This is a genomic window from Terrabacter sp. MAHUQ-38 (genome assembly GCF_014518425.1).
Classification (GTDB): domain Bacteria; phylum Actinomycetota; class Actinomycetes; order Actinomycetales; family Dermatophilaceae; genus Terrabacter.
The window spans coordinates 678-58,348 of sequence record NZ_JACVCU010000005.1; the positions used below are offsets into that span (position 1 = coordinate 678).

Consider the following 57,671-nt stretch of genomic DNA (forward strand, 5'->3'; position numbering starts at 1 on the left):
GCTCCGCGGGTGGCCGCGACGACCGCGGTGGGTACCGGTCCGACGACCGTCGCTCCGCGGGTGGCCGCGACGACCGCGGTGGGTACCGGTCCGACGACCGTCGCTCCGCGGGTGGCCGCGACGACCGCGGTGGGTACCGGTCCGACGACCGTCGCTCCGCGGGTGGCCGCGACGACCGCCGCTCCGGTGGCCGTGACGACCGTGGCGGCTACCGGTCCGATGACCGGCGCTCCGGCGGCGGGCACCGGTCTGACGACCGTGGACCTCGACGCTTCGACGACCGTCAGCGTGGGGGCGCCGGGCGACCGCAGGACGAGGACCGACGAGGTGGGCCCCGACTGACGCCGAAGTCCCCTCGCAAGCCGGAGCCCGCGATCCGCGAGGGAGTCACGGGCCACGAGGTGGACCGCGGCGTGAAGAACCAGCTGCGCACGCTCTCCAAGGAGAATGCGGAGGGGGTCGCCCAGCACCTCGTCATGGTTGCCGAGCTGCTCGACGTCGACCCGGAGTCGGCCCTCGCGCACGCGGAGACCGCGGTGCGCCGCGCCGGCCGAGTCCCTGCCGCCCGGGAGTCTCTCGGCCTGGTGGCTTACCGCCTCGGCGACTGGGCGCGCGCCTTGGGTGAGTTCCGCACGGTGCGACGGCTCTCCGGCTCGCACCACCTGCTCCCGCTCATGGTCGACTGTGAACGCGCCCTCGGACGCCACGACAAGGCGCTCGAGCTCGCCCAGTCCGACGAGACGAACAACCTCGCGATCGACGACCGGGTCGAGCTGGCGATCGTCGTCTCGGGCATCCGTCGCGATCTCGGTCAGCTCGATGCGGCCGCAGCCGGCCTCAGCGACCTCGTCAAGCGGATCAACCCGAACCGTCCCTCCGCGGCGCGCCTCTTCTACGCGTACGCCGACGCGAAGCTCGCCGCGGGAGACGCACAGGCCGCCCGCGACTGGTTCGCCAGGGCAGCGGATGCCGACCACGAGCTCACGACCGACGCGGCCGAGCGCCTCGAGGAGCTCGATGGCGTCGACGTCACCGACCTGCTCGGAGACGAGGACGACGAAGACCCGGACTACCGGGTCGATGTCGAGGACGACGAGGACGACGAGGACGACGAGGATGAGGACGACGCCCGCTGAGACGTGAACCGTCGACAGGTGGCGCCCGCCTAGGGTCGTCGCAGGAGGACACATGGGCGCACCGAGCGGGTCCGTGATCGAGCGGTACGACGGGGTCATCTGTGACCTCGACGGGGTCGTCTACCGCGGTGGCGACGCCGTGCCCGGTGCGCCGGCTGCCTTGCAGGACATGGTCATTCGCGGCGTCCGTGTCGTCTACGCGACGAACAACGCGTCGAGGGTGCCCGCCGAGGTGGCCCGACAGGTCGCCGCCCTCGGCGCGCCGGCGGCCGCCATGGACGTCGTCTCCAGCGCGCAGGCCGGCGCGGCGCGCCTCCAGGCGCAGCTGCCCGCCGGGGCCAAGGTGTTGGCCCTCGGCGGCGACGGCGTCGTCGAGGCCCTCGACCAGGTGGGTCTGGCTCCGGTCCGTCCCGCAGACCTGGACGGGACCGGAGCTGCGGACGTGGCCGCGGTCCTGCAGGGTTACGGCAGGCAGCTGCGTGTGTCCGACTTCGAGACCGCCGCGCGCCTGCTCACCCGTGACCTGGCCTGGGTGGCCACGAACGACGACGCCACCCTGCCGCTCCCATGGGGCGAGTCGCCGGGCAACGGCGCCTACGTCGACCTGCTCGTCACCGCGACCAGGCGCCGGCCCGTCGTCGTCGGCAAGCCGCACCCGCCTCTCTACCGCCTGGCGCTCGACCATCTCGGCACGTCGCCGTCACGGACGCTGGCGGTCGGCGACCGTCTCGCCACGGACATCGTCGGTGCGGCGACCGCAGGCATCCACTCGGCATGGGTGCTGACGGGTGTCGACCGGCCCTCCGACCTCGTCGGGTCGGGTGCCTCGCCGACCTATGTCGTCGCCTCCCTCGCCGAGCTCCTGCAGCCGTATGCCGTTGCGGAGCGGGATGCGGATGGGTGGCGCTGCGGCGGTGCTTTCGTCCGCGCAGGGGAGGACGGCCTGCAGATCGCGCAGGGGCGTGGCACTCCTGCGGAGGCCGTGCGCGCGGGGCTCGCCGCGATCGAGGAGGGGGCCCAGGACGGCCGTCCCACGGACCGACTCCGGGAGGAGGCACTCGCGCTCGACCGCCTCCTCGACCTCGCGCAGGCGTCGAGCCGGTAGCGTGACCTGAGGGCACCAACCACCCGCACGGAGGCAGCACATGCATGGAGAGAGCGACGAGCGGCACGACGACCTCGGAGCCGACGAGGGTCTCGGTCTCACGGACGAGCTCGACCCCATGGACGCAGACACCTACGGCGACACGGACGACGACCGGGACGACGACGCGTACGGCGGCGACGACTCGGATGCCGACACCGCGGCGCCGGACCCCGTCGGCGACGACTGGGACGCGGCGGACCCCGTCCTCCCCGACGAGTCGGGAGGTGGAGTCGACGGCGGCGACGACGAGATCGGGAGCGACGAGGACCGCGACGGCTCCGACACCGGCCTCGAGGCGGACACCACTGCCGCCGAGGTGCCCTACGCGCCACTCGACGCGACACCCGAGACCCCGACGCCTCCGGTCACGGGCGACGAGACCGTCGACGAGGCCATGCTGCGCCTTGCCGAGTCCCAGGCCGCGTCCTTCGCTGAACGCATCGATGCGGGGGAGCACGCACACCGCAGCCTGCAGAGCCGCCTCGGCGGCCTCGGTGGGGCGTGACGACACGCCGACTCGACGTCGAGCTCGTCACGCGCGGCCTGGCCCGCTCACGCGCCCAGGCCCGTGAGCTCATCACGGCCGGCGTCGTCCTCGTCGACGGTCGCCCGGCCGTCAAGCCGGCCCTCCCGGTCGACGACTCGACCGCGTTGGAGCTGACCCGGGACCCGGACCGGTGGGTAGGGCGAGCGGCGCTGAAGCTGCTGCACGCGCTCGACGTGTGGCCGATCACGGTCGCGGGCCGGCGCTGCCTCGACGTCGGGGCGAGCACGGGTGGCTTCACGCAGGTGCTCCTCGAGAGGGGCGCCGCCCACGTCACCGCCCTCGACGTCGGTCACGGCCAGCTCGTCGCGCCGATCGCGACCGACCCACGCGTTCGCGACCTGCCGGGCACGAACATCCGCGACGTCGACGCCCAGGCACTCGGTGGCCGGTTCGACGTGGTCGTCTCCGACCTCAGCTTCATCTCGCTCACGATCGCCCTGCCGGCCATGCGGCCGCTCGTGACCGACGAAGGCGACCTCGTCGTGCTCGTCAAGCCGCAGTTCGAGGTGGGGCGCGAGCGCCTGGGCCGTCGCGGCATCGTCACGTCGCGTCGCGAGCATCGTCGGGTGCTGCGCGACGTCGCCCAGGTGGCGATCGACGAGCACCTCCACCTGCACGGTGCGGCCGCCAGCCCGATCACCGGTGGCGACGGCAACCGCGAGTTCCTCCTCTGGCTCGCACCACGGCCCGTCCCCGACGCGTCGCGGACGTGGGTGGATGACATGCTGGAGGCCATCGACCTGGAGGGAGACCCGTGACGCGCCGGATCCTGCTCGTCGCCCATCCGAGGCGCCCGGAGGCGCTGGCGGTCGCCAAGGGCGTCGTGGAGCGCCTCACTCATGTCGGCATCGACGTGTCGCTCCAGGCCGACGAGGCCGATGCCCTCGACCTCAAGGACAGTGCCCGCGTCCATGTGGCCTCGAAGGAGGAACAGGTCGCCGAGGGCTGCGACCTCGTCGTCGTCCTCGGCGGGGACGGCACGATCCTGCGCGGCGCGGAGTTCGCACGCAGGGTGGACGTGCCCCTGCTCGGCGTGAACCTCGGTCATGTCGGCTTCCTCGCCGAGGCCGAACGCGACGACCTCGACGCCACCGTCGAGCACATCGCCAACAAGGACTACGACGTCGAGGAGCGCATGACGCTCCATGTCGACGCCAAGCTGCGTGGCGAGCTGATCGCCAGCAGCTGGGCGCTCAACGAGGTCACGGTCGAGAAGGCGGCGCGCGAGCGCATGCTGGAGTGCACCATCGAGGTCGACGGGCGGCCGCTGTCGAGCTGGGGGTGCGACGGTGTCATCGTCTCCACTCCCACGGGCTCGACGGCATACGCGTTCTCGGCCGGCGGCCCCGTCGTGTGGCCTCGGGTCGAAGCCATGCTCCTGGTCCCGAGCGCCGCCCACGCCCTGTTCGCGCGGCCGCTCGTGCTCGGCCCCGACACGCACCTCGCCGTCGAGATCAAGGCGGCGGCCGAGGGGGCAGGGGTCATGTGGTGCGACGGCCGGCGGCACGTCGACCTCCCGCCCGGTGCACGCATCGAGGTCCGGCGTGGTCTGCGCCCCGTGCGCCTGGCCCGCCTCACGAGCGCACCGTTCACCGACCGGCTCGTCGCGAAGTTCGACCTGTCGGTCGCGGGGTGGCGCGGCAACGGCGACACCACGCCCCCGGTGGACGACGTCGACGGCGGTGAGGGTGCCCGGCCCTAAGGTGGTCCCGTGTTCAGCCAGATGAGGATCCGCGGCGTCGGTGTCATCGACGACGCAGTCCTCGAGCTGAGTCCCGGTCTCAACGTCCTCACCGGCGAGACCGGTGCGGGCAAGACGATGGTGGTGTCCGGGCTCGGTCTGCTGCTCGGTGAGCGCGCCGACTCCGGCCTCGTCCGCACCGGGTCCGAGTCCGCGCTCGTCGAGGGCGTCGTCCAGCTGCCCCTGGGCCACCCCGCCCTCGTGCGCGCCGAGGAGGCCGGTGCCGACCACGAGGACGGCGAGCTCGTGATCGCCCGCACCATCGCGGCGGCCGGTCGCTCACGCGCGCACGTCGGCGGACGCACGGCGCCCGTCTCGGTGCTCGCCGAGCTCGGTCAGCACCTCGTGGCCGTCCACGGGCAGGCCGACCAGTGGCGCCTCAAGCAGGGCGAGGCCCACCGCGCCGTGCTCGACGACTTCGGCGGCCCCGACGTCGTGGCGCTGCGCGACCGGGTGGCCGAGCTCCACGACCGCTGGCGCGAGTCGGCGCGCGAGCACGACCGCCTCGTCTCCGAGGCGCGCGAGCGCGCCCGTGAGATCGACTCACTCACGGCCTCGCTCGAGGAGATCGAGGCCGTCGACCCGCAGCCGCAGGAGGACGTCGCGTTGCGCGCCGAGGACGAGCGCCTCGCCCACTCCGACACGCTCCGGCTCGCCGCCGCCCAGGCCCTGGCCGACCTCAGCGGCGACGAGTATGCCGCCGAGCCGGCTCCCAACGTGCGTGACCTCATCGGGTCGGCTCGCGCCGCCCTGGCGCCGGCCACGGGGCACGACGAGGCGCTGGCCGGACTCGACGAGCGCCTGCACGAGGTGGGCACCCTTGTCACCGATCTCTCCGCCGACCTCACGGCATACCTCGACGACGTCGAGCTCGACCCCGACCGCCTCGCGTTCGTCCAGGAGCGCCGGGCTGCGCTCGGCGTGCTCACGCGCAAGTACGGCGAGTCGGTCGACGAGGTCCTCGAGTGGTCCGGTCGCAGCGCCGCCCGGCTCGACGAGCTCGTGACGGCTGACGACCGCGTCGAGCGGCTCGGGGTCGAGGTGGCGCGGCTCGAGGCCGCGGTCGGGGCGGCCGCCGTGGCACTCTCCGATGCGAGGCGCGCCGCGGGCGACGAGTTCGCCACGCGTGTCTCGGAGGAGCTCGCGCACCTCGCCATGGGCAAGGCTGTCGTTCACGTCGAGGTGCGTCGCCGCCCCGACCCCGACGGTGTCACCCTCGCCGACGGGGAGCGGGTTCGCCTCTCGCGGCACGGGATCGACGACGTGGAGATCCTCCTGGCCGCCAACCCCGGCGCCTCTCCCCGGTCCGTCGCCAAGGCGGCGTCCGGTGGCGAGCTGTCCCGCGTCATGCTCGCCCTCGAGGTGGTCGGCGCGCGCACGCCGTCGGGCGAGGGAGTGGCCGGGCCGCCGACGTTCGTCTTCGACGAGGTGGACGCCGGCGTGGGTGGACGCGCCGCCCTCGACGTCGGCGCACGGCTCGCAGCCCTCGCCGAGCACTCACAGGTCATCGTCGTGACGCACCTCGCTCAGGTCGCCGCGTTCGCCGACCGGCACCTCGTCGTGCACAAGGCCGACGACGGGCGCATCACGTCCAGCAGCGTGTCCGTCGTCGACGGGGACGCGAGGCTGCGTGAGCTCTCCCGGATGATGGGCGGCGACCCCGACTCCGAGGCCGGGCTCGCCCATGCCGGCGACCTGCTGGAGCAGACGAGCTCGGTGCGCGGCAGGGCCGCCGCACCGGCACGCGGCGGCGCCCGAGGCTGAGGGGCTGCCCCCACGGCTCACCCATGGCGTCGCCGACACACCGACGTGGCACGATTGAGGCCATCATGGCCCTCCCCATACGCCGCCGCCGTCCCCACATCCGCGACACCGGTCCCGGCGTCGTCGGCACGGCGCGCGTCGACCGGCGCACCAAGAGCCTGACGAAGCGGCTCCAGCCCGGCGACATCGCGGTGATCGACCATCCCGACCTCGACAAGGTGAGTGCGGACGCCCTGCTGTCCGCCCGCCCGGCCGGCGTCGTCAACGCGAGTGCGTCGATCACCGGCCGCTACCCGAACCTCGGGCCCCAGATCCTGGTCGAGGCGGGCATCCCGGTGCTCGACGCCGCCGGGCCCGACGTCATGGCGGTCACCGAGGGCCAGGTCCTGCGGCTCGACGGCGCCGACGTGTGGTCGGGCGAGAGCAAGGTGGCGACCGGAACGCTGCTCGACGCCGAGGCCGTGCAGAGCCAGATGCACGAGGCGCGTGCCGGGCTCGCGGTCCAGATCGAGGCGTTCGCGACAAACACCATGGAGTTCATCCGCAAGGAGCGCGACCTGCTCCTGGACGGCGTCGGCATCCCGCCGATCACGACCGAGCTCGACGGTCGGCACTGCCTCATCGTGGTCCGCGGCTACCACTACCGCGAGGACCTCGAGACGCTCCGGCCGTACATCCGCGAGTACCGGCCGGTGCTCATCGGCGTCGACGGGGGAGCCGACGCGATCCTCGAGTCGGGGCACCAGCCAGATCTCATCGTGGGCGACATGGACTCGGTCTCCGACGCAGCCCTGCGGTGCGGCGCCGAGGTCGTGGTGCACGCCTACCGCGACGGGCGGGCGCCCGGGCTGGCGCGGGTCGAGATGCTCGGGATCGAGCCGGTCGTCTTCCCTGCGGCGGGCACGAGCGAGGACGTCGCGATGCTGCTCGCCGACGACGCCGGCGCCGAGCTCATCGTCGCCGTCGGCACCCACGTGACCCTCGTCGAGTTCCTCGACAAGGGCCGCGACGGGCAGGCCTCGACCTTCCTGACCCGGCTCCGCGTCGGTGGGAAGCTCGTCGACGCCAAGGGCGTCAGCCGTCTCTACCGTGCCCGCATCCCGGGCGGGCTGCTCGTCACGATGCTGCTCGTCGGCATGCTCGCCTTCTTCGCCGCGCTCGCCTCGACGCCGGCGGGCCAGGCGTGGCTCCAGGTGCTCGCAGCCCGGTGGGACGACCTCTGGACCGCCATCGTTGGGATCGTCACGTGATCGACTTCCGCTACCACCTCGTCTCGATCATCTCGGTGTTCCTCGCGCTCGCGGTGGGCATCGTGCTCGGAGCGGGCCCGCTGCAGGCGAACCTCGGTGACCAGCTGACCGACCAGGTGGCAGCGCTGCGGACCGAGAAGCAGGCCCTCAACGACAAGCTCAGCACGAGCGAGAAGCTCGTCGACGCGTCCGACGAGTACGCCGCCGCCGTGCAGGGCCGGGTCGTTCGCGGACGTCTCACCGGTCACCGGGCGGTCGTCGTCGCGATGCCGTCGGCGGACGGCACGATGCTGACCAACCTCGAGGCCGTCGTCACGCAGAGCGGTGCGTCCCTGACCGGCACCCTGACGATCAGCCCCGACTGGTTCGACCCCAGCCAGGCGGCGGACCGGGGAGAGGCGGCCCGTCAGGCCGCCTCCGCGCTCGGCCTCGAGTCGAACGCGACCGGCGACGCCTTGCTCACCGACGTCGTGACCGACCTGGCACTCTCGACGACGACCACCGGGGTCTCGAGCCAGCGTTCGGCAGCGCTCAAGCTGCTCGTCGACGCGGACCTTCTCGACAGCTCGGTCGCCGACCTTCCTCCGGCCGACGTGGCGGTCGTCGTGTCGGGCGACTACGCGGGCGCCGAGTCGGCCGTCACCGAGCGGTCCGACGCGATCCGGGCCCTCGTCACGGCGTTCGCCGGGTCGTCTCGGGCAACCGTGGTCGCGGGTGGCGAGACCGCCGCAGCGGCAGGCCAGCCCATGACCTCCAACGCCGTCCAGGCGGTCCGCGAGAAGTCGGACACGGCGGGGATCGTCTCGACCGTCGACCACGCCCGCTCCGGTGACGGCCCGGCCACGGTCGTGCTCGCCGTCGAGGATGCCCTCGACGAGCGGGTGGGGCACTACGGCGTCGCAACCGGGGCCACGGCGACCGTGCCGAGGGTGCTGCCGTGACGTCCGCTCGGGCGCGCGACCACCTGCTCACCCTCGCCGCGTCCGCGGCCGCCTCCTGGGCGACGCACCGGCTCGCCCGACGGCTGCCGCAGCGGATCAGGTCCCCGTGGGAGCGCACCAACCACGCCGGCCGCACCGTGACGCTCCTCGAGGGTCCTGCGTTCGTGGCCGGGGCGCTCACGGCTGCGACACTCCCCGTCGGCGCACGGCGGGGCCAGCGTGTCGCCGCGGCCGTCACAGCAGGGGTCGCGGGCGCGCTCGGCGCGCTCGACGACCTCGCCGGGGGCGCCGCGGACAAGGGGCTGCGCGGACATCTCGCGGCGCTGCGCCGAGGCCAGGTGACGACCGGGGCGGTCAAGGTCGTCGGCCTCGCGGCCACGGGCCTGGCAGCCGCGGCGCTGACGGACCGAGACCGCCGCGGTCCGCTGTCCACGCTCCTGGGTGGCGCCGTCGTCGCCGGCGCCGCCAACGCCGTCAACCTCTTCGACCTGCGCCCGGGGCGCGCCCTGAAGGTGACCGTGGCGGCCGGCCTGCCCCTCGTCACCGGCACACCGGGAGCAGCAGCGGTCGGCTCGTCGCTCGGCGTCATCGGCGACGACCTGGCTGCCCGGTCGATGCTCGGCGACACCGGAGCCAACGCCGCGGGTGCGCTCGTCGGGCTCGCCGTCGTCGAGCGCACCGGGCTCTTGGGCCGGGCCGTCGCCCTCGCCGGACTCGCCGCGCTGACGCTCGCGTCGGAGCGGGTCAGCTTCACCCGCGTCATCGAGGGCAACGGCGTGCTGCGGCACCTCGACGAGTGGGGCCGGGAGACCCGATGAGCCAACGCGCTGCGGGCGGGCGCCCTTCGCGCCGTGGGCTGCTCGCCGCCGCCGGGACGATCGCGGTCATCACCCTCGTCGCCCGGATCGTCGGCTTCGGCCGCTGGTTCGCCTTCTCGCACTCGGTCGGTGCGACCTGCGTGGGCAGTGTCTACCAGTCCGTGAACGCCGTGCCGAACGTCCTCTTCGAGATCGCCGCCGGCGGGGTGCTCGCCGCTGTAGCGGTGCCGCTCGTCGCAACATCCCTCGCCCGCGGTGACCGGTCGCAGGCCGACGCGACAGCCTCCGCGCTGCTCACCTGGGCGGTGGTCGTGCTCGTGCCCCTGGCCATCGTCGTGACACTGGCGGCGCGACCGATCGCGGGCGCCCTCCTCGGCACTGGATGTGCGGGCGAGGTCGCCCTCGGCGCGGAGCTGCTCGTCGTCTTCGCCGTCCAGATCCCGCTGTACGGTGTGGCGATAGTGCTGGCTGGAGTCCTCCAGTCTCATCAGCGGTTCGTCGGGGCGGCCGTCGCCCCATTGCTCTCGAGCCTCGTCGTCATCGCGACGTACCTGCTCTACCGGTCCCTGGTCCCCCTCCCGGCGGCCGCCATCGCCGACGTCCCGACGGGCGCGGTCGCCGTCCTGGGGGTGGGCACGACGCTCGGCGTCGTGGCACTCGGTCTGCCGCTGCTCGTCCCGGTGCGCCGGGCAGGCATCCGGCTGCGCGCGAGGCTGCGCTTCCCCCAGGGAGCGGGTCGTCGCGTCAGGGCGCTCGCCCTCGCGGGCCTGCTGGCCGTGGCTGGGCAGCAGCTGGCGACCCTCGTCGTCATCCGGATCGCCAACGACCGCGGGGGTCCGGGCACGCTCAACGTCTACACCTACGCCCAGGCCGTGACCCTGCTGCCGTATGCCGTGCTGGCCGTGCCGCTCGCGACGGCGGCCTTCCCGTCCCTCGCGGGCGCGCACGCCGCGAGCAGTGTGCCCGGCGGGGCGCCGGCGGCCGAGGCAACCCTGCGCAGGGCCTGGCTCGCGACCGTGGTCGTGTCGCTCTTCGGGGCTGCCGCCCTCGTCGCCGTGGCGGTTCCGGTGGGGTCCTTCTTCCAGTCGCTCGACGCCGGCTCGGGGTCCCAGACCTCGCTCCGGACGTTGGCCGCGATGGGCGACGCGGTGACCCTCTTCGCACCTTCGGTCGTCGCGCTGGCAGTCATCGGGCTGTTGGCCAGGGCGTCCTACGTGCGCGGGGCCGCCCTCGCCGCAGGCGCACTCGCGGCTGCGGGCTGGCTGGCAACAGCCGTCATGCCGTTGCTGCTGCTCGACCCGGCGGGTGCAAGCGGTCCGGCCACGGTGCGAGCCCTCGGCGCGGGGTCGAGCCTCGGGCTCGCCCTCGGGGCGGTGCTCCTCGTCGTCCTCGTCGGGCGCACCTGGGGGTGGGCCGCGCTGTCCCTCCCGCCGCGACCCCTGGTGGCGGCACTGACCGGTTCGGTGGTGGCTGCCGGGACCGGACGTGCCGTCGCCTCCTGGTTGTCGGTGAGCGGTGTGGGGCACTCGCTCGGGTCGAGCCTGCTCGTCGGAGTGGGGGTAGGCGTCCTCGCGCTCGCCGTCATGATCGGCCTCGCGCTCGCGGTCGACCCATCGCTCGTCGCCCGCGTACGCCGCGCCCGCGGCGTCCAGGCCGCGGCGCAGGAGACGGTGCCGTGAGAGTCCTCATGCTCCTCGGGCGCTCCACAGGCGGGATCGGCGCCCACGTCGGCGCGCTCGTGGCAGGTCTGCGCGACGAGGGGCACGAGGTCCTCGTCGTCACGGCCGACTCGACGGCTGACTCATTCGGCTGGACCGGTGCGGCGCGCCTCTGGCCGGTGCACCGCGGGGCCCGTGCGCCACGAGGCCTCGTGGACTGGCACCGGATCATGCGGCTGGCCGGCACCGTCGACGTCGTCCACGCCCACGGCCACCAGGCCGCCGTCGTCGCGGCGGCGGCCGTCGCTCGTGCCCTGCCGAGGCCGCGCTTCGTCGTCTCGCTGCACAACGACCTCCCGCCGTCCGGCCCGTCCACTGCCTCGCGAGCAGCGCAGGGCGTCCTGCGGTGGACGGTGTCCCGGGCACTGCGCCGCGCCGACCTCGTGACCGGCGCCAGCGAGGACCTCGTCACCCTCGCGAGCACGCTCGGCGCGCGCCGCACCGAGCTCGCCGAGGTGCCGTCCGCCGGCGTCGCGGGGCTGCTCGACGCGTCCCCACTGGCGCCCGCGGAGCGTGAGGCCCTGCTCGAGGGGGCGAGTGTGCCCGCAGGCCTACCTGTGGTGCTCACCGTGTCGCGCATCGCGCCGCAGAAGGACCTGCCCACGCTCCTCGAGGCGGCCCGCCTCTCGCGTCAGCCGGCGACGTGGGTCGTGGTGGGCAGCGGCGACGAACGACTCCGGGCGCGCCTCGAGGAGGCGGCGGGCGGCATACGGCCGGGGGACGCTGATGCGACACGCGCGGGCGTGCGGTTCGTCGGGGCCCGTGACGACGTGTCCGAGTGGCTTCGGGCGGCCGATGTGTTCGTCCTGACGAGTCGCTGGGAGGCCCGCGCGCTCGTCGTCCAGGAGGCCATGGCAGCGGGCCTGCCGGTCGTCGCGACCCGGGCCGGAGGCCTGCCGGCACTCGTGGATGGCGCGGGGTCGCTTGTGCCCGTGGGCGATCCGGCCGCAACGGCCGCCGAGGTCGACCGCCTGCTGGGTGACCGTGCCGAGCGGGCCCGCCTCGGTGCCGCGGCGAGGGTCGTGGCGGCCTCCTGGGCCTCGCCGGCCGCCGAGGCGCGCCGGTGGGTGGAACGCTACTCCGCGACCCTCCCGGGATGACGTAGACTTAAAGCCCGTGGTGGAAACGACGAAGCACATCTTTGTGACCGGGGGCGTGGCCTCTTCGCTCGGCAAGGGCCTGACGGCCTCAAGCCTCGGACGACTTCTCAGATCGCGTGGCCTCAAGGTCACCATGCAGAAGCTCGACCCCTACATCAACGTGGACCCCGGGACGATGAACCCGTTCCAGCACGGCGAGGTCTTCGTGACCGACGACGGGGCCGAGACGGACCTCGACATCGGTCACTACGAGCGCTTCCTCGACGTCAACCTCGTCGGCAGCGCCAACGTGACGACCGGCCAGGTCTACAACAACGTCATCGCCAAGGAGCGCCGCGGCGAGTACCTCGGCGACACGGTCCAGGTGATCCCGCACATCACCAACGAGATCGTGGCCCGCATGCGTGCCCTCGCGACCGGGGGCGCCGATGCGCCGGACGTCATCATCACGGAGATCGGCGGCACCGTCGGCGACATCGAGTCGCTGCCGTTCCTCGAGGCCGCACGGCAGGTGCGACACCTCATCGGGCGCGACAACAGCTTCTTCCTCCACGTGTCGCTCGTGCCCTACCTCGCCCCGAGCGGCGAGCTCAAGACCAAGCCGACACAGCACTCGGTCGCCGCGCTGCGCCAGGTCGGCATCCAGCCCGACGGTCTCGTGCTGCGCGCAGACCGCGAGATCCCCGAGCCGATCAAGCGCAAGATCTCGCTCATGTGCGACGTCGACGTGACCGCCGTCGCTGCTGCCGTCGACGCGCCGAGCATCTACGACATCCCCAAGGTGCTGCACCGCGAGGGGCTCGACGCGTACGTCATCCGGCGCCTCGGTCTCAACTTCCGCGACGTCGACTGGACCGAGTGGGACCAGCTGCTGCAACGCGTGCACGACCCCGAGCACGACATCGAGATCGCGCTCGTGGGCAAGTACATCGACCTGCCCGACGCCTACCTCTCGGTGACCGAGGCGCTGCGCGCGGGCGGCTTCCACCACGACGCCAAGGTCAACATCCGCTGGGTCGCCAGTGACGAGTGCCAGACCCAGGCGGGAGCGCAGCGCGCCCTCGGCGGCGTCGACGCGGTCCTGGTCCCGGGTGGGTTCGGCGTGCGCGGCATCGAGGGCAAGCTCGGCGCGCTGCGCTGGGCCCGTGAGAAGCAGGTGCCGACCCTCGGCATCTGCCTGGGCCTGCAGTGCATGGTCATCGAGTACGCCCGCACCGTCCTCGGCAACGACGGCGCGAGCTCGACCGAGTTCGACCCCGAGACCTCGCACCCCGTCATCGCCACGATGGAGGAGCAGAAGGCCTTCGTCGAGGGCGCCGGCGACCTCGGCGGCACCATGCGCCTCGGCCTCTACCCGGCGGCCCTCAAGGAGGGCAGCGTGATCCGCGACGCGTACGGCGCGGCCGAGGTCGAGGAGCGCCACCGCCACCGCTACGAGGTCAACAACGCCTATCGCGACGACCTCGAGCAGGCGGGTCTCGTCTTCTCCGGCACGTCGCCGGACGGCACCCTCGTCGAGTTCGTCGAGCTGCCGCGTGACGTGCACCCGTACTACGTGTCGACGCAGGCGCACCCGGAGTTCCTGTCACGCCCGAACCGCGCGCACCCGCTCTTCGCGGGTCTCGTCGGTGCCGCCCTCGAGCGCCAGCGCAGCGAGCGGCTCGTCGAGGTCGAGCGCCACCGCAGCGCCGTCGACGCGGGCCAGGCCGAGCGCGCCGAGGACGGCGCCGACGGGCGTGCGAGCGACGAGTACGCGTTGTCCGCCTCGGCGGGCACCACGGACGCCGACTGAGCCGGGTGCACGCAGCTTGAGCATCGACGCGCCGATCGGCACCGGGGCGGACGTCGTCGAGGAGTGGACCGGGGAGCCGGTGCTCGAGTCGACGACGCCGTTCGCGGGGATCATCTTCGACGTCGTTCGCGAGCGCGTCGACCTCGGCGCCGGGGGAGTCGTCACGCGTGACTACGTGACGCACCCCGGGGCCGTCGCCGTGCTCGCCCTGCGCGAGGTCGACGGCGTCGACCACGTGCTGCTGATCCGGCAGTACCGGCACGCGAGCGGCGGGCACGTGTGGGAGCTGCCCGCCGGCCTGCTCGACGTCGACGGCGAACCGCCCCGGGACGCAGCCGCGCGTGAGCTGGCCGAGGAGGTCGACCTCGTCGCCGACGAGTGGCACGTGCTCGCCGACGACGTGACGTCGCCGGGAGCCTTCCCCGAGACCGTCCGCGTGTTCCTCGCCCGCGGCCTGCGCGACGTCACGGCGGCGCAGGCCCACCAGCGCACGGCCGAGGAGCTGACCCTGCGGCCGCTGTGGCTGCCCCTCGACGATGCCGTCGACGCCGCCCTCGCCGGTCGGATCAGCAACTCCGCCACGCTCGTCGGACTCCTGAGCGCCGGCCTGTCCCGCGACCGCGGCTGGTCGACGCTGCGCCCGCCGGACGCCCCGTGGCCCGCCCATGAGGCGCAGCGCGCCCGCCACGGGTGACGCGACACGCCTTCGGGGCACGCGCGCACCGGCGGTGTCCCTGCGGCAGCGGCGAGTCGTATGCGGCGTGCTGCGGGCCGCTCCTCGACGGAGATCGGACGGCCGGCACCGCCGAGGAGCTCATGCGCTCGCGCTACACCGCCTTCGCGACGGGTGACGCCGACCACCTCGTGCGCACGTGGCACCCGCGCACCCGTCCGGACGACGTCGGGCTCGACCCGGCGACCCGCTGGACCGGGCTCACGGTGCTGCGCACGGTGGGTGGCGACGTGGGCGACGACGACGGTGTCGTCGAGTTCGTGGCCACGTGGGTCGAGTCGTCAGCGGGGCGCCGAGGACCCGGTGCCGGGGGCGAGCTGCACGAGGTCAGCCGCTTCGTCCGGCGGGCCGGCCGCTGGCTCTACCTCGACGGGGAGCACGGCTGAGCCGTCCCCGGGCAACCCCGCGGTGGCGCCGCCCCGGCGCAGTACGGCGACGGCGACCCCGGCGAGCAGCACGGCGCCACCGGCTAGCTCGAGGGCGCTCGGCCGCTCACCGAAGGCGACGGCCGCCGCCGCCATGCCGAAGACGGGCACGAGCATCGCGAAGGGCGTCACTCGAGCGACCGGGTGCCGGCTGAGCAGGGTGTTCCAGATGCCGTAGCCCACGAGCGACGACAGGTAGGCCGTGTACGCCGTCGACACGACGGCCGGCCACTGCACGTGGCCCAGTGCGGCGCCGATCGCCGCGGGACCCTCGAAGGCGAACGACAGGACGAGGGCCGGGACCGGTACCACCAGACCCGACCAGACCGTGACGGCCAGGCCGGCGCCCGGGGTCACCGCGCGGGCACGTCGGGTCAGCACGTTGCCGACAGCCCACGACACGGCCGCTAGGACGAGGACGACGAGGGGCAGCAGGGGAGCCGACAGGCCGCGTCCGGCGGCGATCGTCAGCAGGCCGGCGCCGCCGAGCGCCACACCGAGCCGCTGGGCGGTCGAGGGGCGCTCTCGGAGCCACACGGCGGCGATGACCACGGTGAACAGCACCTGGGCCTGGAGCACGAGTGAAGACAGGCCTGGCGGCATGCCGAGGTGCAGCGCGAGGTACATGAGCGCGAACTGGCCCAGGCTCGTGAACAGGCCGATCAGCGCGAGGTCGTGCCACGGGACGTTCGGGCGCCGCACGAAGAAGACGGCGGGGACGCAGACGACGACGAAGCGGACCGCGAGGAACAACAGCGGCGGGACCGAGTCGAGGCCGGTCCGGATCGCGACGAAGTTCGTGCCCCAGATGAGGGCGACGAGGACGGCGAGGGCGGTGTCACGACGGCGCATGTCGCCCATCGTGCGGCGTCCCGACCATTCACGTCCATCAAACTGATGTGCGCTCGACTGTGTAGCATCGCTGCATGATCGATCCTGTCGCTCTGCGCTCGCTGGTCGCCGTCGAGTCGTACGGGTCCGTCGGAGCCGCTGCGGCGGCGCTCGACTACACGCCGAGTGCCGTCTCGCAGCAGATCAAGCGTCTGGAGACCCAGACCGGGGTCCAGCTGCTCGAGCGCCAGGGCCGCGGCGTCCTGCTCACCGAGGCCGGTCGCACGCTGTCCGAGTCGGCACGCGACCTGCTCTCACACATGGAACGGCTCGAGTCGCGGGTGCACGGCGTGAGCGGCGAGACGGTCGGCACGGTGCGCCTGGCGACGTTCGCGACGGCATACCGGGGAATCGTCGTCGGGGCGATCGGCCGGCTGCGGGCCACAGCCCCGGACGTCGTCCTGCGGCCCGACGAGATCGACCCGTGGGACGCGGTCGACGCCGTCGCCTCCGGCTCCCACGACCTCGCGCTCGTGCACAACTGGGAGCCGCTGCCGCTCGCCATTCCCGACCACCTCGACGTGCGCCACCTCGGCCGCGACCGGGCCGACGTCCTCGTGCACGTCGACCATCCGCTCGCCGCGCGCCGGACCATCGGCGTGGCCGACGTTCTCGACGAGGACTGGGCGAGCGTCGCGCCGGGCTCGATCTGCCACCAGTGGCTGCAGAAGATGTTCTTCGACGTCGGCCGGGCCCCACGCATCACCCATGTCGCCCTCGAGTTCGCCACCCACATCGCGCTCGCCGCGCGTGGCGAGTGCATCGCCCTCGTGCCACGCCTGGGGCGCGGCCCGCTGCCCACCGATGTCGTCGCGGTTCCCATCGTCGAGCCCGTCTCCGAGAGGACGGTGAGCCTCGTGTGGCGTCGAACCATGACCGACCGCCCAGCGCTCGCGGCCACGGTCGAAGCCCTTGCCGCAGAAGGCTCTCGGGACCTCACCTGACGCACAGCTCCCTCGCCGCCCTGACCCTCAGGGGCTCGTGAGGACCACGAGCTGCTGGGTCGCGCGCGTCATCGCGACGTAGCGGTCGACCGCCCCCTCGATGCCGGTGCCGAAGGCCTCGGGGTCGACGAGGACGACGAGGTCGAACTCGAGCCCCTTGGACAGCTCCGGAGCCAGTGACCGGACGCGCGACGTCTCGCGGAAGGTCGGGTCGCCGATGACGCAGGCGGTCCCGTCGGCGTGCGCGGCGAGCCACGTGGCCAGGACCGAACCCAGGTCCGTCGTCGACCCGTGCCTGACGGGGACGCCGCTCTCGCGGATCGAGGTCGGGACGTTGGCATCCGGCAGGACCGACCGGATGACGGGCTCGGCCTCCTGCATGACCTCCGCCGGGGTCCGGTAGTTGATGCTCAGGGAGGCCGACGCGATCCGGTCGAGCCCGACCCGTTCGAGCCGCTCCTCCCACGGCTCGGTGAACCCGTGCCGGGCCTGCGCACGGTCGCCGACGATGGTGAAGCTGCGGGACGGGCACCGGGCCAGCAGCATCTGCCACTCGGCGTCGGTCAGCTCCTGGGCCTCGTCCACGACCACGTGTGCGAACGGCCCGGCGAGCAGGTGGGGGTCGGTGTCGGGCTCTCCCGCCACGTCGACCAGGGCGCCGCGCAGGTCCTGGCCGCGCAGCATCGACATGACGTGCATGTCCGAGTCGTCGGTCGCGATGAGGTGGTCGACGACGTTGGCCATCTCCGCCTGTTCGGCAGCGAGGACCGCATCGCGCTGGCGCTTGCGCCGTGACGCCTCAGGGTCGCCGAGCCGCAGCCGGGCCGCGTCGAGGAGCGGCAGGTCCGACACCGTCCAGGCGTGGGGCTTCGCGCGCTGGAGCGCTCGGACCTGCTCGATGCTCAGGCCGGGAGCGCAGCGACGCAGGTAGGCGGGGACCGACCACAGGTCACCGACGAGGTCGGTCGCCTCCAGCATCGGCCAGGCGCGGTTCAGGGTCGTGCGCAGCTCGCGGTCCTGCTCCAGGGACCTGCGGACCACCTCCGGTGGGGCCTCCTCGTCGTCGTGCTTGTCCACGAGGATGCTCAGCAGCTCCTCCCAGATGACGTCACGCGCCTCGTTGTGCGGGGTGCCGGGCGGCGGCGCGTCGAACGCCGCTGCCCAGTCGTCGGCGCTGAGCCAGACGTCGGACCAGGGTGTCGTGACCTCCATCCCCTCGGTCGGGGGCTCCTCGTACAGCCGCACGGCCGGCTCGATCGCACCCACCATGTGAACCGACGCCTTGAGGCGCGCGACGTCGGGATCGCTCTCGTCCGGAGCCCCGGCCCCCTCGGCGACGAGGTCGCGCACGGTGCAGGTCTGCACACCCTCCTCGCCGAGGCTCGGCAGGACGTCGGCGACGTAGGCCAGGTAGGGCTGGTGCGGGCCGACGAACAGCAGGCCGCCACGCCGGTGACCGAGACGCGGGTCGGAGTAGAGGAGGTAGGCGGAACGGTGCAGGGCGACAACGGTCTTGCCCGTGCCCGGCCCGCCGTCGACGACGAGGGCGCCGCGGGACCCTGCACGGATGATGGCGTCCTGGTCGGCCTGGATGGTGCCGAGCACGTCCCGCATCCGGGGGGACCGGCTGCTGCCGAGGCTGGCGATGAACGCGGACTGGTCGTCCAGCGCGGCGTTGCTCTCCAGTCCCTCCGGGGTGAAGACCTCGTCCCAGTAGTCGCTGACCCGACCTCGGGTCCATCGATACCGGCGCCGGTTCGCCAGACCCATCGGGTTGGCGTGTGTCGCTCCGAAGAACGGCTCCGCTGCCGGGGATCGCCAGTCGACGAGCAGCCGGCGACCCTCCTCGTCGGTGAGGCCGAGGCGTCCGACGTACACCGGGTCGCGGTCGTCCCCGCCCACCATCCGACCGAGGCAGAGGTCCAGGCCGAATCGGCTGAGGGTGCGCAGGCGTGCCGTCAGCCGGTGGACCTCCTGGTCGCGGTCCAGCGCCGCCTGGCCCCTGCCACCGGGTGCCCGGCGTGCCGCGTCGAGGCGGTCCGACAGGTCGGCGATCGACCGGTCGAGAGTGTGCGCGATGGCGGCGAAGTGCTCGTCGTCGCGGGCGATGAGTGTGGGGTCGGCCTTGGGGGAGAGGTGGTCGGGAAGGTCGAACGCACTGGTCGTCAGGGGGTTCACGTCGTCAGCTCCGATCAGGTTCGTGACCTCGGTCTTGGGCCTCGACCGGCGATTCTGGGTCATGACCGGGGCCTTGCCGCAAGCCCCCGGGTGCGCTATACGTTGGGAGTGGAGAGGGACAACCCCTCTCCTTCTTGCTGTCTGGTTCTCGACACCCTGCGCCTGCGACTCCGCACCGAGACGCGCCGAAGTCCGGCAAAGGGCGAAAACCCTTGCGCAGCAGACATGTCGGGCATCGCCAGTGAGCGATCCAACGCACGCCTACCGTGGAAGTGGCGGCCGCGTGACACGTCCCTTGCGGCGCCAAGGGGTGCGACATGCGACGACTTCGGGCCTCGGGGGAAACAAGCAGCGCGCGCGGTCGCAGCATGCTCGTGGGGCTCGTGGGGCTCGTGGCGCCGGTGCTGGTGGCCAGCACCGCGCTGGTCATCGGGTCCGGTCGGGATGCGGAAGCGGCCACGACCCTGCCGGCGGGGTTCATCCTGCAGGACCTCGCCACCGGGATGGTTCCGCAGTCGGCCACCGGACCGGGCGACCTGCTGACCGACTTCGCGTACCTGCCGGACGAGAGCCTGATCGCGGTCGGAAAGTACGGGCGCGTGCAATGGGTCCCGCGCACCGGGACGCCGCGCCGGATCGCCACGCTGCCGGTGAACTCGACGTCGGACCTCGGGCTCATCAGCGTCGCCGTCGCCGCCGACTACGAGACCACGCGTCACGTCTACACGGCGCGAGCCGTGGCCAGCACGGCCGCCGGGTCCGGCGCCAACGGCATCCTCCGGCTCAGCAGATGGACCGTCACGATCGGTGGTGACGGTGGGCCCACCGCGCTGGGCAGCGAGGTGCCGGTGCTCGAGACGTCGGCCGACGCGCCGATCCACTCGTTCGGATCCGTCATCGCCGACCGTGACGGGTCGGTGTGGCTGACCATCGGCGACGGGACGGCGAACCGCATCGAGACCCAGGGCCTGCGTGCCCTGGACATCAACGACGTGCACGGCAAGGTCCTGCGCATCCGACCCGACGGCTCGGGCGTCTCCGACAACCCGTTCTACGACCCGGGCAGGCCACGAGCAGCCCGCAGCCTCGTCTTCGCCAGCGGCCTGCGCAGTCCGTTCCGGTTCAGCCTCGACCCGGGCACCGGACTGCCGATCCTCGGCGACGTCGGGAAGAACACGACCGAGGAGATCGACCTCATCCGTCCCGGGTACTCGTTCGGCTGGCCGTGCTGGGAGGGATCGAGGCCGACCGTCGGCTACACGGACCTGACGCAGTGCTCCGGTGTCACGACGACGCCGCCGCTGTGGGAGTACCAGCACGACGGCAGCGGCGCCTCCGTGACCGGCGGCGTGGTCTACGCCGGTACCTCCTACCCGGCCGCCTACCGCGGCCGCTACTTCTTCGGTGACTACATCGACCAGAAGCTCTGGACGCTTGCCTTTTCGGCCACGGGAGCGCTGACGACCGCACCGGAGCCGGCCGGCTTCGGCAGCGGCATCGGCCGGCCGGTCCGCTTCGCGACGACCCCCGGCGGGGACGTGGTCTTCGCCGACATCGCCACCGCCCGGCTGCGCCGCCTCGTGTACGCGCCGGGGAACCGTCCTCCCACCGCGGCATTCACAGCCGGCGCGGTGCCCACGACCCGGGTCGTGACCCTCGACGCCGCGGCCTCGACCGACCCCGACGGGGACCTCCTCTCCTTCAGCTGGGACCTCGGCGACGGCACGACGGCCACGGGCCAGTCGCTCACCCACACCTACTCGACCGACACGGACCAGTTCGACGTCACGCTCACGGTCCGGGACCCTCTCGGCGCGACTGCCTCGACCATGGAGACGGTGTATCCCGGCAACCATCCCCCCGTGCTCTCCGTGGACTGGCCGGACCCGGCACGGACCTACGCCGTCGGGGAGCTGGTCCACGCGGCTGCGGGCGCCACCGACCAGGAGGACGGCACCGTGCAGGTGACGTGGACGTCCCGACTCGTCCACTGCTATGCGGTCACGGACTGCCACGACCACTTCGGCGCCACGACGACCGGCCCGACGCTCGACCTCCTCATGGACGGCCACGAAGGAGACACCGAGCTGCGCATCAGTGCGTCTGCCACGGACAGCCGCGGAGCAGCGGTGAGCGACGAGCTCGTCGTCCTGCCCCGACAGCACCACGTCGGCATCAGCAGCAACTGGCCGGCGGCGTTCACCATCGGCGACGAGCAGGTCTCCTCGGGCCTGTTCACCGAGGGGCTCGTGCTCACCCTGGTGGCGCCCGAGCACGGTCATGACGGTCTCTCGGCGTTCCACGCATGGGGCGACGGGGTGACGACGCGGTCCCGACAGCTGACCGTCGGCAGCGGGGACGTGACGCTCGACGTCGAGTACCGGACTCCCATCGGTGCCCGCTACGCGACCGACACGGCCTTCCGTTCCCGCCTCGGGTCTCCTGTCGGCGTCGAACAGGGCGATCTGGGCCTGCGGTCACGGGTCTACGCCGGAGGCGTCGCGCACTGGTCACCGGAGACGGGGGTCCACTTCGTGGCCGGAGCCATCGGACGCCGTTACGCCGTGCTGGGCGGGCCGGCCTGGTGTGGACCGCCAACCAGCGACGAACAGCGCACGGCCGGGCTGGACGGCTATTTCAACCACTTCTCCAGGGGATGCTCGATCTTCTGGAGCTCGGTGGGAGGGACGCGCTGGGTCAACGGCCACATCCGCACGCTGTGGGCGAGCCTCGGCTGGGAACGATCCTTCCTCGGCTATCCGCTGACCGACGTCGTGAAGACCGCATCGGGTACGGGCTGGATGACGCGTTTCGAGGGCGGGACCGTCTTCTGGTCGTCGGCGACGGGGGCTCGTTACGTCCGGGGCGCCACCCTGACGAAGTACACGGCGATGCAGGCCGAAGCGTCGCTGCTGAGGTACCCCACGACGCACACGACGGCCACGGTGGCGAAGGACGGGACGTGGCAGCACTTCCAGAACGGCTCCATCTTCTGGAGCGGTACCACGGGCGCCCACTGGGTCAACGGTCACATCCGCACGTTGTGGGCCGACCTCGGCTGGGAGCGGTCCCTGCTGCGCTACCCGGTGGCCGACCTGTCGAGGACACCGTCCGGCAACGGCTACCTGACGCGCTTCCAGGGCGGCACGATCTACTGGTCCAGTGCCACCGGCGCTCACTACCTCACCGGTGCCACGCTGACGAAGTACACGGCGATGGGGGCCGAGGCCACCGTCCTGCGCTACCCCACGACCAACACGACCCGGACGATCAACGGTGACGGCACCTACCAACACTTCCAGGGCGGGTCGATCTTCTGGAGCGGGCCCTCTGGCGCGCACCCCGTGACGGGGGCGATCCGGTCGAAGTGGGCCTCCCTCGGTTGGGAGCGCTCGTGGCTGGGCTATCCGACGAGCGACCCGTTCACCGTCACGGTCGGCAGGCGGCAGAACTTCCAGCACGGCAACCTCGTGTGGAACCGGAGCACCGGGACGGTGACCGCCTACCGGACGTGAGCCGGCCGCTCCTGCACGAAGCGCTCCTGGCGGCGCGAGGGCTGGTCGAGGCGGAGCCGACCGCGGAGTCGGCCGAGCGGGCGTTCGACGAGCACCCACGACAGCCACGACACGAGCACCGCGGCGGTGATGAGGGCCAGATTGCGCGGCGTCGTGTGCTCGCCGAGCAGGAGGCTGTTGATGAAGGTCTGGTGCCAGAGGTACAGCGCGTAGCTGATCGTGCCGAAGAAGACCAAGACGCGTGAGCCCACGACGCGCGAATGACCCGATACGGCGGCATACACCAGCCAGACCCCGATCATCGCGTAGACGGCACCCAGGGGCCGGAAGAGCGGGTGGTCGACCTCGAGGCCGTGCCCCGGAAAGGCCGACACGGCCACGAGGACGACGAACGGCACGAGCGGGCTCGTGGCGGGCACGTCCCAGCCGCGCACGCTGACGGCTGCGAGGGCGAACGCGAGGGCGACCCCGAGGAGGAGGGCGAACGCGTTCGTCTCGGTCGAGATGTCGAGGCGGATCGCGCTGCCCTGCGTCCAGACCGAGTAGAACGTGGCGAGCGCCGCGAGGCCGAGGACGACCGCGAGGGCGCGGCTGCGCAGCCACGTCATGAGGCCGATGAACACCGCGGGCCAGACGACGTAGAACTGCTCCTCGACGGACAGCGACCACAGGTGGTTGAGCACGCCGAGGTCGGTGCCGGTGATGCGCACCCAGTTGCCGACGTAGAAGAGCGAGGCGATGGCAGCCGTCGGGTAGGTCGAGAGCCGGTCGTCTCCCGTGGCCCACAGCAGCAGCGGGACCAGGGCGAGGAGCACCGCGAGCGCCGGCAGGAGGCGCAGGGCGCGGCGGCCCCAGAAGCGCCACAGGCTGATGGAGCCCCAGCGGTCCCACTCGCGGATGAGCAGGCTGGTGATGAGGTAGCCGGACAGCACGAAGAAGAGGGTGACGCCCGACAGCCCGCCCCAGCGCACCGGCAGCCCGGAGTGCGCTGCGACGACGAGGAGGATGGCTAGTCCCCGGACGCCGTCGAGGTCGCGGTTGCGGGAGTGCTGCACGGCGAAGAGCCTAGGTGCAGGCGGTCTAGGATTGGTCCTCGGTGCCCGTGGCCGACCAGCGGCCGGGCACCTGCCCAGCCCCGGCGGCCGCTGCGCCGCCCGAACCACGTCCCGGAAGGACCCTCCGTGCTCCGCACTCACGAGGCCGGCACCCTGCGTGCCGACCACGCAGGCCAGACCGTCACGCTCACCGGCTGGGTGGCGAGGCGTCGAGACCACGGCGGGGTCGCCTTCCTCGATCTGCGCGACGCCTCGGGCGTGGCCCAGGTCGTCGCGCGAGACGAGGTGCTCGCCGAGGGCGGAGCGCACGACGTGCGCAACGAGTTCTGCGTGAAGGTGACCGGGGCGGTGCGCACGCGCCCGGAGGGCAACGCCAACCCCGACCTGCCCACCGGCGAGATCGAGGTGATCGTCAGCGAGCTCGAGGTGCTCAACCCGGCTGCGCCGCTGCCGTTCCAGATCGACGAGCGAGTCTCCGTCGGCGAGGAGGCGCGCCTCAAGCACCGCTACCTCGACCTTCGCCGCCCGGGCACCAGCTCCGCCGGAGCCGCGATCCGCTTGCGTTCCAAGGTGAACGCCGCGGCGCGTGAGGTCCTCGGCGCCCGCGACTTCGTCGAGATCGAGACGCCGACGCTGACCCGCTCGACGCCAGAGGGTGCCCGCGACTTCCTCGTGCCGGCTCGCCTCGCGCCGGGCTCGTGGTACGCCCTGCCCCAGAGCCCCCAGCTGTTCAAGCAGCTGCTCATGGTCGCCGGCATGGAGCGCTACTACCAGATCGCCCGGTGCTACCGCGACGAGGACTTCCGCGCCGACCGCCAGCCCGAGTTCACCCAGCTCGACATCGAGATGAGCTTCGTCGAGCAGGACGACGTCATCGAGCTGGGCGAGTCGATCATCCAGGCCCTGTGGCGCCTCATCGGGGTCGAGCTGGACGCGCCGTTCCAGCGCATGACGTACGCCGACGCCATGGCGCGTTACGGCTCCGACAAGCCCGACCTGCGCTTCGGCAACGAGCTCGTCGAGTGCACCGAGTACTTCGCGCAGACCCCCTTCCGCGTCTTCCAGTCCGACTACGTCGGCGCCGTCGTCATGCCAGGCGGCGCCGGCCAGCCGCGCAAGCAGCTCGACGCCTGGCAGGAGTGGGCCAAGCAGCGCGGCGCGCGCGGTCTCGCGTACGTCCTCGTCCAGCAGGACGGCGAGCTCGGCGGCCCGGTGGCCAAGAACCTCACCGATGCCGAGCGCGGCGGGCTCCCCGCCCACGTCGGCGCCGAGCCCGGCGACTGCATCTTCTTCGCCGCAGGTGCCGCCAAGCCGTCGCGCGCTCTCCTCGGTGCCGCCCGCCTCGAGATCGGCCGCCGCTGCGAGCTCATCGACGAGAACGCGTGGAACTTCCTCTGGGTCGTCGACGCCCCGCTCTTCGAGCCGGCCGCCGACGCGGTCGCCTCGGGCGACGTCGCCGTCGGCGCCGGTGCCTGGACCGCCGTCCACCACGCGTTCACCTCGCCCAAGGCCGAGTTCCTGGACACGTTCGACACCGACCCCGGGCCGGCGCTCGCCTACGCGTACGACATCGTCTGCAACGGCAACGAGATCGGCGGCGGCTCGATCCGTATCCACCAGCGCGACGTGCAGGAGCGGGTCTTCAAGGTCATGGGCCTGTCGGAGGAGGACGCGCAGGAGAAGTTCGGCTTCCTGCTCGACGCCTTCCAGTACGGCGCGCCGCCGCACGGCGGTATCGCCTTCGGCTGGGACCGCATCGTCTCGCTGCTCGCCCGCACGGACTCGATCCGCGACGTCATCGCGTTCCCGAAGTCCGGCGGTGGCTACGACCCGTTGACGGCGGCCCCGGCTCCGATCACTCCGGAGCAGCGCAAGGAGGCCGGCGTCGACGCGAAGCCTCCGGCGGACGCCCCCGCACCCCTGGGCGCACCCGAGGTCAGCCCGGTGCGCAGCTGACCTCCGGGTCGCCCGTCCGTCGTGGAGGGTTGTCGTCGCCCAGGTGACTCCAACCCTCCGCGGGTATGCCGCGTGGCGGCGTCAGCGCGCGACGACCACGGGGCGACTGGCCCAGGCGGCCACGACGGCGTAGCCGAGGGACCGGTACAGCCGGCGGCCGACGTCGTTGTGCGAGTACATCCCGAGAGTGCAGACACCCGTCTCGGCAACAGCCATCCGGGTCAGTGCTCCGGCGACGGTGCGTCCGAGGCCACGGCCGCGCAGGGTCGAGTCGACGGCCACGGAGGACAGGTGCGGCGCGCCGGCGCCGGTCGTGCCCCAGGCGGCGACGGCCGCGAGCGACCCGTCGGGGGCCTCGACGGCGAACCACCGCTCGCCGGTGCCCGGTTCGGTGTCGGCCGTGGGGGAGTGGGCCGCGAGGAACGCGGACACCTCCTCGGCGTGGGCGACGTCGTCGAGTGGTCGCACGAGGTCGTGGGAGGGGTCGGCCGCGGGCGCCACAGTCGTGTGGAGCCACTCCCAGTCACCGCCCTCCATGATCCGGTAGCGCTCCCGAAGCCGCGGCTCCAGATGCTGGGGCACGCTGACGGAGAAGGCCTTTCGCTCCGGATCGACGGTGGCCGCGATGAGAGGCAGCGCGTCGATCAGCTTCGTGGCCCCGTCGTCGTCGCCGAGGATGTTGACCGTCCGACGAACGGCCTTCCGGGTGCGTTGGAAGGCCACGGCGTCACCCGCCCGCCACCAGGTGTCGGCGAGGTCGGGCGTCACCTCCCAGCGCACGAAGGGGTGGTCTCCGGTCGCGTCCAGCAGGCCGGGGAGCCCGTGACCGGTCGTCACGTCCGCAGTCGCGGACCCGTGCGGGCTCACTCGACGATCCCGAAACGGTCGTGCACGCGCCGCAGCGGCGCGGGCGCCCACCAGTTCCAGCGGCCGAGCAGGGTCATCGTCGCCGGGACGAGCAGCATGCGCACGAGCGTGGCGTCGATGGCGACGGCTGCGACGAGAGCGACACCCATCTGCTTGATGATGAGGATGTCACCTGCGACGAAGCCGGCGAAGACGATGACGATGAGCAGTGCCGCCGACGTGATGATCCGGCCCGTGCGCTGCAGCCCGAGCGAGACCGACCGGTCGTTGCCCGCGCCGTGGCGGTGGAACTCCACGATCCGTGACAGCAGGAACACCTCGTAGTCCATCGACAGGCCGAAGCCGAACGCAAGGACGAGGAAGGGGACCATCGACTCGACCGCCCCGACCGAGCCGAAGCGGAGCAGCCCCTCGAGGTGGCCCTCCTGGAAGATCCACACGACGACGCCGAGTGCAGCACCGAGCGAGATCACGTTGAGGACCAGGGCCTTGACCGGAACCACGACCGAGCCGGTCATGAGGAAGAGCAGCACGAACGTGCCGAGCACGACGAGCCCCACGGCATACGGCGCCCTCGCCCCCATGGAGTGGAGGAAGTCGATCTGACCTGCGGCCTGCCCGGTCGTCAACGTCCCGAAGCCGGCGGGCGCGTCGCGTACTCGGGCGACGAGCTCCTGGGCCGCGTCGGAGGTCGGCGGGCCCTCGACCCGGAGGTCGACGCGCTGGTGGCTCGCGCCGAGCGGCTGCACGGTGACCGACTCGACGCCTGCAGCCGTGCGGAACTGGTCGGCCCAGCGGGTCACACCGGCAGTGTCGGCGGAGTCCGCGACGACGGTCACCTCCGGCGCCGAGAGCGTCGGGTAGTCGCGGGCCAGCTGGTCGAAGAAGACACGCTGCTGGGCCTGCTTCGGGAGAAGCTCGGTGCCCGAGGAGGTGAGCCGCGTCGAGAGCGTCGGCAGCGCCAGGGCCACCAGCACCACGACGACACCGAGGATGACGAGGACCGGCCGACGCTGGACCACAGCCGCAAGGCGCGAGAAGACACCAACGTCGGGGGCCTGCTCGACCGCCTTGCGCGACAGGCGTTTTGCCCCGACGACGCAGAGGGCCGGCACGAGCGTGATCGCGACGACCATCGCGACGAGCACGACGCTGACACCGGCGACGCCGATGGCCCGCATGATCGGCGCCTCGAAGAGGAGTAGCCCGGACAGGGCGATCGCGACGGTGAGCCCTGAGAAGAGGACGGTGCGTCCCGCGGTCGCGACCGTCCGCTCCGTGGCCACGGCCACCTCCTCGCGGGTCGGCACGTCGTGCCGCCGATGCGCGAGCTCCTCGCGGAACCGGCTCACGGTGAGCAGCCCGTAGTCGATCGAGAGGCCGAGACCGAGCAGCGTCACGATGTTGACCACGGTCGCGTCGAGCTCGACGGCGTGCGAGAAGCCGAAGAGCGAGAGCAGCGCCCCGCCGATGGAGACGACCGCCCCGACGATCGGCAGGCCGGCGGCGACGAACCCGCCGAACACGAACACCATGACGAGGAACGTCAGCGGCAGCGCGATGCCCTCGCCACGCAGCAGGTCGCGCTCGACGGTGGTCGTGATGGCCGTGATGACCTTGCTCGTGCTGCCGACCGACCCCTGTCCGTCCACCGCCTCCGCGACCTCGAGCAGTGCGGCCTCGGCCGCGGCCTCGGCCGCGTCGAAGGCGCTCTCGCCGAGCCCGGGCTCGAAGTCGACGACCGTGACGAAGCCTCCGGCGGCTGCTGTCCCTCCCTCGAGGAGCGCGGCCACCGCCGGGTCGGACGGACCCCGGGGCGTCAGGAGCGGTGAGCGAACGTCCCTGACCCCGGGCAGCTGCGCGACCGCCCGGGTCGCGGCGGCGCCGTCCCGGACCGTGGCCGGGCCGGAGAGGTCGGCGCCGGTCACCTGCAGCGTCAGCGTCTGGAGGGCAGGGCGGCTCTCGGCGATGACCCCCTGTGCGCGGGAGGACTCGGAGTCGACCGTCGGGGCGCCGGAGTGGAGGCGCTCGAACAGGGACTCGCCCGTCACGCCGCCGACGGCAACGGCGAAGCACACGACGGCCGCGACGGCCCAGGCCGCGGCCCAGGAGCGCGGGTGCCGGGCGAGGACTCCTCCGAGGCGGGCCAGCCGGGTGCGCGGGACCGGCCCTGCCGGTGAGGGGTTCTGCACGCGGATAGCCTTCCACAGTGATGTCGAACAGCCCGGAGGACCTCTTCGGCGCGGCCTCGGCCGCCGACCGCGGCGAGCAGCCCGCCTCGGCAGGTGTCGCGCCCCTCGCCGTGCGGATGCGCCCCCGTTCGCTCGAGGAGGTCCGCGGACAGGCCAAGGTGCTGCGACCGGGTAGCCCGCTGCGTCGCCTCATCGAGGGTTCGGGAGGTGCGGCCGGTCCGCTGTCCGCGATCCTCTGGGGCCCGCCGGGCACCGGGAAGACGACGCTCGCGCACCTCGTCGCGACCGCGGCCGACCGCCGCTTCGTCGAGCTGTCGGCCGTGACGGCCGGCGTCAAGGACGTGCGCGCCGTCATGGACTCGGCCGTGCGCGAGCGGGACCTCTACGCGCGGCAGACCGTGCTCTTCCTCGACGAGATCCACCGCTTCACCAAGGCGCAGCAGGACGCGCTGCTGCCCGGCGTCGAGAACCGCACGGTCATCCTCGTCGCGGCGACGACGGAGAACCCGTCCTTCAGCATCATCTCGCCACTGCTGTCGCGCTCGGTCCTCGTGACCCTCGAGCCGCTCACGGACTCCGAGATCGCCGACCTCCTTGCAGCGGCCCTCACCGACGAACGCGGCTTCGACGGCGAGCACACCCTCGCAGTGGACGCTTGCGACCATCTCGTGCGGATGGCCGGCGGCGACGCCCGGCGGGCCCTCACCTCGCTCGAGGCGGCCGCGGGGGTCGCCCTCGACGCGCAGCCGGCCGGGCGCACCTCGGACGACCCCGTCGAGATCACCCTGGCCCACGTCGAACAGGCCGTGGCGCAGGCCGCCGTCCGATACGACCGCGCGGGGGACCAGCACTACGACGTCGCGAGTGCACTCATCAAGTCGATGCGGGGCAGCGACGTCGACGCGGCCCTGCACTACCTCGCCCGGATGCTCGAGGCGGGGGAGGACCCGCGCTTCATCGCCCGCCGCATCGTCATCTCCGCGAGCGAGGACGTCGGGATGGGCGACCCGACCGCCCTGCAGACCGCAGTCGCAGCGATGCACGCGGTGTCCCAGATCGGGATGCCCGAGGCGCGCATCATCCTCGCCCAGGCGGTCGTGCACAACGCCATGGCGCCCAAGTCCAACGCGGCATACGTCGGCATCAACGAGGCGATCGCCGACGTACGGGCCGGCCGGGGTGGCGTCGTGCCCGCCCACCTGCGGGGGAGCGGGTACGCCGGCGCCGAGCGGCTCGGGCACGGCAAGGGGTATGTCTACGCCCATGACGAGCCCGACGGTGTGGCGGCCCAGCAGTACCTCCCCGACGACCTCCACGACACCGTCAGCTACTACCGCCCGACGGACCGGGGTTTCGAGGAGCGCCTCCGGGCGCGGTGGGAGTGGCTGTCGGGGCGTCTGGGGCGCACGCGCGGACAGTGACGCGGGGTCCCCTCGGCGAGCGCCTCGTCGTGATTGTTACGGCCACGGAGAGCCTCAGCGGACATTGTCTCGTGCAGGCCTTTACTCGGTAACGATTTGTCATCCATGCACGTCTCGATGCTTGGACAGGGCGAGACTGTGTGGCAGGCTCGCGTCGTCCCGGCGGGGGTGGCATCCGGATCATCTGGTGCGCCCGACGAGGGGCGGCTCGAGTGACGTACCGCCGAGTCGGATGTGATCCCACAAGGATGGAGACAACGCGTTGAACGCAATGCCGGAGCCCTCAGCAACGCTGACCGAGGTATCCGAGGAGAAGGCTTCGACGACGGCCCCCGCTCACAAGGAGGTCCGCACCGGTCGGTCTCCCGGACAGGTCGCCTGGGCCCGGCTGAAGCAGGACAAGGTCGCCATCGTCTGCTCCGTCATCATCCTGTTCTTCATTCTCGTCGCGCTCTTCGCGCCACTGCTCACCTCGCTCCAGTCCGTCGACCCGATCACCGGCACCAAGGCCAGCGTCTCCGACGTCCACACCGAGCTCGTCGACTTCAACGGACTCCCCAAGGTCGGCACGAGCTCGGCCCACTGGCTCGGTGTCGAGCCGCGACTCGGCCGTGACCTGTTCGCCCGCTGGGCCTACGGCGCGCGCCCGTCCCTCATCATCGGCTTCGTCGCAGCGGCGGCCTCGACCCTCATCGGTGTGACCCTCGGCCTCGTGGCCGGCTACCTCGGCGGCATCGCCGACAAGATCATCTCCTGGGTCATCGACTTCTTCCTGTCGCTGCCGATCCTGTTGCTCGTGCTCGCGATCGTCCCGATCATGCAGAAGAGCCTCGCGGCCGGCGGCGACCTCACGGCGGCGCAGGTGTCGCAGATCCGCTTCTGGGTGCTCATCGTCATCCTCTTCGTCTTCGGGTGGATGGGTCTGGCCCGTCTGGTCCGCGGCGAGGTCAAGAGCCTGCGTGAGCGCGAGTTCGTGCAGGCGGCCCGCGCGATCGGTGTGCCGACCCGCGCGATCCTCTTCCGCGAGATCCTGCCCAACCTCGTCGGCCCGATCATCGTCTCCGCGTCGATCGCGGTCCCGGCCTACATCACCTACGAGGCCACGCTGAGCTACCTCGGCGCCGGCCTCGTGGAGCCCACCGCGTCGTGGGGTCGCACGATCGCCGACGCGCAGAACCTCTTCGCCACGTACCCGTTGTGGTTGTGGCCCTCGGTCATCGGCCTGTCGCTCCTCGTGCTCGCCCTGAGCCTGCTCGGCGACTCGATCCGCGACGCCTTCGACCCCACCAGTCGCCGATAGCCCCACCCGGTTCGTCGGTCAACAGATGTTCCCGGCAAAACGCCGGGACAAGCAACAAAGGGAGCAACAACAATGCGCTGGACCAAAGTCCTGACCGTGGGAGCCGCGGCTTCCCTCGGCTTCGTCGCGGCCTGCGGCGCTCCGGCTGCCAACCAGGGGGGAGCCGGCAACGGCACCAACGGTGGCAACAAGCCGGTCGAAGGGGCGGCCGCGGCCCTCGACCCGAACGCCAAGGGCCCGGCCCCGGAGATCCCCGGTGCCAAGCGCGGCGGCATCCTCACGGTTGCCTACTCGGCCGTGCCGTCCAACTTCGACCCGAGCGACCAGTTCTACCAGGACACGGCGGTCATCTTCTCGCTGACGCACCGCGCCCTCACGACGTTCACCTGGAAAGACAACAAGATGGTCCTCGTCCCGGACCTCGCCACGGACCTCGGCAAGCAGTCCGAGGACGGCCTGACCTGGACGTTCACCCTCAAGGACGGCGTCAAGTTCGAGGACGGCACGCCGGTCAAGGCGCAGGACATCGTCTTCGCCGCCAAGCGTTCGTTCGACCCGGACCTCGCGGCCAACGGCCCGACGTACCAGCGCGAGTTCTTCAAGGGTGGCGCCGACTACCAGGGCCCCTACAAGGGCGACAAGAACTGGAAGGGCGTCGAGGCCACCGACGACAAGACGATCGTCTTCCACCTCGAGAAGCGCTTCGAGACGCTGCCCTACTTCGTCTCCTTCAACCAGTTCACGCCGATCCCCGAGGCGAAGGACAAGAAGGCCGACTACCAGCTGCACCCGCTCGCCACCGGCCCGTACATGTTCGACAAGTACACGCCGGGCACCGAGCTGACGCTGAAGCGCAACCCCAACTGGGACAAGAACACCGACCCCGCGCGCAACGACTACCCGGACGGCTACCACTTCAAGTGGGGCGTCGACGACCTCAAGACGCAGACGGCCATCCTCGCCTCCAACGGCGACGACGCCACGACGCTCAACTGGAGCCCGATCGACTCCTCGCTGATCCCGCAGATCGAGGGCGACAAGAAGGCGCAGTACGCCGAGGGTCCGTCCTCGTGCGTGATCATGGTCAACATGGACGCGCGCAAGATCCCGCTCGAGGTGCGCAAGGCCATCGCCGTCGCCTACCCGTTCGACTCGATGCACAAGGCGCTGGGCGAGACGACGCACTCGTTCTCGCCCGCCAGCACCATCATCCCGCCGCAGATCCCCGGCCACCTCGACTACGAGGCCGAGGCCGCCCCGGGCTTCAAGATGAACGGCCAGGGCGACGGCAACCCCACCATGGCCAAGGAGATGCTCGCCAAGGCCGGCTACGGGCCAGACAAGCCCTTCGAGCTCGTCTACTACTACACGAACGACGACGACTCTGCGCAGAAGGCCAACCAGGTCCGCAAGCAGAAGCTCGAGGCCGCCGGCTTCAAGGTCCAGGACATCGGTGTTCCCGGCGCCGAGCGTCGCAAGCTCGTCGGCGACCCCAAGGGCAAGTACAACATGCTCCAGTCGCCGCGCGGCTGGTGCTTCGACTGGCCGTCGGCCGACTCGATCATCCCGCCGACCTTCGGCTCGATCTCGCTCTCGCAGGGCGGCACGTCGTTCGGCAACTTCTCCGACGCGAAGATCGACGCCGAGATCAAGCGCATCCAGAACCTCTCCATCACGGAGCAGGGACCGGAGTGGGGCAAGATGGACAAGTGGCTGACGGAGAACTACCTGCTGGCCATCCCGGACTACAACGACAAGGGAAACTTCGTCTTCGGCACGAAGGTCAAGAACGTCATCCCCAACCCGAACAAGGGCATGCCCGAGATCACGAAGATCTGGCTGGACCAGTAAGTCGGCAGTGACAGCGCTCCCTCGGGAGAGCAAGATCTGAACCGATAGCCGTGGTGGGGGCCCGGGTATTCCGGGCCCCCACCACCGGCGCCCACCTCGTTTGGAAGGCAAACCGTGCTCACGTACATCCTCAGGCGGGTGGCTCTCGCCCTGAGCGTCATCCTGGCCACGCTGGTCTCGGCGTTCCTGCTGTTCTTCGCGGGCCCCTCCGACCCGGCGCAGGCCATGTGCCCCGAGACCCGGTGCAACGCGCAGCGGCTCGAGGCCATCACGAAGAGCCTGGGTCTCGACAAGCCCCTGACCGCGCAGTTCCTCGACTACTTCAAGGGACTCTTCGCCGGTCGCGACTTCCTCTACGCCGGCGACACGGTGCACTGCAGCGCCCCTTGCCTGGGCTTCTCCTTCGTGACGCGTCGGTCCGTCAACGAGGAGCTCTTCACGCGTTTCCCCAACACGGTCGTGTTGGCCCTCATGGCCGCCGTCGTGTTCGTCACGCTCGGCGTCACGCTCGGCATCTTCGCCGCGACCCGGCGCGGGACCCCGACCGACCGCGCCGTCGTCGGCGCCTCGCAGGTGCTCGGCTCCATCCCGTACTACGTCCTCGCGCTCCTCGTCGCCCTCTACCCGGTGATCCTCTGGGGCGTTCTCCCGCAGTACTCCTCGCTGTCTTCCGGCGTCGGCCCGTACTTCATCGGCATGCTCGCCCCCGCGTTGATCCTCGGCCTCGTGACGTCCGCGTCGTACGTGCGTTACACCCGAAACTCGATGATCGAGACGCTCTCGATGGACTACATCCGCACCGCGCGCTCCAAGGGGATCAGCGAGCGCACCGTCCTGTTCAAGCACGGCTTCCGCGCCGCGATGAGCCCGATCGCCACGATCCTGGGCCTCGACATCGCCGCGCTCCTCGTCGGAACCCTCATCACCGAGCAGATCTTCGGAGTCGACGGCATCGGCCGTCGCGGGCTCGCGGCCCTGAGGTCGCAGGACCTGCCCGTGATCATGGGCACCGTACTCATCGGAGCGGTCGTCGTCGTGATCATGAACCTCCTCGTCGACATCGCGTACTCCTTCATCGACCCGCGAGTGAGGCTCTCGTGACCGCGACCGCCTCCACCATCTCGACCCAGGGCCGGGAGGCTCGCGACGCCGGCGACGTGGTGCTCGACGTCAACGACCTCTCCGTCGCCTTCCCGACGGAGGAAGGAGTCGTCAAGGCCGTTTCCAACCTCTCCTACCAGGCCCGCCTCGGGCGCACGCTCGCCATCGTCGGTGAGTCCGGCTCGGGCAAGTCGGTGAGCAGCATGGCCGTCCTCGGCCTGCACAACATGAAGCGCACCCAGATCACGGGCAGCATCAAGCTCGACGGCCTCGAGCTGGTCGGCGCCCCGGCCTCGACGTTCCAGAAGGTCCGCAGCACGAAGGCCGCCATGGTCTTCCAGGACCCGCAGAGCTCGCTGCACCCGTTCCACAAGGTCGGCAAGCAGATCGCCGAGGCGTACCAGGCGCACAACAAGGTGAGCAAGCAGATCGCCTACAAGCGCGCCGTCGAGATGCTCGACCTCGTCGGCATCCCGAACCCGCAGCGGCGGGCGAACCAGTACCCGCACGAGTTCTCCGGCGGTATGCGGCAGCGCGCGATGATCGCGCTCGGCCTCGTCAACAACCCGAAGCTGCTCATCGCCGACGAGCCGACGACGGCGCTCGACGTCACGGTGCAAGCCCAGATCCTCGACCTCGTCAACGACCTCCAGAAGGAGTTCGGCTCGGCGGTCATCCTCATCACGCACGACCTCGCGGTCGTCGCCGAGACGGCCGACGACATCCTCGTGATGTACGCCGGCCGAGGTGTCGAGAAGGGCGACGCGAAGGAGGTGCTGGCCCAGCCGTCCATGCCCTACACGTACGGGCTGCTCCAGTCGCTGCCCTCGCACTCGGAGGATCTCGCCGAGCTCAAGGCGATCAAGGGCACGCCGCCCAGCCTGCTCAACCTGCCCAGCGGCTGCTCGTTCCACCCCCGCTGCGAGTTCAAGGACCAGGTGCCGGGTGACGCCTGCTGGACCACGCTGCCGGAGCTGCGCCCCACCCCGGGCCTGCCCAACCGACAGCTCCGCTGCCACCTGCCCGACCCGGTGGCCACGCTCCAGAACGCCGAGGGAGTCCGATGACCGACCACACGCTGCTCAAGGTCACCGACCTCCAGCGCCACTTCCCGTTCCGTGAGGTCCAGGGCCTGAAGATGGTGCGGGCCACCGTCCGCGCCGTCGACGGCATCAGCTTCACCGTCAAGGAGGGCCAGACCCTCGGCCTCGTCGGCGAGTCGGGTTGCGGCAAGTCGACGACCTCGCGGCTCGTGACGCGCCTCGACGAGCCGACCGGCGGCACGATCGAGTTCGAGGGGCGTGACATCACGCACCTCAAGGAACACGAGCTGCGCGGCATCCGTCGCGACGTGCAGATGATCTTCCAGGACCCGTACTCCTCGCTGAACCCGAGGCACACGGTCGGCTCGATCCTCACCACGCCGCTGCGCGTGCACGGCCTGCACAAGGGCAAGGAGAAGGCCCGGGTCCAGGAGCTGCTCGAGCTCGTCGGCCTCAACCCGGAGCACATCAACCGCTACCCGTCGGAGTTCTCGGGTGGCCAGCGCCAGCGCATCGGCATCGCCCGCGCGCTCGCGGTCGAGCCGAAGCTGATCATCGCCGACGAGCCGGTCTCGGCCCTCGACGTGTCGATCCAGGCACAGGTGATGAACCTGCTGGCCAAGCTGCGCAACGAGCTCGACCTCGCGTTCATCTTCGTCGCCCACGACCTCGGCGTCGTGCGTCACTTCTGTGACCAGGTCGCGGTGATGTACCTCGGCAAGATCGTCGAGTACGGCGACAAGAAGAAGATCTACGAGGAGCCGGAGCACCCGTACACCCAGGCCCTGCTGTCGGCGGCGCCCGACATCAACGTCGCGCGTGGCATCGCACCGAAGGAGCGGATCCGGCTCGTCGGCGACGTGCCGAGCCCGATCGACCCGCCGAGCGGGTGCCGCTTCCGCACCCGCTGCTGGAAGGCCCAGGACGTCTGCGCGCAGGTGGAGCCGCCGCTGGTCCCCTCCGAGGCGGCCCTGGCGCCGGTTCGCTCGAAGCGCGAGAGCGGCAAGCACATCCAGGCCTGCCACTTCCCCGAGATCAAGACGGACCTCGTGGCGGAGGTCGAGCACACGGCCTGACCCGCGCGAGCGGTCACGACGCGCAGCGTATGCCGCTGGGCCGGCTCCCGCACGGGAGCCGGCCCAGCGGCATACGTGCACAACGGCGTGGGACTGGCGTGTCGAGGTCCGTTAGGGTTGAACCACCTCGGTGCACACGCGAGTGAGTGCGCGCCGACGAACGAAGGACGATGAACGTGGCCCAGATGGGACCCAGGGTGACCCTGCGCCCGACCCTGCAGCCGGCGAGCCGAGCTCCCCGGGGGTCAGCCGCGCCCGTGTGAGCGCAGGGCTGACCCCGCCCCGCCGGCCCGGTCGCGCGTGCGACGGGCTACCCGCAGACCACCCGTCGACCCAAGGACTACTCATGGAAACCGCTGAGATCAGGCGTCGCTGGCTCACCTACTTCGGCAGCCGCGGCCACACCGTCGTACCGAGCGCCCCGCTCGTCCACGACGACCCCAACCTGCTGTTCGTCAATGCCGGCATGGTCCCGTTCAAGCCGTACTTCCTCGGCCAGGAGACCCCGCAGTTCACGCGCGCGACGAGCGTGCAGAAGTGCGTGCGCACCCTCGACATCGAGGAGGTCGGCAAGACCACGCGCCACGGCACCTTCTTCCAGATGAACGGCAACTTCAGCTTCGGTGACTACTTCAAGGAGGGTGCGATCGAGCTCGCCTGGGAGCTCGTCACGCGCCCGCAGGACCAGGGCGGCTACGGCTTCGAGGAGAAGGACCTCTACGCCTCGGTGTACCACGAGGACGACGAGGCGATCGCGATCTGGAAGCGCGTCGCCGGCCTGCCCGACGAGCGCATCGTCCGTCTCGGCAAGAAGGACAACTACTGGAACATGGGCGTGCCGGGCCCGGGCGGCCCGTGCTCCGAGATCCTCATCGACCGCGGCCCGGCGTTCGGCGCGGACCGGGACTGGGAGGCGGGCGACCGCTACCTCGAGTTCTGGAACCTCGTCTTCATGCAGGACGACCTTTCGGCGGTTCGCTCCAAGGAGGACTTCGACATCGACGGCCCGCTGCCCAAGCGCAACATCGACACCGGCATGGGGCTCGAACGCGTCGCCTTCCTGCTCCAGGGCGTCGACAACCTCTACGAGATCGACGAGGTCTTCCCCGTCATCGCCGCCGCCGAGGACCTCTCGGGCCGCCGCTACGGCGCGGACCACGAGGACGACGTGCGCTTCCGCGTCATTGCCGACCACGTGCGCTCCTCGCTCATGCTCATCGGCGACGGCGTCACGCCGGGCAACGAGGGCGGCGGCTACGTGCTGCGCCGGCTGCTGCGACGCGCGGTGCGCTCCATGCGCCTGCTGGGTGTCGACGCGCCGACGCTGGAGCACCTGCTGCCCGTCAGCATGGAGCGGATGAAGGCGTCCTACCCCGAGCTCGAGCACGACTTCCACCGGATCGGTCAGGTCGCCTACGCCGAGGAGGACGCGTTCCGTCGCACGCTGAGCTCCGGCACGACGATCCTCGACACGGCGGTCGCCCGCGCGAAGTCGTCGGGGGCGAGCACGCTCGGCGGCGCGGAGGCGTTCGCCCTCCACGACACGTACGGCTTCCCGATCGACCTCACGCTCGAGATGGCGGCGGAGCAGGGGCTGCAGGTCGACGAGGCGGGTTTCCGCCGGCTCATGGCGCAGCAGCGCGACCGGGCGAAGGCCGACGCGAAGGCGAAGAAGTCCGCGCACGGCGACACGAGCGTCTACCGCCAGCTGTCCGACCTGCTCGGTCGCGACGTCGAGTTCACCGGCTACGACCAGACGGTCACCGACACGCGGGTGCGCGGACTCATCCGCGACGGCGCCGTCGTCGACCGGGTCGGCCCGGGCGAGCAGATCGAGCTCGTGCTCGACCGCACGCCCCTCTATGCCGAGTCGGGTGGACAGCAGGCCGACCACGGTCGGCTCCGTCTCGCGAACGGCGCCCTCATCGAGATCTCCGACGTGCAGCGCCCGATCACCGGGCTCGTCGTGCACCGCGCGACGGTGCTCGAGGGCGACGTCGCTGTCGGCGAGGAGGCCGAGGCCGAGGTCGACGTCGTGCGGCGCCGGTCGATCTCGCGCGCCCACACGGCGACCCACATGGTGCACCAGGCGCTGCGCGACGAGCTCGGCAGCACGGCGACCCAGGCAGGTTCGGAGAACTCGCCCGGTCGTCTCCGCTTCGACTTCAAGTCCCTGCAGGCGGTCCCCACCGCGGCGATGGGCGAGATCGAGGCGCGGATCAACGCCGTGCTGCTCGACGACCTCCCCGTGACAGCCGACATCATGGACCTCGACGCCGCGAAGAAGCTCGGCGCGATGGCGCTGTTCGGCGAGAAGTACGGCGAGCGGGTCCGTGTCGTGTCGATCGGCGAGTGGTCTCGCGAGCTGTGCGTCGGCACACACACGCCCCGCGTCGGCCAGATCGGCGTCGTCAAGCTGCTCGGTGAGAGCTCGATCGGCTCGGGGGTGCGCCGCGTCGAGGCCCTCGTAGGTGCCGACGCGTACTCGCACCTCGCCCGCGAGGCCACGATCGTCAGCCAGCTCACCGACACGCTCGGCGTGCGCCGCGACGAGCTGCCAGACCGCATCGCTGCGATCCTCGGTCGTCTCAGGGATGCCGAGAAGGAGATCGCCGCCGTGCGCCAGAGCCAGGTGCTCGGCGCTGCCGCCGGCCTCGTCTCCTCGGCACGTGACATCGGCGGCGTGACGTTCGTGAGCCACGACGCCGGTGCCGGCGTGACGGGCGATGACCTGCGCAAGCTCGTCACCGACGTGCGCGGACGGCTGGGCAACGACCGTCCGGTCCTCGTCTCGATGGCGGCGGTGTCGGGGGACCGGCCGGTCGTCGTCGTCGCGACCAACGAGCGGGCGCGCGAGGCGGGTCTCAAGGCGGGCGCGTTCGTCAAGGCCGCCGCCGGGGCCCTCGGCGGTGGCGGCGGCGGCAAGGACGACCTCGCCCAGGGCGGCGGCACCGACCCGAGCCGGGTGTCCGCGGCCCTCGGCACGGTCGAGGACGCGCTGCGCAGCCGGGGCGCGTGACCTTGAGCTCTCCCGGACGGCCAGGAGTACGCGTCGGCGTCGACGTGGGCAGTGCCCGCGTCGGCGTCGCCGCCTCGGACGCCTCCGGGACGTTCGCGCACCCGGTGCGCACCCTGCCACGAGACCCCGACGCCGACACCGACGTCGCGGCCATCGTGGCGCTCGTGGCCGAGCTGGGGGCGATCGAGGTCGTCGTCGGCCTGCCACGGCTGCTCTCGGGGCAGGAGGGCGAGGCGGCACGAATCGCGCGCGAGTACGGCGGTCGTCTTGCGGGACGGCTGGGTACGGTGGGGGTGCGCATGGTCGATGAACGCTTGACCACTGTGGACGCGCATCGCAGACTGCGTGACAGTGGAGTGCCGGGCCGAGGGCAGCGAGCCGTCGTCGACCAGGCCGCAGCCGTGCTCATCCTGCAGTCGGCCCTCGACACGGAGGCGCTGTCGGGCAGGCCGCCCGGCGAGACCGTCTCAGCGGGGGGCAAACGGAAGAAGGAACGTCGTCGATGAAGGACCATCTCGAGACATCCATCTTCGGCGACCACGAAGACACCCTGGAGCACCACGAGGACCCGCACGCCCCGGTCCTCACGAGCCGGCGCGAGCTGCGCGAGCAAGAGCTCGCTGCCCGCAGGCGCGGCAGGCGTGGCGGGCGCCCCGCGGGCGCCGCACCGACGGGCCGCGGCAAGCCGTCGGTCCTGCGCCGGATCCTCGTCATCGTGCTGGCGCTCGCGGTCATCGGCGGCGGCGTCGCCGTGGCCTTCACGGCGCTGCGCCCCGTGGTCGAGGGCCTCCTCGAGTCGAACGACTACCCCGGCCCCGGCACCGGCGAGGTCCGAGTGACCGTCGAGCAGGGGGCCGGTGGCAGTGCCATCGCGAAGGTGCTCGTGGACGAGGACGTCGTCAAGTCGAGCAAGGCCTTCATCGAGGCCGCCAACGATGACCCGAAGAGCGCCGGCATCCAGCCCGGGGTCTACGAGATGAAGAAGCAGATGAAGGCGTCGGACGCCCTGGCGATCCTCGTCGACCCGAAGAACCGGATGATCACGCGCGTCGTCATCCCCGAGGGCCTGTGGGCGACCGAGATCTTCGGCCGCCTCTCGAAGTCGTCCGGCATCCCCGTCGCCCAGTACACCGCCGCCTCGAAGAAGGTCGCAGACCTCGGCCTGCCGGCGTCGGCCAAGGGCAACATCGAGGGGTACCTTTTCCCCGCGAGCTACGAGTTCGGCCCGACCGCCACGGCGCTCGACCAGCTCAAGCAGATGGTCGCCGAGTCCACGAAGCGTCTCGACGCCCTCGGCATCTCGCCCGCCCAGATGGAGCGCGTCGTCACGGTGGCGAGCCTCGTCGAGGGGGAGGCGCAGACAGAGGGTGACCGCTCCAAGGTGGCCCGGGTCATCGAGAACCGCCTCGCCGCGAAGATGTCGCTGGGCATGGACTCGACGGTCAACTACATCTTCAAGAAGCGCGGCGTGCCGACGCAGCAGATGCTCGACAGCGACAACCCGTACAACACGCGCCGGTTCACGGGCCTGCCGCCCGGCCCGATCTCCAACCCCGGGGAGAGCGCCCTCAAGGCGGCGGCCGGCCCCGCCCCCGGCAGCTGGCTCTACTTCGTGACGGTCAACCTCGACACCGGTGCGACGAAGTTCGCCGCGACCTACGAGGAGCACCAGCGCTATGTCGCGGAGTTCCGGCAGTGGTGCTCCGACAACAAGGGCAAGTGCTGACCGGCGAACCGGGGGACAGCCGAGACGGGGGGCCGCGCGACGTGCTTCGCATCGCGCACCGCTGCGCCGTGTGGGGCAGCCCCATCGAGCACTCCCTCTCACCGGTGCTGCACCGCGCCGCCTACGCCGCTCTCGGTCTGGAGGACTGGGCCTACGGCCGACGCGAGGTGGACACGACGACGTTCGCGCAGGCCTTCGCGGACCTGGACGAGACGTGGCGCGGGCTCTCGCTCACGATGCCGCTCAAGGAGGTCGCCCTGGCCGCCGCGGGCACGGTCAGCCCCACGGCGGCCGCCACCGGGGCAGCCAACACGCTCGTCCGCGACGCGGACGACGCATCGAGATGGACCGCCCACAACACCGACGTCCACGGCATCACGATGGCCCTGCGCGTCGCCGGCTGCGTGGAGCTCTCGAGCCTGCTCGTCGTCGGCTCCGGGGCGACGGCCCGCTCGGCCCTGGCGGCCGTCACCGCTCCGCAGGCCCGGGTGGTGCTCATGGTCCGCGACCGCGCACGGCCCGAGACCATGGCACAGGCCGAGGCGGCCGGGCTGCGCGTCGAGGTCGTCGCGATGGGGGACTGGTCTGCGGCGACCGGCGTTGACGCCGTCGTGAGCACGGTGCCCCCGGCCTCGGTGCCGGCACTCCAGCTCCTCCCCGCGGTGACCGGGGCCCGGCCTCCCGTCGTCCTCGACGTCGTCTACGGGTCGGGCACGACCCCGCTCCAGGACGCGGCCCGCGCGCGCGGGTGGGGCATCGCCGAGGGCACCGACATGCTGCTTCACCAGGCCACCGAGCAGGTGCGCCTCATGACCGGGCAGCCCGCACCCCTGCGGGCGATGGCCTCGGCGCTCCGCGACGCCCTGACGGACCGCGCCCGGTGATCCTGCCGGTGACGTGGGTCCAGGCGCCGGGGGCGCCGTGGTGGTTCGTCGTGCTGGTCGCCGTCGCGGGCGCGCTCGTCGGGGAGGTGCTCCGGCGCCGGCTCGCCACGGGCGGCTACCGGGTCGACGACGAGACCGGGCCGCTGCCGCGGGTGCCGTCGACGTCCCTGCCCGTGGTGCTGGCCGTGCTCTGGGCGCTGTTCGCCTGGCGCTTCGGGCCGCTCTCGGACTGGGCGCTCGCGCCCGCCTACCTCGGCTTCGCCTTCGTGGCGGTCGCACTGGCCTGGATCGACGCCGACGTGCACCGCCTCCCACGCGGGCTGACGCGGCCGGCATACCCCATGCTCGTCGGCCAGCTGGCGATCGCCTCCCTCGCCTCCGGCGACTGGGAGGCCCTGCGGCGGGCCGCGATCGCCGGTGCCGTGCTGTGGGGCATCTACTTCGTGCTCGCCCTCGTGGCGGCGCTGCTCGGCAGCGGCTTCGGCTTCGGTGACGTCACGCTCGCCGGACTCGTCGGCCTCGCCACCGGCTACGTCAGCGTCTCGACGACGCTCGTCGCGTCGTACGCCGCGTTCATCCTCGCGGGCATCTACGGCCTCGCGCGCCTCGTGCTGCGGCGGGGCACGCGCAAGGACGACATCGCGTTCGGGCCGTGGATGCTCGTCGGCCTCCTCGTCGCGCTCGTCGTGCAGGTGCGGCCGCTCTACTGAGCGCCTGGGTCGGGTGGTCCCGCGGAGCGGGCGGGTCAGGTCCGCCTCCGGCACGCATGGGAGGATCGAGGCATGTTGCGTTGGTTGACGGCCGGTGAGTCGCACGGGCCCGCACTCGTCGCCATGATCGAGGGCCTCCCGGCAGGAGTCGAGGTCGGCGCGAAGGACCTGCAGGCCGCCCTGGCCCGCCGCCGCCTCGGCTACGGTCGCGGCGCCCGGATGAAGTTCGAGCAGGACGAGGTCGAGTTCCTCGGCGGGCTGCGCCACGGGGTGACCATCGGCTCGCCGATCGCGGTCCGCATCGGCAACAGCGAGTGGCCGAAGTGGACGACCGTGATGAGCCCGGAGGCGGTCACCGACGAGGCGTATGCCGCGTCCGACGACGTCAACGCCGAGAAGGAGGTCGCGCGCAACAAGCCGCTCACGCGGCCGCGTCCCGGTCACGCCGACCTCGTCGGCATGCAGAAGTACGGCCACGAGGACGCCCGCCCCGTCCTCGAGCGGGCGTCGGCCCGCGAGACCGCGGCCCGCGTCGCGCTCGGCGAGGTGGCGGCGCGCTTCCTCGAGCAGGCCTACGGCATCCGTCTCGTGTCGCACACGGTGGCGATCGGCACCGCGTCGGTGGGTTCCGGCGCCGAGCTGCCGACGCCCGACGACCTCGAGCGCCTCGACGCCGACCCCGTGCGCGCCTTCGACGCCGAGGGGTCGGCCGCGATGGTCGCCGAGGTCGATGCCGCGAAGAAGGACGGTGACACGCTCGGTGGCGTCGTCGAGGTGCTGGCCTACGGGCTGCCGCCGGGTCTGGGCTCGCACGTCCACTGGGACCGCAAGCTCGACGCGCAGCTCGCACAGGCGCTCATGAGCATCCAGGCGATCAAGGGCGTCGAGGTCGGCGACGGCTTCGAGACCGCTCGGCGGCGCGGCTCGCAGGCGCACGACGAGATGGAGCTCGTCGACGGAGTCATCACCCGCCGCACGGGTCGCGCCGGCGGCACCGAGGGCGGCATGTCGACGGGCCAGGTGCTCCGCGTGCGCGCCGCGATGAAGCCGATCAGCACCGTGCCCAGGGCCCTGTCGACCGTCGATGTGGCCACGGGCGAGGCCGCGACGGCCATCCACCAGCGTTCGGACGTGTGCGCCGTGCCGGCAGCCGGCGTCGTCGCCGAGGCCATGGTCGCGCTCGTCCTGGCGCAGGCCTGCCTCGAGAAGTTCGGGGGCGACTCCGTCACCGAGACGGCCCGCAACCACACGGCATACCTCGAGGGCATCCGCGAGGGGCTGCGCACGTGGTGAACGCCGCACCCCGCACACGGCCCGTCGCCGTCGTCGTCGGACCGCCCGGGGCAGGCAAGACGACCGTCGGGAAGGCGCTCGCCGCACGCCTGGGCGTCGGCTTCCACGACGTCGACGCCGCCATCGAGGCGACGCAGGGCCGCCCCATCTCCGACATCTTCGTCGACGACGGCGAGGCCTTCTTCCGCGACCTCGAGCGCGTCGAGGTCGCCCGCTCGCTCGCCGAGGAGACCGGCGTCGTGTCGCTCGGCGGGGGCGCTGTCATGGACCCGCTCACCGAGCAGGCGCTGGCCGGACACGTCGTCGTGTTCCTCGACGTCGCGATCGCCGACGCGAGCAAGCGCATCGGCTTCGACCGCTCGCGTCCGCTGCTGTCGGTGAACCCACGGGCCTCGTGGGTCGCGATGATGAACCAGCGCCGCCCGATCTACGAGCGGGTCGCGACGCTGCGTGTCGACACCGCCGGCCGCACCGCCGACGAGGTCGCCGACGTCGTCGTCGCCGAGCTCGAGGAGGCCCGCGCGTGACCGACCGCACCCTGCCGACCACGATCTCCGTCGGAGGCGACTACGACGTCGTCATCGGCGCCGGCGTCCTCGAGAGGGTCACCGACCTGCTCGGCGCCGACGTCGCGCGAGTGCTCGTCGTGCACCCGCCCACCCTGGCCGCCCTCACCGGCCGGGTCACCGGCGCGCTCGAGGCCAAGGGGTATGCCGTCCACGTCGCGGAGGTGCCCGACGCCGAGGCAGCGAAGACCGCCGGCGTCGCAGCCGAGCTCTGGGGCGTCCTGGGCCGCGCCGGCTTCACCCGCACCGACGCCGTCGTCGGCGTGGGTGGCGGCACCGTCACCGACCTCGCCGGCTTCGTGGCCGCGTCGTGGCTGCGTGGTGTCAAGGTCGTGCAGGTGCCGACGACGCTCCTCGGCATGGTCGACGCAGCGGTCGGTGGCAAGACGGGCATCAACACCCCGGAGGGCAAGAACCTCGTGGGTGCCTTCCACCCGCCTGCGGGTGTGCTCTGCGACGTCGACGTCCTCGTCACCCTGCCGCAGGCCGACCTCGTCGCAGGCCTCGCCGAGGTCGTCAAGTGCGGCTTCATCGCCGACCCCGCCATCCTCGACCTCGTCGAGGCGTCGGTCGCCGCCGACCCCGACACCGCTCGCAGCGCCGACAACCCGCACCTGCGAGAGCTCATCGAGCGCGCGATCCGGGTCAAGGCCGACGTCGTCGCCGCGGACCTTCGCGAGAGCTCGCTGCGCGAGATCCTCAACTACGGCCACACGTTCGCCCACGCGATCGAGCAGGTCGAGCAGTACTCCTGGCGACACGGCGAGGCGGTCAGCGTCGGCATGGTCTACGTGGCCGAGCTGGCCCGCCTCACCGGACACCTCGCAGGCCCGGACGGTGACGCGCTCGTGGCCCGGCACCGCGCCGTGCTCGAGTCGCTCGGCCTGCCCACGACGTACACCCCGGGTCGCTGGGACGAGCTGTTGACCGCGATGCGCCGCGACAAGAAGTCGCGGGGCTCGACGCTGCGCTTCGTCGTGCTCGACGACCTCGCCAGGCCCACCCGCCTGGCCGGCCCGGACGACGTGCTGCTCCAGGCGGCATACGGCCTCGTGTCCCGGGCCGTCACGGCTCCCGCTCACTAGACTCGCGGCCATGACGGCACCCACGGTCTTCGTCCTTTCGGGCCCCAACCTCAACCGTCTCGGCACGCGTGAGCCAGAGGTCTACGGCTCCGACACGCTCGACGACATCCACGTCGCCGTCGTCCGCGAGGCTCGTGACCTCGGCCTCGTCGCCGACTGCCGCCAGACCAACCACGAGGGCGAGCTCGTCGACTGGCTCCACGAGGCCGTCGACACCGGGGCCGACGTCGTGCTCAACCCGGGAGCCTTCACCCACTACTCGTATGCCGTCCGCGACGCCTGCGCGATCGTCACGACGAGCGGCCGCAGCCTCGTCGAGGTGCACCTGTCCAACCCTGCCGCGCGCGAGGAGTTCCGGCACACCTCGGTCGTGGCAGGTGTCGCGACCGGGACCATCGCGGGGTTCGGGCTGCAGTCGTACCTGCTGGCCCTGCGCGCCCTCGTCTGAGGTCCGCCCGCAGGCACAGGACGCGCACAGCAGTCGCACCGAAGCTGCATGGCCGCGCCACCCAGACTCCTCTCAGGAGGGGCTGGCCCGGCCCCGCGACGGAAGGCACGACGATGGCACCCAGCACGTCCGAGCGCGAGTGGCTCGACGAGAACGGCAACGAGATCGAGGACCACGACCGCGGTCTCGTCTTCGACATCCAGACGTTGGTGGACCGCCGCCGGGCGCTGATCCTGTTCGGTGGCCTCGGTGTGGCCGGTGCCCTCGCCGCGTGCAGCAGCGGCTCCCCGGCCACGACCGGCAGCACCTCCACCGCTGCTGCATCGAGCGCCACGACGACCGCAGCGACCTCGGCCACGTCGACGACGTCCGCCGCTGCCGACGGCAACCTCGTCGAGGCGCCGGACGAGACGGCCGGCCCGTACCCCGGTGACGGCTCGAACGGGCAGAACGCGCTCGACGACTCCGGCATCGTGCGCCAGGACATCCGCAGCAGCTTCGGCACCTCGACGACGACGGCCGAGGGCGTCCCGCTGACGATCAAGCTCACGGTCAAGGACCTCTCCTCGAGCTCGGCCCTCGTCGGGGCCGCCGTCTATGCGTGGCACTGCGACCGTGAGGGCAGGTACTCGATGTACAGCCAGGGCGTGGAGGACGAGAACTACCTGCGCGGTGTGCAGGCCACCGACGAGTCCGGCACCGCGACGTTCAGCTCGATCTTCCCGGCCTGCTACGCGGGCCGCTGGCCGCACATCCACTTCGAGGTCTACGAGAAGGTCGCCGACGCCACGTCGAGCGGGCCGATCGTCAAGACGTCGCAGATCGCGCTGCCCAGGGCGGCCTGCGAGACGGTCTACGCCACGAGCGGCTACGAGCAGAGCGTCGGCAACCTGTCGCAGGTGAGCCTCGAACGTGACAACGTGTTCGGCGACGACGCCGGCGTGCACCAGCTCGCGACGATGTCGGGCAGCGTCTCGTCCGGCTACACCGCAGCGCTGACCATCGGCGTCTGAGTCCAGCTCACGGTGGAAGGTGCCCACTCGACGGGGGAGGGGGAGTGGCCTGCGTCGAGTGGGCACCTTCCACCGTGGGCACCTCAGGTGAGGGCGCTCGGCAGGGGTTCGGCGTGCACGATCGTCAGCTCCGACACGGCGCGGGTCAGCACGATGTAGAGGCGGCGCAGGCCGGTGCGCTCGTCGGGTTCGGCCCTCGCGATGGCAGCGGGCTCGACGACGACCGTCCGGTCGAACTCCAGACCCTTCGCGACGGTAGCGGGCACGACCTCGACCTGGTGGTCCTCGTCGTCGCCGTGGTCGACGTCGAGCCGGCCGTGCGACACCGAGGCCGACGTGAGTGCGGCGCAGACCGTCCCGACCATCGCGTCCGGCGCGATGACGCCCACCGACCCCGGCGTGGCCGCTGCCGCCTCCACGGCACGGACCACCACCGCCTCCAGCGATCCCGGGTCCGCCGGCCGCAGCTCGAGGCGGCCCGGGTTGTCGCGCACCGACACGGGCGCTCCGAGACCGGGGGCCATGGCGGGCAGCAGCCTGGCGGCGTACTCGATGACGACGGCCGGCACGCGGAACCCGCGGTCGAGCACGACGAGGTCGTGGTCGTCCTTCCCGAGGTGGCGCATCGCCTCCTCCCACGATGCCGTCGCCCATGGCGTCGTGCCCTGTGCGATGTCGCCGAGCACGGTTACCGACCCCGTGGAGGCGCGCCGGCCCACCGCGCGCAGCTGCATGGGGGAGAGGTCCTGCGCCTCGTCGAGCACGACGTGCCCGAGGCTCGGCACTCGGCGCAGGAGGTCGTCGAGCTCGTCGAGCAGCGCCATGTCTGCCCGTGACCATCGGGCCGCTCCCTTGGTGCGAGCGGGCTTGTGCCACAAGAGCATCGCCTGCTCGTCGGCACTGAGATCGTCGCACGCAGCGGCGCGAAGCGCGTCGGGGTCGGACCAGAGGCGGTGCAGGACGGCCTGCGGGTCGAGCGCGGGCCAGACCGACCTGACGTACGCCTTCACGGCCGGCGACTTCGCCACGGCGTCCTGGACGCGGTCGTCCGGCGCCTCCCCGGCGCGCTCCATCTCGAGCAGCACGTGGTGGGCGAGACGCTGGGGGAGCAGGTCGCGCGCGGCGGAGTAGCGCACGCCGCGGGCCCCGAGCTCGTCGAGGATCACCTGCACCTCGTATGCCGGCACGCGCCACCTGCGCACGCCGCGCGGCACCACGAGCGCCTCCGTGGGACGCGCGACCTGCGACCAGACGGCACGACGCAGCACCGTGGCGAGGCGCGGGTCGCCCTTGAGGGTCGCGACGTCGGCGGGCTCGTCCGCGCGCACGCGCCCGTGGTCGAGGAGCGTCTCGATCGTCGCGTGACCGACGCGGACCTCGCCGAGCGACGGGAGGACCGCTCCGATGTGGTCGAGGAAGGCCCGGTTCGGTCCGACGACGAGAACGCCCGAGCGGTCGAGGCGGTCCCGGAAGGAGTAGAGCAGCCAGGCCGCTCGGTGCAGGCCGACCGCCGTCTTGCCGGTGCCCGGTGCGCCCTGGACGCACACGCTGACGGCGACGTCGCTGCGCACGATCTCGTCCTGCTCGGGCTGGATCGTCGAGACGATGTCGCGCATCGGGCCGGTACGCGGCCGTTCGATCTCTGCGGCGAGCAGGGACCCGGTCGTCGCGTCGTCCGACACCTGCGGCTCGCGCAGGTGCTCGTCCTCGAGGGCGGTGAGGCGACCACGGTCGACGCCGAACCGGCGGCGGAGCACGACGTCCATCGGATCGAGCCGCGACGCCCGGTAGAACGCCGTGGAGATCGGCGCACGCCAGTCGACGACGACCGGGTCGCCCGCTTCGTCGGACACGTGACGCCGGCCGATGTGGAAGCGCTCGGCCGGTCCGCCCGGAGGGTCGAGGTCGATGCGGCCGAAGAAGAGCGTGGTCCGCGGGTCGTCCTGCAGCGAGGCGATGCGACGTGCGAGCACCCAGCCGAGGACCTCGCCCGAGACGGCGTCACTGGCCTTCGACGCGTCGAGCGACTCGGCGAGCCGACGCATCCGGCCGAGCTGCTCGCGAGCATCCTCGAGGTAGGCCTGCTCCCGGGCGAGCTCGGCGGCGAGAGCGGTGTCGGGCGCGGGCACGCGAAAGGCCTTTCTGCATCGCAACACACCGAGCAACTCACAACCCACCGGGGTCGGACGCCGGTGTGCTGTCGGTTGCTCGGTGTGTTGCGGGGATGGGGGGAACGGGCCAGCGTACACCGGCGTCGTGGGGGCGCGGCGCCCGGCGATTCCGCGTTCAGCGGCCCGCGCGGCTAGACTTGCGCGGCAAACTCCCCCAGACAGCGAACGTCCGGTCCCCGGCGTGCAGATCGTCACGCCCGCGGCCGACCGGCATACGAAAGTGGTTCAGAAACGATGGCTACGACCAACGACCTGAAGAACGGCATGGTGCTCAACATCGAGGGACAGCTCTGGTCCGTCGTCGAGTTCCAGCACGTGAAGCCCGGCAAGGGCCCCGCCTTCGTGCGCACCAAGCTCAAGGCCGTCCTCTCCGGCAAGGTCGTCGACAAGACGTTCAACGCCGGCACCAAGGTGGAGACGAGCAACGTCGACAAGCGCACGATGCAGTACCTCTACAAGGACGGTACCGACTTCGTCTTCATGGACATCGACACCTACGACCAGCTCCACGTGTCGGAGACCGTCGTCGGTGACGCCGCGAACTACCTGCTCGAGAACCAGAACGCCATCGTCGCCACGAACGAGGGGCTGCCGCTCTACGTCGAGCTGCCCGCGTCGGTCGTCCTCGAGATCACGCACACCGAACCGGGCCTGCAGGGCGACCGCTCGACCGGCGGCACCAAGCCGGCCACGCTCGAGACCGGTGCCCAGATCAACGTGCCGCTCTTCCTCGAGAGCGGCACGCGCGTCAAGGTCGACACGCGCGACGGGTCGTACCTCGGCCGCGTCAACGACTGAGCGGACGCGAACTCCCTTGGCAGCACGCAGCAAGGCCCGTTCGCGGGCCCTCGACATCCTCTTCGAGGCGGACCAGCGCGGCATGAACGCCGAGACGCTCCTCGACGAGCGCCTGCTCGACCGCGAGTCGAGAGCCGCGAACAACCCCTACACCGCGGACCTGGTGCGCGGCGTGGTCGCCAGGTGGAACGACATCAACGCGGCGCTGACCGACTACAGCCAGGGCTGGACCCTCGACCGGATGCCGGCCGTCGACCGTGCGGTGCTGCGGCTCGGCGCGTGGGAGGTCCTCTGGAACGACGAGATCCCCGACGCCGTCGCGATCTCCGAGGCCGTGGCGCTCGCGACCGACCTGTCGACCGACGAGTCCCCGGGGTTCGTCAACGGGCTGCTGGCCCGGCTGGCCGAGGTCAAGGCGACCATCGTCTAGTCCGACGGGCATGCCGCCTCCCCGCGACACCAGCATGGAACGAAGCCACCCCCGCGCGGGTGGCTTCGTGCGTTCCGGGTGGCTTCGTGCGTTCCGGGTGGCTTCGTACGGTTCGGGTGCGACGGGCCGAGGCGCGGACCCGTGTCAGGAGCGGAGCCGGGCCGCGTTAGACTCCCTCGCGAAGACATCCTTTAACCACCGTCCTGTGAGGCGGGGAAGGAGGTCCAGCGGCGATGGCCTGCCCTGACCTGAGCGCACCCACCCAGTCATCCGACGACCGCTCGAGCATCCCCGAGGACGCTCGCGACGTCATGAGCGAAGGGGACATCTCCCGGGCGCTGCGGCGCATCGGTCACGAGATCCTCGAGCGCAACAAGGGCAGCGAGGGTCTCGTCCTGCTCGGCATCCCCTCGCGCGGCGTCCCGCTCGCCCGCCGCCTCGCCGCGTGCATCGAGGACGTCGAAGGACACGCGGTCCCGGTCGGCGAGCTCGACATCACGCTGCACCGCGACGACCTGCGCCGCAACCCCGTGCGCGCGGCCCACCGCTCCCGCATCCCCGACGGCGGCATCGACGACCGCGTCGTCGTCCTCGTCGACGACGTCCTCTACTCGGGCCGCACCATCCGGGCCGCGCTCGACGCGCTCTCGGAGCTCGGCCGACCCCGCGCCGTACGCCTTGCCGTGCTCGTCGACCGTGGCCACCGCGAGCTGCCCATCCGCGCCGACCACGTCGGCAAGAACCTCCCGACGTCGCGCGACGAGCGCGTCCACGTCCGGGTCGCCGAGGTCGACGGCCTCGAGGTCGTGCGCATCAGCGGGGGTGAGTCCCGATGACCCGCCATCTCATCTCGTCCGCCGACCTGACCCGCCGCGACGTCGAGGACATCCTCGAGACCGCGGCCTCGATGCACGACCTGCAGCGGCGCGAGGTCAAGAAGGTGCCGACCCTGCGTGGCCGCACCGTCATCAACTTCTTCTTCGAGGACTCGACCCGCACCCGCAGCTCGTTCGAGATCGCGGGCAAGTGGATGTCGGCCGACACGATCAACCTCTCGGCCAAGGGCTCCTCGACGAGCAAGGGCGAGAGCCTGCGTGACACGGCGATGACGATCGACGCCATGGCCGTGGACGCGCTCGTCATCCGGCACAACGCGTCCGGCGCGTGCCACCAGGTCGCCAAGTGGGTGCGGTGCAGCGTCATCAACGCCGGCGACGGCACGCACGAGCACCCGACGCAGGCGCTGCTGGATGCGTACACCCTCCGAACGCGCCTCGGTGACCTCGACGGCAGGCACGTCGTCATCGTCGGCGACCTGACCCACTCGCGGGTCTTCCGCAGCAACGTCATCACGCTCAAGACGCTCGGCGCCCGCGTGACCGTCGTCGCCCCGCCGACGCTCATGCCCAGCGGCATCGCGGCGTGGAGCGAGGCCGACGGCTTCGCCACGAGCTGGGACCTCGACGCCGTCCTCGACGGCGACGACCCCGTCGACGCCGTGATGATGCTCCGGGTCCAGCGCGAGCGGATGAGCGGCGGGTTCTTCCCGACACCCCGCGAGTACACCGTCGGTTACGGCCTGACCCGCGACCGGCTCGACCGGCTCGTCGCGCGCAACGAGGACGTCCTGGTGCTCCACCCCGGTCCGATGAACCGCGGGCTCGAGATCGCGCCCGAGGCGGCCGACGCGCCGCAGTCCGTCGTCCTCGACCAGGTCTCGGCGGGCGTCGCGGTCCGCATGGCCGTGCTGTACCACCTGCTCGCGGGTGACGACACTCCCGCGCCGGCGGCCACCTCCCCCGACGCGAGCTCGGCCCCGACCAGCCGCACGACCGAAGGAGCCGCCCGATGAACCGCCTCGTGATCCGTGGCGCCCGCCTGCTCGGTGCCCAGGCTGCCGACCTGCTCGTCGAGGACGGCGTCATCACCGAGGTCGGCTCGGTCTCCGTGCCGCGCGACGCCGATGTGCTGGACGCCGACGGGCTCGTGGCGCTGCCGGGCCTCGTCGACCTGCACGTGCACCTCCGCGAGCCGGGTCGCGAGGACGCCGAGACGATCGCGACCGGTTCGGCCGCGGCCGCCGCCGGCGGCTTCACGGCCGTCTTCGCGATGGCCAACACCAACCCCGTCACCGACACCGCAGAGGCGGCCGAACGCGTGCACGACCTCGGGCATGCCTGCGGGCTCACCGAGGTGGTCCCGGTCGGCGCCGTGACGAAGGGCCTCGAGGGCGCCGAGCTCGCGGAGCTCGGCCTCATGGCGCGCTCCCGCGCGAAGGTCCGCGTCTTCAGCGACGACGGCCACTGCGTCCACGACGCGCGGATCATGCGGCGCGCGCTCGAGTACGTCAAGCCATTCGGCGGCGTCATCAGCCAGCACGCGCAGGACCCGCGCCTCGCCGGCCGTGAGGCCTGCTGCCACGAGGGGGAGGTCTCGGGTCGCCTGGGACTCCCCGGCTGGCCCGGCATCGCCGAGGAGTCGATCGTGGCCCGCGACGTCATGCTCGCCCGGCACACCGGCTCGCGCGTCCACGTCGCGCACGTGTCGACGGCCGGCACGGTCGAGGTGCTCCGATGGGCCAAGGCGCAGGGCATCGCGGTCACGGCCGAGGTCACGCCTCACCACCTGGTCCTCACGACCGACCTGCTGGCGGGCTACGACCCCGTCTACAAGGTCAACCCGCCGCTGCGCCCGGCCGAGGACGTCGAGGCACTCCGGGAGGCCCTCGTCGACGGGACCATCGACGCCGTCGCCACCGACCACGCACCCCACGCCCGGCACGACAAGGAGCACGCCTTCGTCGACGCGGCGTTCGGCATGCTCGGGCTCGAGACGGCGCTGTCGGTCGTGAGCGACGTGCTCGTGCAGCCGGGCCGGCTCGCCTGGTCCGACGTGGCGCGCGTCATGTCGACCGCGCCGGCCCGCATCGGCGGGCTGTCCGACCAGGGGCAGGGCCTTGCCGTCGGCAGCCCGGCCCACGTGACCCTCGTCGACCCCGACCGCGAGGTCACGGTCGACGCCGCCGCGAGCCGCAGCCGCTCGCGCAACAACCCGTGGCACGGGCGCACCCTGCAAGGAGCCGTCCTGGCGACGGTCTTCGCCGGGCGCGTCACCCACGACGTCCGCAACGGCGCGGGCACCCGACGAGAACTGACGAACGCGACGACCTCAGGGGCAGACCTGTGACGACCCAGACACCGCTCACCGTGCCGAGCCGAGACGGACGGCCCGGCCGCACGCGCGAGGGAGCCATCCTCGTCCTCGAGGACGGCCGAACCTTCCGCGGCGCGTCCTACGGCGCCGTCGGCGAGACCGTCGGCGAGGCGGTCTTCTCGACCGGCATGACCGGCTACCAGGAGACGCTGACCGACCCGAGCTACCACCGGCAGGTCATCGTCATGACCGCGCCGCACGTGGGGAACACGGGCGTCAACACCGAGGACGACGAGAGCACCCGCATCTGGGTGGCCGGCTACGTCGTGCGGGACCCCGCGATCCGCTCGTCGAACTGGCGGGCCACCCGCGACCTCGAGGACGAGCTCGACGAGCAGGGCGTCGTCGGCATCTGCGAGCTCGACACGCGCGCCCTGACGCGCCACCTGCGCGAGCGCGGCGCGATGCGCGTCGGGATCTTCAGCGGCCAGGCCGCCCACCGACCCGAGGGCGAGCTGCTCGACGCCGTGCGCACGAGCCCCCAGATGGCGGGCGCCGCCCTCGCCGCCGAGGTCACGACCACCGAGCCGTATGCCGTCGGCGCCGTGGGCGAGAAGCGCTTCACCGTCGCGGCCGTCGACCTCGGCATCAAGGCGATGACGCCGCACCTCATGGCCCAGCGCGGCATCGAGGTGCACGTGCTGCCGGCCACCGCAACGATCGACGACGTGCTCGCGGTGGGGGAGGACGGCCCCGACGGCGTGTTCTTCTCCAACGGCCCCGGCGACCCTGCGACGGCCGAGCGCGAGGTCGAGCTGCTGCGCGAGGTGCTCGACCGCGGCGTGCCGTTCTTCGGCATCTGTTTCGGCAACCAGCTCCTCGGACGGGCGCTCGGCTTCGGCACGTACAAGCTGAAGTACGGCCACCGCGGCATCAACCAGCCGGTCATGGACCGCACGACGGGCAAGGTCGAGGTGACCGCCCACAACCACGGCTTCGCCGTCGACGCCCCGCTCGACGGGGACAGCGACACGGCATACGGCCGCGTCCGGGTCTCGCACGTGTGCCTCAACGACGACGTCGTCGAGGGCCTCGAGTGCCTCGACCGCCCGGCGTACTCCGTCCAGTACCACCCCGAGGCTGCCGCCGGCCCGCACGACGCCGCCTACCTCTTCGACCGCTTCGTGGAGCTCATGGAAACCAGACAGACAACCCACCAGAGGAGTTCGGCGCGCGTCGCGCCCGGACTGACGAGCGAAGCCAGCGACAAGCAGGGCGGGAGCAGGTAATGCCGAAGCGAAGCGACATCAAGAGCGTCCTCGTCATCGGGTCGGGCCCGATCGTCATCGGCCAGGCGTGCGAGTTCGACTACTCCGGCACTCAGGCCTGCCGGGTGCTGCGCGAGGAGGGCATCCGTGTCATCCTCGTCAACAGCAACCCGGCGACGATCATGACCGACCCGGAGTTCGCCGACGCCACCTACGTCGAGCCGATCACCCCGGAGGTCGTCGAGGCGATCATCGCCAAGGAGCGTCCCGACGCCGTGCTCGCGACCCTGGGCGGCCAGACCGCCCTCAACTGCGCGATCTCCTTGCACGAGAACGGTGTCCTCGAGAAGTACGGCTGCCCGCTCATCGGCGCCAACGTCGAGGCGATCCAGCTCGGCGAGGACCGCGAGGCGTTCAAGGGCGTCGTCGAGCGCTGCGGCGCCGAGTCGGCTCGCTCGATCATCTGCCACTCGATGGATGAGCTGCTCGCGGCGGCCGAGGAGCTCAGCTACCCGGTCGTCGTGCGCCCGTCCTTCACGATGGGTGGGCTCGGCTCCGGTTTCGCCTACGACGAGGCCGACCTGCGTCGCATCGGCGGCCAGGGCCTGCAGTACTCCCCGACGACGGAGGTGCTCCTCGAGGAGTCGATCCTCGGCTGGAAGGAGTACGAGCTCGAGGTGATGCGCGACCACGCCGACAACGTCGTCGTCGTCTGCTCCATCGAGAACCTCGACCCGATGGGCGTGCACACCGGCGACTCGATCACCGTCGCGCCGGCGCTGACGCTCACGGACCGCGAGTACCAGCGGCTGCGCGACATCGGCATCGCCGTGATCCGCGAGGTCGGCGTCGACACGGGCGGCTGCAACATCCAGTTCGCCGTCAACCCGCGCGACGGGCGCATCATCGTCATCGAGATGAACCCGCGCGTCTCGCGGTCGAGCGCCCTGGCGTCCAAGGCAACCGGCTTCCCGATCGCCAAGATCGCCGCGAAGATGGCCATCGGCTACACGCTCGACGAGGTGCCCAACGACATCACCCGGGAGACGCCGGCCAGCTTCGAGCCGACGCTCGACTACGTGGTCGTCAAGGTGCCGCGGTTCGCCTTCGAGAAGTTCCCGGCCGCCGACCCGACGCTGACGACGACCATGAAGTCGGTCGGCGAGGCGATGTCGATCGGGCGCAACTTCACCGAGGCGCTCCAGAAGGCACTGCGCTCGCTGGAGAAGAAGGGAGCGTCGTTCCACTGGGACGGCGAGGTCACGAAGCTCCTGGCCGAGCGCGCGCTCGACGAGGCGAGGGTGCCGACCGACGGCCGGATCGTCCTCGTCCAGCAGGCGCTGCGCGGCGGGTGCACGGTCGAGGAGGTCCACGCGGCCACCGGGATCGACCCATGGTTCCTCGACCAGATCGCGCTCATCAACGACGTCGCGACGATGCTCGCCGACGCCGACCAGCTGACGCCGGAGCTGCTCCGCCTCGTCAAGCGCCATGGCTTCAGTGACGCCCAGGTGGCCTCGATCCGGCGTATGCCGGAGGCCGTGGTCCGCGGCGTGCGCCACGCCCTCGGCGTGCGTCCGGTCTACAAGACCGTCGACACGTGCGCCGCCGAGTTCGCGGCGGCGACGCCGTACCACTACTCGACGTACGACGAGGAGACGGAGGTGGCTCCGCGCGAGCGCCCGGCCGTCATCATCCTCGGCTCCGGCCCGAACCGCATCGGGCAGGGCGTCGAGTTCGACTACTCCTGCGTGCACGCGTCGTTCTCCCTGCGCGACAAGGGATTCGACACGGTCATGGTCAACTGCAACCCCGAGACCGTGTCGACCGACTACGACACGAGCAGCCGCCTGTACTTCGAGCCGCTGACCCTCGAGGACGTCCTCGAGGTGATCCACGCCGAGAGCCAGGCCGGCCCGATCGCCGGGGTCATCGTGCAGCTCGGTGGCCAGACCCCGCTCGGACTGGCGCAGGCGCTCGAGGACGAGGGCGTGCCGATCGTCGGCACGTCTCCGGGCGCCATCCACCTCGCCGAGGACCGCGGCGCCTTCGGCCAGGTGCTGGCCAAGGCGGGCCTCATCGCGCCCAAGCACGGCACGGCGTACAGCTCGGACGAGGCCCTGGTCATCGCCCGGGAGATCGGCTACCCGGTGCTCGTGCGTCCCTCGTACGTCCTCGGCGGCCGCGGCATGGTCATCGTCTACGACGACGACTCGCTCGTGACGTACGTCGAGAAGGCGACCGAGGCGTCGCCGGACCACCCGATCCTCATCGACCGGTTCCTCGACGACGCCATCGAGATCGACGTCGACGCGCTCTTCGACGGCGACGAGATGTACCTCGGCGGGATCATGGAGCACGTCGAGGAAGCCGGCATCCACTCCGGTGACAGCTCGTGCACGCTCCCGCCCGCGACGCTCGGCGACGGCGAGCTGACCCGGGTCCGGGAGGCGACGCGCAAGCTCGCAGAGGGCATCGGCGTCCGGGGTCTCATGAACGTCCAGTTCGCCCTCGCCCAGGACATCCTCTACGTCATCGAGGCCAACCCGCGCGCCTCGCGCACGGTGCCCTTCGTCGCCAAGGCGACCGGCGTCCCGCTCGCCAG

At 71.7% G+C, this 57,671-nt stretch carries 46 protein-coding genes and 2 pseudogenes (1 of these 48 only partly in view); 42 read left to right on the plus strand and 6 right to left on the minus strand.

Annotation, left to right across the window (positions count from 1 at the left end; translation table 11 throughout):
- From H9I49_RS18065 to H9I49_RS18135, 16 genes and pseudogenes are all read left to right on the plus strand, one after another.
- Positions 1–342: pseudogene (locus H9I49_RS18065) on the plus strand (hypothetical protein); the annotation flags it as partial.
- A gap of 71 nt (positions 343–413) precedes the next feature.
- A complete protein-coding gene (locus H9I49_RS18070; RefSeq protein ID WP_370587642.1) occupies positions 414–1,136 on the plus strand; it encodes a tetratricopeptide repeat protein in 723 nt (240 codons plus the stop codon).
- A gap of 52 nt (positions 1,137–1,188) precedes the next feature.
- A complete protein-coding gene (locus tag H9I49_RS18075; protein WP_188031804.1) occupies positions 1,189–2,241 on the plus strand; it encodes an HAD-IIA family hydrolase in 1,053 nt (350 codons plus the stop codon).
- A 40-nt stretch (positions 2,242–2,281) separates the two neighbouring features.
- Positions 2,282–2,788: a hypothetical protein gene (locus H9I49_RS18080; RefSeq protein WP_188031805.1), complete on the plus strand. Its 507-nt coding sequence runs from the start codon at positions 2,282–2,284 to the stop codon at positions 2,786–2,788.
- The gene (locus H9I49_RS18085; RefSeq protein ID WP_188031806.1) at positions 2,785–3,588 is read left to right on the plus strand and encodes a TlyA family RNA methyltransferase; all 804 of its coding nucleotides are present in this window, start codon (positions 2,785–2,787) and stop codon (positions 3,586–3,588) included. The genes H9I49_RS18080 and H9I49_RS18085 overlap by 4 nt, the downstream gene beginning before the upstream one ends.
- A complete protein-coding gene (locus H9I49_RS18090; RefSeq protein WP_188031807.1) occupies positions 3,585–4,532 on the plus strand; it encodes an NAD kinase in 948 nt (315 codons plus the stop codon). The genes H9I49_RS18085 and H9I49_RS18090 overlap by 4 nt, the downstream gene beginning before the upstream one ends.
- Before the next feature lie 9 nt (positions 4,533–4,541).
- The gene (recN, locus tag H9I49_RS18095; protein ID WP_188031808.1) at positions 4,542–6,335 is read left to right on the plus strand and encodes a DNA repair protein RecN; all 1,794 of its coding nucleotides are present in this window, start codon (positions 4,542–4,544) and stop codon (positions 6,333–6,335) included.
- 65 nt (positions 6,336–6,400) lie between these two features.
- Positions 6,401–7,585: a putative cytokinetic ring protein SteA gene (gene steA / locus H9I49_RS18100; protein ID WP_188031809.1), complete on the plus strand. Its 1,185-nt coding sequence runs from the start codon at positions 6,401–6,403 to the stop codon at positions 7,583–7,585.
- Entirely contained in the window at positions 7,582–8,526 is a 945-nt protein-coding gene (locus tag H9I49_RS18105) for a copper transporter (protein ID WP_188031810.1), read from the plus strand. The genes steA and H9I49_RS18105 overlap by 4 nt, the downstream gene beginning before the upstream one ends.
- Positions 8,523–9,344 carry a hypothetical protein gene (locus H9I49_RS18110; RefSeq protein WP_188031811.1) on the plus strand — a complete coding sequence of 274 codons (822 nt, stop codon included), beginning with the start codon at positions 8,523–8,525 and terminating at the stop codon, positions 9,342–9,344. The genes H9I49_RS18105 and H9I49_RS18110 overlap by 4 nt, the downstream gene beginning before the upstream one ends.
- Positions 9,341–11,023, plus strand: a complete 1,683-nt coding sequence (gene murJ / locus H9I49_RS18115) for a murein biosynthesis integral membrane protein MurJ (protein WP_223128913.1) — start codon at positions 9,341–9,343, stop codon at positions 11,021–11,023. The genes H9I49_RS18110 and murJ overlap by 4 nt, the downstream gene beginning before the upstream one ends.
- Positions 11,020–12,162, plus strand: a complete 1,143-nt coding sequence (locus H9I49_RS18120; protein WP_370587643.1) for a glycosyltransferase family 4 protein — start codon at positions 11,020–11,022, stop codon at positions 12,160–12,162. The genes murJ and H9I49_RS18120 overlap by 4 nt, the downstream gene beginning before the upstream one ends.
- 16 nt (positions 12,163–12,178) lie before the next feature.
- Complete coding sequence (locus H9I49_RS18125; protein WP_188031813.1) at positions 12,179–13,954, plus strand: CTP synthase; 1,776 nt, start codon at positions 12,179–12,181, stop codon at positions 13,952–13,954.
- A gap of 16 nt (positions 13,955–13,970) precedes the next feature.
- On the plus strand, positions 13,971–14,648 hold the full coding sequence (locus H9I49_RS18130) for an NUDIX hydrolase (RefSeq protein ID WP_188031814.1): 678 nt from the start codon (positions 13,971–13,973) through the stop codon (positions 14,646–14,648).
- Positions 14,645–14,728: pseudogene (locus H9I49_RS24585) on the plus strand (SEC-C metal-binding domain-containing protein); the annotation flags it as partial. The gene H9I49_RS18130 and the pseudogene H9I49_RS24585, both read left to right, overlap by 4 nt.
- 42 nt (positions 14,729–14,770) lie before the next feature.
- A complete protein-coding gene (locus H9I49_RS18135) occupies positions 14,771–15,073 on the plus strand; it encodes a YchJ family protein (RefSeq protein ID WP_370587680.1) in 303 nt (100 codons plus the stop codon).
- Here the strand turns inward: H9I49_RS18135 and H9I49_RS18140 are convergent.
- The gene (locus tag H9I49_RS18140) at positions 14,969–15,964 is read right to left on the minus strand and encodes an EamA family transporter (protein WP_188031816.1); all 996 of its coding nucleotides are present in this window, start codon (positions 15,962–15,964) and stop codon (positions 14,969–14,971) included. The genes H9I49_RS18135 and H9I49_RS18140 overlap by 105 nt on opposite strands.
- Positions 15,965–16,038: 74 nt before the next feature.
- Between H9I49_RS18140 and H9I49_RS18145 the strand changes: the two genes are divergently transcribed.
- The gene (locus H9I49_RS18145; protein WP_255524098.1) at positions 16,039–16,947 is read left to right on the plus strand and encodes a LysR family transcriptional regulator; all 909 of its coding nucleotides are present in this window, start codon (positions 16,039–16,041) and stop codon (positions 16,945–16,947) included.
- Between the two features lie 27 nt (positions 16,948–16,974).
- Here H9I49_RS18145 and helR read toward each other — a convergent pair whose 3' ends face one another.
- On the minus strand, positions 16,975–19,125 hold the full coding sequence (gene helR / locus H9I49_RS18150) for an RNA polymerase recycling motor ATPase HelR (protein ID WP_188032217.1): 2,151 nt from the start codon (positions 19,123–19,125) through the stop codon (positions 16,975–16,977).
- Between the two features lie 317 nt (positions 19,126–19,442).
- Between helR and H9I49_RS18155 the strand changes: the two genes are divergently transcribed.
- Positions 19,443–22,640, plus strand: coding sequence for a PQQ-dependent sugar dehydrogenase (locus H9I49_RS18155; RefSeq protein ID WP_188031817.1), 3,198 nt, complete (start codon positions 19,443–19,445; stop codon positions 22,638–22,640).
- On the opposite strand, the gene H9I49_RS18160 is transcribed toward H9I49_RS18155, so the two are convergent.
- Entirely contained in the window at positions 22,628–23,695 is a 1,068-nt protein-coding gene (locus H9I49_RS18160) for an acyltransferase (protein ID WP_188031818.1), read from the minus strand. The genes H9I49_RS18155 and H9I49_RS18160 overlap by 13 nt on opposite strands.
- 126 nt (positions 23,696–23,821) lie before the next feature.
- Between H9I49_RS18160 and aspS the strand changes: the two genes are divergently transcribed.
- Entirely contained in the window at positions 23,822–25,651 is a 1,830-nt protein-coding gene (gene aspS, locus H9I49_RS18165; protein WP_188031819.1) for an aspartate--tRNA ligase, read from the plus strand.
- 81 nt (positions 25,652–25,732) lie between these two features.
- Here the strand turns inward: aspS and H9I49_RS18170 are convergent, their stop codons facing one another.
- Entirely contained in the window at positions 25,733–26,488 is a 756-nt protein-coding gene (locus tag H9I49_RS18170; RefSeq protein WP_188031820.1) for a GNAT family N-acetyltransferase, read from the minus strand.
- 26 nt (positions 26,489–26,514) lie between these two features.
- Positions 26,515–28,710: an MMPL family transporter gene (locus tag H9I49_RS18175; protein ID WP_188031821.1), complete on the minus strand. Its 2,196-nt coding sequence runs from the start codon at positions 28,708–28,710 to the stop codon at positions 26,515–26,517.
- A 20-nt stretch (positions 28,711–28,730) separates the two neighbouring features.
- Here H9I49_RS18175 and H9I49_RS18180 point away from each other — a divergent pair, with 20 nt between their 5' ends.
- The 16 genes from H9I49_RS18180 (at position 28,731) to H9I49_RS18255 (ending at position 47,246) form a co-directional block, all read left to right on the plus strand.
- Positions 28,731–30,131, plus strand: a complete 1,401-nt coding sequence (locus tag H9I49_RS18180) for a replication-associated recombination protein A (protein ID WP_188031822.1) — start codon at positions 28,731–28,733, stop codon at positions 30,129–30,131.
- Positions 30,132–30,402: 271 nt separating this feature from the next.
- The gene (locus H9I49_RS18185) at positions 30,403–31,431 is read left to right on the plus strand and encodes an ABC transporter permease (RefSeq protein ID WP_188032218.1); all 1,029 of its coding nucleotides are present in this window, start codon (positions 30,403–30,405) and stop codon (positions 31,429–31,431) included.
- Between the two features lie 72 nt (positions 31,432–31,503).
- Positions 31,504–33,282, plus strand: coding sequence for an ABC transporter substrate-binding protein (locus H9I49_RS18190; RefSeq protein ID WP_223128914.1), 1,779 nt, complete (start codon positions 31,504–31,506; stop codon positions 33,280–33,282).
- 114 nt (positions 33,283–33,396) lie between these two features.
- Positions 33,397–34,383: an ABC transporter permease gene (locus tag H9I49_RS24590; RefSeq protein WP_370587644.1), complete on the plus strand. Its 987-nt coding sequence runs from the start codon at positions 33,397–33,399 to the stop codon at positions 34,381–34,383.
- Positions 34,380–35,450 carry an ABC transporter ATP-binding protein gene (locus tag H9I49_RS24595; RefSeq protein ID WP_188031823.1) on the plus strand — a complete coding sequence of 357 codons (1,071 nt, stop codon included), beginning with the start codon at positions 34,380–34,382 and terminating at the stop codon, positions 35,448–35,450. The genes H9I49_RS24590 and H9I49_RS24595 overlap by 4 nt, the downstream gene beginning before the upstream one ends.
- Positions 35,447–36,502, plus strand: a complete 1,056-nt coding sequence (locus tag H9I49_RS18205; RefSeq protein ID WP_188031824.1) for an ABC transporter ATP-binding protein — start codon at positions 35,447–35,449, stop codon at positions 36,500–36,502. Before H9I49_RS24595 ends, H9I49_RS18205 begins: the two co-directional genes overlap by 4 nt.
- A 346-nt stretch (positions 36,503–36,848) precedes the next feature.
- Positions 36,849–39,521 (plus strand): alanine--tRNA ligase, encoded by a 2,673-nt coding sequence (alaS, locus tag H9I49_RS18210; RefSeq protein ID WP_188031825.1) that lies wholly within the window; start codon positions 36,849–36,851, stop codon positions 39,519–39,521.
- Positions 39,518–40,027, plus strand: coding sequence for a Holliday junction resolvase RuvX (gene ruvX, locus H9I49_RS18215; RefSeq protein ID WP_370587645.1), 510 nt, complete (start codon positions 39,518–39,520; stop codon positions 40,025–40,027). Before alaS ends, ruvX begins: the two co-directional genes overlap by 4 nt.
- Positions 40,024–41,247, plus strand: a complete 1,224-nt coding sequence (gene mltG / locus H9I49_RS18220; protein WP_188031826.1) for an endolytic transglycosylase MltG — start codon at positions 40,024–40,026, stop codon at positions 41,245–41,247. Before ruvX ends, mltG begins: the two co-directional genes overlap by 4 nt.
- Positions 41,241–42,131 carry a shikimate dehydrogenase gene (locus H9I49_RS18225; protein ID WP_370587646.1) on the plus strand — a complete coding sequence of 297 codons (891 nt, stop codon included), beginning with the start codon at positions 41,241–41,243 and terminating at the stop codon, positions 42,129–42,131. Before mltG ends, H9I49_RS18225 begins: the two co-directional genes overlap by 7 nt.
- A complete protein-coding gene (locus H9I49_RS18230) occupies positions 42,128–42,841 on the plus strand; it encodes an A24 family peptidase (protein ID WP_188031827.1) in 714 nt (237 codons plus the stop codon). The genes H9I49_RS18225 and H9I49_RS18230 overlap by 4 nt, the downstream gene beginning before the upstream one ends.
- Positions 42,842–42,913: 72 nt before the next feature.
- Positions 42,914–44,134 carry a chorismate synthase gene (gene aroC, locus H9I49_RS18235; protein ID WP_188031828.1) on the plus strand — a complete coding sequence of 407 codons (1,221 nt, stop codon included), beginning with the start codon at positions 42,914–42,916 and terminating at the stop codon, positions 44,132–44,134.
- Positions 44,131–44,661, plus strand: coding sequence for a shikimate kinase (locus H9I49_RS18240; protein ID WP_188031829.1), 531 nt, complete (start codon positions 44,131–44,133; stop codon positions 44,659–44,661). Before aroC ends, H9I49_RS18240 begins: the two co-directional genes overlap by 4 nt.
- Positions 44,658–45,785 carry a 3-dehydroquinate synthase gene (gene aroB / locus H9I49_RS18245; protein ID WP_370587647.1) on the plus strand — a complete coding sequence of 376 codons (1,128 nt, stop codon included), beginning with the start codon at positions 44,658–44,660 and terminating at the stop codon, positions 45,783–45,785. The genes H9I49_RS18240 and aroB overlap by 4 nt, the downstream gene beginning before the upstream one ends.
- 10 nt (positions 45,786–45,795) lie before the next feature.
- The gene (gene aroQ, locus H9I49_RS18250) at positions 45,796–46,233 is read left to right on the plus strand and encodes a type II 3-dehydroquinate dehydratase (protein WP_188031830.1); all 438 of its coding nucleotides are present in this window, start codon (positions 45,796–45,798) and stop codon (positions 46,231–46,233) included.
- Between the two features lie 113 nt (positions 46,234–46,346).
- Entirely contained in the window at positions 46,347–47,246 is a 900-nt protein-coding gene (locus tag H9I49_RS18255) for an intradiol ring-cleavage dioxygenase (RefSeq protein ID WP_188031831.1), read from the plus strand.
- Between the two features lie 83 nt (positions 47,247–47,329).
- On the opposite strand, the gene H9I49_RS18260 is transcribed toward H9I49_RS18255, so the two are convergent.
- Complete coding sequence (locus tag H9I49_RS18260) at positions 47,330–49,375, minus strand: AAA family ATPase (RefSeq protein ID WP_188031832.1); 2,046 nt, start codon at positions 49,373–49,375, stop codon at positions 47,330–47,332.
- A gap of 276 nt (positions 49,376–49,651) precedes the next feature.
- On the opposite strand from H9I49_RS18260, the gene efp reads away from it, so the two are divergent.
- From efp to carB, 7 genes are all read left to right on the plus strand, one after another.
- Positions 49,652–50,215 carry an elongation factor P gene (efp, locus tag H9I49_RS18265; protein ID WP_188031833.1) on the plus strand — a complete coding sequence of 188 codons (564 nt, stop codon included), beginning with the start codon at positions 49,652–49,654 and terminating at the stop codon, positions 50,213–50,215.
- A gap of 16 nt (positions 50,216–50,231) precedes the next feature.
- Positions 50,232–50,645 carry a transcription antitermination factor NusB gene (gene nusB / locus H9I49_RS18270; protein ID WP_188031834.1) on the plus strand — a complete coding sequence of 138 codons (414 nt, stop codon included), beginning with the start codon at positions 50,232–50,234 and terminating at the stop codon, positions 50,643–50,645.
- Positions 50,646–50,878: 233 nt separating this feature from the next.
- Entirely contained in the window at positions 50,879–51,481 is a 603-nt protein-coding gene (gene pyrR, locus H9I49_RS18275) for a bifunctional pyr operon transcriptional regulator/uracil phosphoribosyltransferase PyrR (RefSeq protein ID WP_188031835.1), read from the plus strand.
- Positions 51,478–52,497, plus strand: a complete 1,020-nt coding sequence (locus H9I49_RS18280) for an aspartate carbamoyltransferase catalytic subunit (protein ID WP_188031836.1) — start codon at positions 51,478–51,480, stop codon at positions 52,495–52,497. Before pyrR ends, H9I49_RS18280 begins: the two co-directional genes overlap by 4 nt.
- Positions 52,494–53,831, plus strand: a complete 1,338-nt coding sequence (locus H9I49_RS18285; protein WP_188031837.1) for a dihydroorotase — start codon at positions 52,494–52,496, stop codon at positions 53,829–53,831. Before H9I49_RS18280 ends, H9I49_RS18285 begins: the two co-directional genes overlap by 4 nt.
- 20 nt (positions 53,832–53,851) lie before the next feature.
- Positions 53,852–55,087, plus strand: a complete 1,236-nt coding sequence (gene carA, locus H9I49_RS18290) for a glutamine-hydrolyzing carbamoyl-phosphate synthase small subunit (protein ID WP_370587681.1) — start codon at positions 53,852–53,854, stop codon at positions 55,085–55,087.
- Positions 55,087–57,671, plus strand: the 5' portion of a protein-coding gene (carB, locus tag H9I49_RS18295; protein WP_188031838.1) for a carbamoyl-phosphate synthase large subunit. Its footprint extends 748 nt past the window's final position; the window shows 2,585 of its 3,333 coding nt (coding positions 1–2,585); the start codon lies at positions 55,087–55,089; the stop codon falls past the right edge of the window. The genes carA and carB overlap by 1 nt, the downstream gene beginning before the upstream one ends.

Coding starts and splice junctions, on each gene's coding strand:
- efp (WP_188031833.1), top strand. CDS start 49,652: ATGGCTACGACCAACGACCTGAAGAACGGCATGGTGCTCAACATCGAG.
- steA (WP_188031809.1), top strand. CDS start 6,401: ATGGCCCTCCCCATACGCCGCCGCCGTCCCCACATCCGCGACACCGGT.
- pyrR (WP_188031835.1), top strand. CDS start 50,879: ATGGCCTGCCCTGACCTGAGCGCACCCACCCAGTCATCCGACGACCGC.
- H9I49_RS18075 (WP_188031804.1), top strand. CDS start 1,189: ATGGGCGCACCGAGCGGGTCCGTGATCGAGCGGTACGACGGGGTCATC.
- H9I49_RS18205 (WP_188031824.1), top strand. CDS start 35,447: ATGACCGACCACACGCTGCTCAAGGTCACCGACCTCCAGCGCCACTTC.
- H9I49_RS18190 (WP_223128914.1), top strand. CDS start 31,504: ATGCGCTGGACCAAAGTCCTGACCGTGGGAGCCGCGGCTTCCCTCGGC.
- H9I49_RS18280 (WP_188031836.1), top strand. CDS start 51,478: ATGACCCGCCATCTCATCTCGTCCGCCGACCTGACCCGCCGCGACGTC.
- H9I49_RS18140 (WP_188031816.1), bottom strand. CDS start 15,964: ATGCGCCGTCGTGACACCGCCCTCGCCGTCCTCGTCGCCCTCATCTGG.
- mltG (WP_188031826.1), top strand. CDS start 40,024: ATGAAGGACCATCTCGAGACATCCATCTTCGGCGACCACGAAGACACC.
- H9I49_RS18135 (WP_370587680.1), top strand. CDS start 14,771: ATGCGCTCGCGCTACACCGCCTTCGCGACGGGTGACGCCGACCACCTC.
- H9I49_RS18255 (WP_188031831.1), top strand. CDS start 46,347: ATGGCACCCAGCACGTCCGAGCGCGAGTGGCTCGACGAGAACGGCAAC.
- H9I49_RS18080 (WP_188031805.1), top strand. CDS start 2,282: ATGCATGGAGAGAGCGACGAGCGGCACGACGACCTCGGAGCCGACGAG.
- H9I49_RS18285 (WP_188031837.1), top strand. CDS start 52,494: ATGAACCGCCTCGTGATCCGTGGCGCCCGCCTGCTCGGTGCCCAGGCT.
- aroQ (WP_188031830.1), top strand. CDS start 45,796: ATGACGGCACCCACGGTCTTCGTCCTTTCGGGCCCCAACCTCAACCGT.
- alaS (WP_188031825.1), top strand. CDS start 36,849: ATGGAAACCGCTGAGATCAGGCGTCGCTGGCTCACCTACTTCGGCAGC.
- H9I49_RS18155 (WP_188031817.1), top strand. CDS start 19,443: ATGCGACGACTTCGGGCCTCGGGGGAAACAAGCAGCGCGCGCGGTCGC.
- aroC (WP_188031828.1), top strand. CDS start 42,914: ATGTTGCGTTGGTTGACGGCCGGTGAGTCGCACGGGCCCGCACTCGTC.
- H9I49_RS18180 (WP_188031822.1), top strand. CDS start 28,731: ATGTCGAACAGCCCGGAGGACCTCTTCGGCGCGGCCTCGGCCGCCGAC.
- murJ (WP_223128913.1), top strand. CDS start 9,341: ATGAGCCAACGCGCTGCGGGCGGGCGCCCTTCGCGCCGTGGGCTGCTC.
- H9I49_RS18145 (WP_255524098.1), top strand. CDS start 16,039: ATGATCGATCCTGTCGCTCTGCGCTCGCTGGTCGCCGTCGAGTCGTAC.
- H9I49_RS18185 (WP_188032218.1), top strand. CDS start 30,403: ATGCCGGAGCCCTCAGCAACGCTGACCGAGGTATCCGAGGAGAAGGCT.